The 56,552-nt window shown below is 62.5% G+C and carries 56 protein-coding genes and 1 pseudogene (2 of these 57 only partly in view); 35 read left to right on the top strand and 22 right to left on the bottom strand.

Annotated features, from left to right (window positions below; genetic code table 11):
* The 7 genes from rsgA to V3C33_12545 all read left to right on the top strand — a co-directional run.
* Window positions 1–91 carry the 3' end of a ribosome small subunit-dependent GTPase A gene (gene rsgA / locus V3C33_12575; GenBank protein XAS69734.1) on the top strand. It extends 1,013 nt beyond the left edge of the window, so 91 of the gene's 1,104 nt are visible here — the last part of the coding sequence; its start codon lies beyond the left edge, outside the window; its stop codon occupies window positions 89–91.
* A gap of 266 nt (window positions 92–357) precedes the next feature.
* Entirely contained in the window at window positions 358–1,458 is a 1,101-nt protein-coding gene (locus V3C33_12570; protein XAS66330.1) for an ATP-binding cassette domain-containing protein, read from the top strand.
* Window positions 1,458–2,171, top strand: a complete 714-nt coding sequence (locus V3C33_12565) for an ABC transporter permease (GenBank protein ID XAS66329.1) — start codon at window positions 1,458–1,460, stop codon at window positions 2,169–2,171. Before V3C33_12570 ends, V3C33_12565 begins: the two co-directional genes overlap by 1 nt.
* Window positions 2,168–2,911 (top strand): ABC transporter permease, encoded by a 744-nt coding sequence (locus V3C33_12560; GenBank protein ID XAS66328.1) that lies wholly within the window; start codon window positions 2,168–2,170, stop codon window positions 2,909–2,911. The genes V3C33_12565 and V3C33_12560 overlap by 4 nt, the downstream gene beginning before the upstream one ends.
* Window positions 2,908–3,864: an ABC transporter substrate-binding protein gene (locus V3C33_12555; GenBank protein ID XAS66327.1), complete on the top strand. Its 957-nt coding sequence runs from the start codon at window positions 2,908–2,910 to the stop codon at window positions 3,862–3,864. Before V3C33_12560 ends, V3C33_12555 begins: the two co-directional genes overlap by 4 nt.
* Window positions 3,865–4,036: 172 nt before the next feature.
* Window positions 4,037–5,257 (top strand): pyridoxal phosphate-dependent aminotransferase, encoded by a 1,221-nt coding sequence (locus tag V3C33_12550; GenBank protein ID XAS66326.1) that lies wholly within the window; start codon window positions 4,037–4,039, stop codon window positions 5,255–5,257.
* Window positions 5,258–5,308: 51 nt separating this feature from the next.
* The gene (locus tag V3C33_12545) at window positions 5,309–6,163 is read left to right on the top strand and encodes a polyphosphate kinase 2 family protein (GenBank protein XAS66325.1); all 855 of its coding nucleotides are present in this window, start codon (window positions 5,309–5,311) and stop codon (window positions 6,161–6,163) included.
* A gap of 101 nt (window positions 6,164–6,264) precedes the next feature.
* Here V3C33_12545 and V3C33_12540 read toward each other — a convergent pair whose 3' ends face one another.
* Together V3C33_12540 and xseA are read right to left on the bottom strand one after the other, a co-directional pair.
* Window positions 6,265–6,486, bottom strand: coding sequence for an exodeoxyribonuclease VII small subunit (locus tag V3C33_12540; GenBank protein XAS66324.1), 222 nt, complete (start codon window positions 6,484–6,486; stop codon window positions 6,265–6,267).
* Between the two features lie 20 nt (window positions 6,487–6,506).
* Complete coding sequence (gene xseA, locus V3C33_12535; GenBank protein ID XAS66323.1) at window positions 6,507–7,814, bottom strand: exodeoxyribonuclease VII large subunit; 1,308 nt, start codon at window positions 7,812–7,814, stop codon at window positions 6,507–6,509.
* A 195-nt stretch (window positions 7,815–8,009) separates the two neighbouring features.
* Here xseA and V3C33_12530 point away from each other — a divergent pair, with 195 nt between their 5' ends.
* Together V3C33_12530 and V3C33_12525 are read left to right on the top strand one after the other, a co-directional pair.
* Window positions 8,010–8,855 carry a hypothetical protein gene (locus V3C33_12530; protein ID XAS66322.1) on the top strand — a complete coding sequence of 282 codons (846 nt, stop codon included), beginning with the start codon at window positions 8,010–8,012 and terminating at the stop codon, window positions 8,853–8,855.
* A gap of 107 nt (window positions 8,856–8,962) precedes the next feature.
* Window positions 8,963–10,042: a 4-hydroxy-3-methylbut-2-enyl diphosphate reductase gene (locus V3C33_12525; GenBank protein XAS66321.1), complete on the top strand. Its 1,080-nt coding sequence runs from the start codon at window positions 8,963–8,965 to the stop codon at window positions 10,040–10,042.
* Here the strand turns inward: V3C33_12525 and V3C33_12520 are convergent.
* Window positions 10,039–11,280, bottom strand: coding sequence for a DNA recombination protein RmuC (locus V3C33_12520; protein XAS66320.1), 1,242 nt, complete (start codon window positions 11,278–11,280; stop codon window positions 10,039–10,041). The genes V3C33_12525 and V3C33_12520 overlap by 4 nt on opposite strands.
* A 114-nt stretch (window positions 11,281–11,394) precedes the next feature.
* Here V3C33_12520 and ychF point away from each other — a divergent pair, with 114 nt between their 5' ends.
* From ychF to V3C33_12500, 4 genes are all read left to right on the top strand, one after another.
* Entirely contained in the window at window positions 11,395–12,480 is a 1,086-nt protein-coding gene (ychF, locus tag V3C33_12515; protein XAS66319.1) for a redox-regulated ATPase YchF, read from the top strand.
* Between the two features lie 326 nt (window positions 12,481–12,806).
* Window positions 12,807–14,582, top strand: a complete 1,776-nt coding sequence (locus V3C33_12510) for an ABC transporter family substrate-binding protein (protein XAS66318.1) — start codon at window positions 12,807–12,809, stop codon at window positions 14,580–14,582.
* 170 nt (window positions 14,583–14,752) lie between these two features.
* Complete coding sequence (locus tag V3C33_12505; protein XAS66317.1) at window positions 14,753–16,294, top strand: ABC transporter permease; 1,542 nt, start codon at window positions 14,753–14,755, stop codon at window positions 16,292–16,294.
* A complete protein-coding gene (locus tag V3C33_12500; protein XAS66316.1) occupies window positions 16,291–17,415 on the top strand; it encodes an ABC transporter permease in 1,125 nt (374 codons plus the stop codon). Before V3C33_12505 ends, V3C33_12500 begins: the two co-directional genes overlap by 4 nt.
* A gap of 54 nt (window positions 17,416–17,469) precedes the next feature.
* Here V3C33_12500 and V3C33_12495 read toward each other — a convergent pair whose 3' ends face one another.
* Window positions 17,470–18,099, bottom strand: coding sequence for a PH domain-containing protein (locus V3C33_12495; protein XAS66315.1), 630 nt, complete (start codon window positions 18,097–18,099; stop codon window positions 17,470–17,472).
* Between the two features lie 79 nt (window positions 18,100–18,178).
* Between V3C33_12495 and V3C33_12490 the strand changes: the two genes are divergently transcribed.
* Together V3C33_12490 and V3C33_12485 are read left to right on the top strand one after the other, a co-directional pair.
* Complete coding sequence (locus V3C33_12490; protein XAS66314.1) at window positions 18,179–20,014, top strand: ABC transporter ATP-binding protein; 1,836 nt, start codon at window positions 18,179–18,181, stop codon at window positions 20,012–20,014.
* A 60-nt stretch (window positions 20,015–20,074) separates the two neighbouring features.
* Window positions 20,075–20,251: pseudogene (locus V3C33_12485) on the top strand (ABC transporter ATP-binding protein).
* Window positions 20,252–20,353: 102 nt separating this feature from the next.
* Here the strand turns inward: V3C33_12485 and V3C33_12480 are convergent.
* Window positions 20,354–21,220, bottom strand: coding sequence for an SGNH/GDSL hydrolase family protein (locus V3C33_12480; protein ID XAS66313.1), 867 nt, complete (start codon window positions 21,218–21,220; stop codon window positions 20,354–20,356).
* A 274-nt stretch (window positions 21,221–21,494) separates the two neighbouring features.
* Between V3C33_12480 and typA the strand changes: the two genes are divergently transcribed.
* Together typA and V3C33_12470 are read left to right on the top strand one after the other, a co-directional pair.
* Entirely contained in the window at window positions 21,495–23,423 is a 1,929-nt protein-coding gene (gene typA / locus V3C33_12475; GenBank protein XAS66312.1) for a translational GTPase TypA, read from the top strand.
* Between the two features lie 35 nt (window positions 23,424–23,458).
* Complete coding sequence (locus V3C33_12470; GenBank protein ID XAS66311.1) at window positions 23,459–23,866, top strand: hypothetical protein; 408 nt, start codon at window positions 23,459–23,461, stop codon at window positions 23,864–23,866.
* On the opposite strand, the gene V3C33_12465 is transcribed toward V3C33_12470, so the two are convergent.
* Complete coding sequence (locus V3C33_12465) at window positions 23,863–24,372, bottom strand: helix-turn-helix domain-containing protein (GenBank protein XAS66310.1); 510 nt, start codon at window positions 24,370–24,372, stop codon at window positions 23,863–23,865. The two genes, V3C33_12470 and V3C33_12465, sit on opposite strands and share 4 nt — an antisense overlap.
* Window positions 24,373–24,435: 63 nt before the next feature.
* Here V3C33_12465 and V3C33_12460 point away from each other — a divergent pair, with 63 nt between their 5' ends.
* Window positions 24,436–25,716, top strand: a complete 1,281-nt coding sequence (locus V3C33_12460; protein XAS66309.1) for an MFS transporter — start codon at window positions 24,436–24,438, stop codon at window positions 25,714–25,716.
* A 12-nt stretch (window positions 25,717–25,728) separates the two neighbouring features.
* Here V3C33_12460 and V3C33_12455 read toward each other — a convergent pair whose 3' ends face one another.
* Window positions 25,729–25,965, bottom strand: coding sequence for a hypothetical protein (locus V3C33_12455; protein ID XAS66308.1), 237 nt, complete (start codon window positions 25,963–25,965; stop codon window positions 25,729–25,731).
* 152 nt (window positions 25,966–26,117) lie between these two features.
* Between V3C33_12455 and fdxA the strand changes: the two genes are divergently transcribed.
* The 3 genes from fdxA to V3C33_12440 all read left to right on the top strand — a co-directional run bounded on the left by fdxA (window position 26,118) and on the right by V3C33_12440 (window position 29,119).
* Entirely contained in the window at window positions 26,118–26,444 is a 327-nt protein-coding gene (gene fdxA / locus V3C33_12450; GenBank protein ID XAS66307.1) for a ferredoxin, read from the top strand.
* Window positions 26,445–26,457: 13 nt separating this feature from the next.
* On the top strand, window positions 26,458–27,606 hold the full coding sequence (gene dapC, locus V3C33_12445; protein XAS66306.1) for a succinyldiaminopimelate transaminase: 1,149 nt from the start codon (window positions 26,458–26,460) through the stop codon (window positions 27,604–27,606).
* A 229-nt stretch (window positions 27,607–27,835) separates the two neighbouring features.
* On the top strand, window positions 27,836–29,119 hold the full coding sequence (locus V3C33_12440; protein XAS66305.1) for a citrate synthase: 1,284 nt from the start codon (window positions 27,836–27,838) through the stop codon (window positions 29,117–29,119).
* 161 nt (window positions 29,120–29,280) lie between these two features.
* Here the strand turns inward: V3C33_12440 and galE are convergent, their stop codons facing one another.
* Window positions 29,281–30,294, bottom strand: coding sequence for a UDP-glucose 4-epimerase GalE (galE, locus tag V3C33_12435; GenBank protein ID XAS66304.1), 1,014 nt, complete (start codon window positions 30,292–30,294; stop codon window positions 29,281–29,283).
* Between the two features lie 107 nt (window positions 30,295–30,401).
* On the opposite strand from galE, the gene V3C33_12430 reads away from it, so the two are divergent.
* Both V3C33_12430 and V3C33_12425 read left to right on the top strand, forming a co-directional pair.
* The gene (locus tag V3C33_12430; protein ID XAS66303.1) at window positions 30,402–31,043 is read left to right on the top strand and encodes a TetR family transcriptional regulator C-terminal domain-containing protein; all 642 of its coding nucleotides are present in this window, start codon (window positions 30,402–30,404) and stop codon (window positions 31,041–31,043) included.
* A gap of 81 nt (window positions 31,044–31,124) precedes the next feature.
* Entirely contained in the window at window positions 31,125–31,736 is a 612-nt protein-coding gene (locus V3C33_12425) for a hypothetical protein (GenBank protein ID XAS66302.1), read from the top strand.
* A gap of 23 nt (window positions 31,737–31,759) precedes the next feature.
* Here the strand turns inward: V3C33_12425 and V3C33_12420 are convergent, their stop codons facing one another.
* Window positions 31,760–32,617: a hypothetical protein gene (locus V3C33_12420; GenBank protein XAS66301.1), complete on the bottom strand. Its 858-nt coding sequence runs from the start codon at window positions 32,615–32,617 to the stop codon at window positions 31,760–31,762.
* A gap of 65 nt (window positions 32,618–32,682) precedes the next feature.
* The gene (gene dapD, locus V3C33_12415; protein XAS66300.1) at window positions 32,683–33,729 is read right to left on the bottom strand and encodes a 2,3,4,5-tetrahydropyridine-2,6-dicarboxylate N-succinyltransferase; all 1,047 of its coding nucleotides are present in this window, start codon (window positions 33,727–33,729) and stop codon (window positions 32,683–32,685) included.
* Window positions 33,730–33,779: 50 nt separating this feature from the next.
* Between dapD and dapE the strand changes: the two genes are divergently transcribed.
* Window positions 33,780–34,913, top strand: a complete 1,134-nt coding sequence (gene dapE / locus V3C33_12410) for a succinyl-diaminopimelate desuccinylase (protein XAS66299.1) — start codon at window positions 33,780–33,782, stop codon at window positions 34,911–34,913.
* 63 nt (window positions 34,914–34,976) lie between these two features.
* Here dapE and V3C33_12405 read toward each other — a convergent pair whose 3' ends face one another.
* The 4 genes from V3C33_12405 to V3C33_12390 form a co-directional block, all read right to left on the bottom strand.
* Window positions 34,977–35,816, bottom strand: a complete 840-nt coding sequence (locus tag V3C33_12405) for an amino acid ABC transporter permease (GenBank protein XAS66298.1) — start codon at window positions 35,814–35,816, stop codon at window positions 34,977–34,979.
* Window positions 35,813–36,463 carry an amino acid ABC transporter permease gene (locus tag V3C33_12400; protein ID XAS66297.1) on the bottom strand — a complete coding sequence of 217 codons (651 nt, stop codon included), beginning with the start codon at window positions 36,461–36,463 and terminating at the stop codon, window positions 35,813–35,815. Before V3C33_12400 ends, V3C33_12405 begins: the two co-directional genes overlap by 4 nt.
* Window positions 36,464–36,559: 96 nt before the next feature.
* A complete protein-coding gene (locus V3C33_12395) occupies window positions 36,560–37,444 on the bottom strand; it encodes a glutamate ABC transporter substrate-binding protein (GenBank protein ID XAS66296.1) in 885 nt (294 codons plus the stop codon).
* Between the two features lie 57 nt (window positions 37,445–37,501).
* Window positions 37,502–38,257, bottom strand: coding sequence for an amino acid ABC transporter ATP-binding protein (locus tag V3C33_12390; protein ID XAS66295.1), 756 nt, complete (start codon window positions 38,255–38,257; stop codon window positions 37,502–37,504).
* Window positions 38,258–38,362: 105 nt separating this feature from the next.
* On the opposite strand from V3C33_12390, the gene V3C33_12385 reads away from it, so the two are divergent.
* The 4 genes from V3C33_12385 (at window position 38,363) to V3C33_12370 (ending at window position 41,176) form a co-directional block, all read left to right on the top strand.
* A complete protein-coding gene (locus V3C33_12385; protein XAS66294.1) occupies window positions 38,363–39,148 on the top strand; it encodes a TIGR00730 family Rossman fold protein in 786 nt (261 codons plus the stop codon).
* Window positions 39,149–39,171: 23 nt separating this feature from the next.
* Window positions 39,172–39,531: a DivIVA domain-containing protein gene (locus V3C33_12380; protein ID XAS66293.1), complete on the top strand. Its 360-nt coding sequence runs from the start codon at window positions 39,172–39,174 to the stop codon at window positions 39,529–39,531.
* A gap of 29 nt (window positions 39,532–39,560) precedes the next feature.
* Window positions 39,561–40,775: a hypothetical protein gene (locus V3C33_12375; protein ID XAS66292.1), complete on the top strand. Its 1,215-nt coding sequence runs from the start codon at window positions 39,561–39,563 to the stop codon at window positions 40,773–40,775.
* 233 nt (window positions 40,776–41,008) lie between these two features.
* Window positions 41,009–41,176: a DUF3117 domain-containing protein gene (locus V3C33_12370; GenBank protein ID XAS66291.1), complete on the top strand. Its 168-nt coding sequence runs from the start codon at window positions 41,009–41,011 to the stop codon at window positions 41,174–41,176.
* Between the two features lie 45 nt (window positions 41,177–41,221).
* On the opposite strand, the gene V3C33_12365 is transcribed toward V3C33_12370, so the two are convergent.
* On the bottom strand, window positions 41,222–41,854 hold the full coding sequence (locus V3C33_12365; protein ID XAS66290.1) for an O-methyltransferase: 633 nt from the start codon (window positions 41,852–41,854) through the stop codon (window positions 41,222–41,224).
* A 305-nt stretch (window positions 41,855–42,159) separates the two neighbouring features.
* Here V3C33_12365 and sigE point away from each other — a divergent pair, with 305 nt between their 5' ends.
* The 3 genes from sigE (at window position 42,160) to V3C33_12350 (ending at window position 44,261) form a co-directional block, all read left to right on the top strand.
* Window positions 42,160–42,777, top strand: a complete 618-nt coding sequence (gene sigE, locus V3C33_12360; GenBank protein XAS66289.1) for an RNA polymerase sigma factor SigE — start codon at window positions 42,160–42,162, stop codon at window positions 42,775–42,777.
* An 8-nt stretch (window positions 42,778–42,785) separates the two neighbouring features.
* Window positions 42,786–43,784, top strand: coding sequence for an anti-sigma factor (locus V3C33_12355; GenBank protein XAS66288.1), 999 nt, complete (start codon window positions 42,786–42,788; stop codon window positions 43,782–43,784).
* A 69-nt stretch (window positions 43,785–43,853) separates the two neighbouring features.
* Entirely contained in the window at window positions 43,854–44,261 is a 408-nt protein-coding gene (locus V3C33_12350) for a Sec-independent protein translocase TatB (protein XAS66287.1), read from the top strand.
* Window positions 44,262–44,285: 24 nt separating this feature from the next.
* Here the strand turns inward: V3C33_12350 and V3C33_12345 are convergent, their stop codons facing one another.
* Genes V3C33_12345 through V3C33_12335 form a run of 3 tightly spaced genes read right to left on the bottom strand, consistent with a single transcriptional unit; the run spans window position 44,286 to window position 47,435 of the window.
* Entirely contained in the window at window positions 44,286–45,413 is a 1,128-nt protein-coding gene (locus V3C33_12345; GenBank protein ID XAS66286.1) for an Mrp/NBP35 family ATP-binding protein, read from the bottom strand.
* A gap of 11 nt (window positions 45,414–45,424) precedes the next feature.
* Window positions 45,425–46,159 carry a DUF1003 domain-containing protein gene (locus V3C33_12340; protein XAS66285.1) on the bottom strand — a complete coding sequence of 245 codons (735 nt, stop codon included), beginning with the start codon at window positions 46,157–46,159 and terminating at the stop codon, window positions 45,425–45,427.
* Window positions 46,152–47,435 carry a CBS domain-containing protein gene (locus V3C33_12335; GenBank protein ID XAS66284.1) on the bottom strand — a complete coding sequence of 428 codons (1,284 nt, stop codon included), beginning with the start codon at window positions 47,433–47,435 and terminating at the stop codon, window positions 46,152–46,154. The genes V3C33_12340 and V3C33_12335 overlap by 8 nt, the downstream gene beginning before the upstream one ends.
* A 77-nt stretch (window positions 47,436–47,512) precedes the next feature.
* Between V3C33_12335 and V3C33_12330 the strand changes: the two genes are divergently transcribed.
* Complete coding sequence (locus tag V3C33_12330) at window positions 47,513–48,361, top strand: general stress protein (protein XAS66283.1); 849 nt, start codon at window positions 47,513–47,515, stop codon at window positions 48,359–48,361.
* 109 nt (window positions 48,362–48,470) lie between these two features.
* Here V3C33_12330 and V3C33_12325 read toward each other — a convergent pair whose 3' ends face one another.
* On the bottom strand, window positions 48,471–50,063 hold the full coding sequence (locus tag V3C33_12325) for an aminopeptidase P family protein (protein XAS66282.1): 1,593 nt from the start codon (window positions 50,061–50,063) through the stop codon (window positions 48,471–48,473).
* Between the two features lie 105 nt (window positions 50,064–50,168).
* Here V3C33_12325 and V3C33_12320 point away from each other — a divergent pair, with 105 nt between their 5' ends.
* Complete coding sequence (locus tag V3C33_12320) at window positions 50,169–51,014, top strand: PHP domain-containing protein (GenBank protein XAS66281.1); 846 nt, start codon at window positions 50,169–50,171, stop codon at window positions 51,012–51,014.
* 8 nt (window positions 51,015–51,022) lie between these two features.
* On the top strand, window positions 51,023–51,631 hold the full coding sequence (locus V3C33_12315) for a MarC family protein (GenBank protein ID XAS69733.1): 609 nt from the start codon (window positions 51,023–51,025) through the stop codon (window positions 51,629–51,631).
* Window positions 51,632–51,701: 70 nt separating this feature from the next.
* Here the strand turns inward: V3C33_12315 and V3C33_12310 are convergent, their stop codons facing one another.
* The 3 genes from V3C33_12310 to V3C33_12300 all read right to left on the bottom strand — a co-directional run bounded on the left by V3C33_12310 (window position 51,702) and on the right by V3C33_12300 (window position 56,138).
* Window positions 51,702–52,592, bottom strand: coding sequence for a DNA methyltransferase (locus V3C33_12310; protein ID XAS66280.1), 891 nt, complete (start codon window positions 52,590–52,592; stop codon window positions 51,702–51,704).
* 8 nt (window positions 52,593–52,600) lie between these two features.
* On the bottom strand, window positions 52,601–54,310 hold the full coding sequence (locus V3C33_12305; GenBank protein XAS66279.1) for a DEAD/DEAH box helicase: 1,710 nt from the start codon (window positions 54,308–54,310) through the stop codon (window positions 52,601–52,603).
* Window positions 54,311–54,623: 313 nt separating this feature from the next.
* A complete protein-coding gene (locus tag V3C33_12300; GenBank protein XAS66278.1) occupies window positions 54,624–56,138 on the bottom strand; it encodes an RNB domain-containing ribonuclease in 1,515 nt (504 codons plus the stop codon).
* A 41-nt stretch (window positions 56,139–56,179) separates the two neighbouring features.
* On the opposite strand from V3C33_12300, the gene V3C33_12295 reads away from it, so the two are divergent.
* A protein-coding gene (locus V3C33_12295) for a ferritin-like fold-containing protein (GenBank protein XAS66277.1) crosses the window boundary here: on the top strand, window positions 56,180–56,552 show its 5' portion. It continues 302 nt past the right edge of the window; only the first 373 of its 675 coding nucleotides appear in the window; the start codon lies at window positions 56,180–56,182; its stop codon lies beyond the right edge, outside the window.

Here is a 56,552-nt window from a genome sequence, read left to right as displayed (position 1 = left end):
GGTGGCGGTGGCGAGCAGGAGCCAGCGCTCCGCCCAACGGACCACCGCCGAACGCGCTGAGGACAGGCACGGGAAGCGGCGGAAACGCTGACCCACCCGTGAAGTTCTTGTCCGGATACGGCCGCTTAGATGGCCCGAATGCGGCCGTATCCGGACAAGAATTCCGAATCCGCAGCTGTCCGCCCATCCGGACCGCGGGTGTTTCCGAATGATTACGGTTGCCACGTCTGCGGTTCCTTTGCCGCGGGCTTTGGTTACGCTAAGTCAAGACACGCTTTACAGTGAAAAATCAGCGTGCTTATGATCAGTTCGCTTGATCGTCCGAAGTTGCAGCCCAACAGTAAGGTAAGCCCGGGAATGGCTGATGCAATGATTGAATTCCGGAGCGTCACCAAGCAGTACCAGAGCGGGCTGCCGGCCGTGGATCAGTTGAGCATGTCCATTGACAAGGGCTCCATTACGGTTTTTGTGGGGCCATCGGGCTGTGGAAAGACCACATCATTGCGGATGATAAACCGGATGGTTGAGCCGACCTCCGGCACCATCACGGTGGGCGGCAAGGACGTCACCTCCGAGCCTGCCGCCGGGCTCCGCCGGTCCATGGGCTACGTCATGCAGTCCTCCGGACTGATGCCGCACCGTTCAGTGCTGGACAACATCGCAACCGTGCCGCGCCTGAACGGCGCCTCCAAAGCGGAAGCCCGCAAGCGCGCTGAAGAGCTGCTCGACGTCGTCGGGCTTGCTTCCGTGCTCGGCAAACGGTACCCCTCCCAGCTTTCCGGCGGGCAGCAGCAGAGGGTGGGCGTGGCGCGTGCGCTCGCCGCCGATCCGCCCGTGTTGCTGATGGACGAACCCTTCAGCGCCGTTGACCCCGTGGTGCGCGACGAACTGCAGCAGGAACTGCTCCGGCTGCAGCGTGATCTGGCCAAGACCATCGTTTTTGTCACGCACGATATTGATGAGGCCACCGTCCTGGGCGACAAAGTGGCCGTGTTTGCCGTCGGGGGAAAGCTCGCGCAGTACGCCACCCCGGAGGAAATCCTCCGGGCGCCGGCCAATGATTTTGTAGCATCGTTTGTGGGCAGGGACCGGGGCTTCCGTCACCTTGGGTTCACGGCGTCCGACGGCGTCGCCGTCCATCCGGTGCCCACAATCATCAGGGGGGAGAACGGTGCTGTTGCGGACCCGGCGGCGGCAAACGACTGGCAGCTCGTAGTGGACGCCGGCACCCGCCCGCTCGGCTGGGCAAGTCCGGGCACGGATACCGGACTTATTCCCGGCGGGTCCCTTTTCCGGCAGGGCGAAAGCCTTCGCCGTGCACTGGATGCTGCGCTGTCCTCGCCGTCAGGCCTGGGCGTTGCCGTGGACCACGAAGGAAGGGTAGCCGGTGTTATCCGGGCAGCCGAGGTCCTTGCCTTGATCGAATCGGCCCGCAAGGTCCGGCAGGGTGCCTTCTGATGGAATGGTTGCTGTCCAACAGCGGCATGGTCTTCGAGAGGGCCGGCCAACACCTTGCCCTGGCATTGATCCCCATGGTTTTGGGACTGCTGATCTCCGTTCCGCTGGCTCAGTTTGCCCGTAGGAACGCCACCCTCCGTTCTGTGGTGGTCACCGCCAGCTCTTTGTTGTACACCATCCCCTCGCTGGCACTTTTTATCATCCTGCCTTCGATCCTTGGCACCAGGATCCTGGATCCCGTCAATGTGATTGTGGCGCTGACCATCTATGCCGTGGCGCTGCTGGTCCGTGCCGCCATGGACGCTTTTGACTCGGTGGATGAGAACCTCCGGCAGGCGGCAGTGGCCATGGGGTACAGACCCGCGGCCCGTTTCCTGCAGATTGATTTGCCTCTTTCATTGCCCGTGCTGTTTGCCGGGCTCCGGGTGGTATCCGTCAGCAACATCTCGCTGGTGAGTGTTGCCGCGCTGCTCGGCGTCGGGAATCTGGGAATGCTGTTTACCGACGGTCTACAGCGGACGTTTATTACCGAAGTCGTGGTTGGCATTGTCGCCATTCTGCTGCTCGCGTTGCTGATGGACTCACTGTTGGTCGTGCTCGAGCGGCTCCTGACTCCGTGGACGCGGGTGTCAGCGACGCCGTCGAAGCCGGCCCAAAAGTCCGGCGCGGAATTCATCGCCGAGGCCCGGATCCACGCGGGGGGCGGCGCATGAGCAACATCTTCACTGACACCTTCGCCTGGATCGCCGATCCGGCGCACTGGTCCGGCAGTTCCGGAATCCCCGTCCGGCTGGCGGAACATCTGCAGTACAGCGGGCTGGTCCTGGTGATTGCCGGGGCCATCGCGGTTCCGGTGGGACTGTACATCGGGCACACGGGGCGCGGACGGGTCGTGGCAGTGGCCGTTGCCGGTGCCCTGCGTGCGCTGCCCACGCTTGGCCTGCTGGTGCTGTTTGCGCTGCTCGCAGGCAGTGGCATTATGCCTCCAGTCTGGGCCTTGGTGATCCTGACTGTCCCCCCGCTTCTGGCGGGCACATACGCCGGCATCTCCAGCGTGGACCGCACGGTTGTGGACGCCGCGAGGGCCGTGGGTATGACCGAACTCCAGATCCTGTTCCTGGTGGAAGTACCCAACGGCCTGCAGGTGATGTTCGGCGGCATCCGGACCGCCATCCTGCAGGTCATTGCAACTGTGTCCGTCGTGGCCTATCTGCCGCTCGGCGGGCTGGGGCGCTACCTCTTCGACGGTCTAGTCCTGCAGGACTTCCCCCGGATGCTGGCGGGGTCCCTCCTCATCGCTGCCCTCGCCATCGCAGTGGATCTGATCCTTGCCGGTGTGCAGAGGCTGTTCGTTTCACCCGGACTTTCCAACGATCCCAACGGTGGCCAAAAGGCCACTGACGATCTCACAGCCGCGAAACCCGTGGCTGTCGTTCAAGGAGGCACCCCATGAAGCACCCTGTCCCCACTACGATCACCCGCCGCGGACTGGGCGGCCTGGCCGCGGGAGTCGGCATCATCATGGCGCTGAGCGCCTGCGGCGGCGGCAACCCGCTGTCCACATCGACCACCGGTTCCACCACGGGCGCAGCGGGCGGTTCCCTTGTTGTTGGTTCGGCCGACTTCCCGGAGAGCCAGATCGTGGCCGAGATCTATGCCGGCGCCCTCACCGCAGCCGGGGTGACCGCCACCACCAAGCCCAACATCGGATCGCGCGAGATCTATTTCAAGGCCGTTCAGGACGGTTCCATTGATCTGGTTCCGGACTACTCCGGAAATCTGCTGTCCCATGTGGACGCGGAAGCCCCCGAAGTCGCCGCGGAAGACATCTTCAAGGCGCTGCCGGACAAGCTCCCGGAGGGCCTGGGCGTGCTTGAAGCGGCCAAGGCCGAGTCGAAAGATGCCATGGTGGTCACCAAGGCAACCGCCGAAAAGTACCAGCTGAAGTCCGTCGAGGACCTGGCCAAGGTCTGCAAGGACCTGACCATGGCGGCGCCGGCCACGTTTGAAACCCGGGCCTATGGCTTCCCCGGGCTGAAGAAGAACTACGGCTGCGTGCTCAAGGCCCTCCAGCCGTTCAGCGACGGCGGCGGGAACCTGACGCTCCAGGCCCTCCTGAAGAACGACGTCCAGGTGGCTGACATCTACACCACCACCCCCTCCATCGCGGACAACGATCTGGTGGTTCTTGACGACCCTAAAAACAACTTCAAGGCCCAGCAGGTGCTGCCGCTCTACAACAAGGCCAAGATGACGGACACAGCCAAGGAAGCACTGAACGCGGTTTCCAAGATCCTGACTACAGAAGATCTGGTCAATCTCAACCGCGCAGTCAGCGGCAGCCAGAAGCAGAATGCAAAGGACGCAGCGGCTGCCTGGCTCAAGGACAAGGGCATCGTCAAGTAGTCTTCGAATCCCTTCGGAATGAGGCACGACGGCGGCTGCCGGACTTACGGGTCCGCCCGCCGCCGTCGCGCATTTCCGGCAGCATGCAGGCAGCGGATGCGCAGGCAGCCTGGAAACGCCATGTGAGACAAGTCTCAGCGGAAGTACATCCTCCCTATGGCATATTTGATGAATGGCAGAATTCAAGCAGTCCACCAAGCTTCATAACGTCCTTTACGACATCCGTGGACCGATTCTTCAGGCCGCCCAGCAGATGGAGGCGGAGGGTCACCGCATCCTCAAACTGAATATCGGAAATCCTGCGCCGTTTGGGTTCGAAGCGCCGGACGCCATCCTGGTGGACATGATCCGCCACCTGCCGCATGCCCAGGGTTACAGCGACTCCCGGGGCATCTTCTCCGCCCGTACCGCGGTCTCGCAGTACTACCAGACGCGCGGGATCCAGAACATCCACGTTGACGATATTTACCTGGGCAACGGCGTCAGCGAACTCATCACTATGTCCCTCATGGCTCTGCTTGACGACGGCGATGAAGTGCTCATCCCTACGCCGGACTATCCGCTGTGGACCGCCTCCGTTGCTCTTGCCAGCGGAAAACCCGTCCATTACCTGTGCGATGAGGAGTCGGGCTGGCAGCCGGATCTCGAGGACCTGGAATCGAAGATCACACCGCGGACCAAAGGGATCGTGGTCATCAACCCGAATAATCCCACCGGAGCGGTCTACCCGGAGGCCACGCTCAAGAAGATCGTGGCACTCGCGGAAAAGCACGGGCTGGTGCTCTTTGCCGACGAGATCTACGAGAAGATCCTGTACGAGGACGCCGTGCACGTGAACATGGCCAGCCTCACCGGCGACCATGTCCTGTGCCTGACCTTCAGCGGGCTCTCCAAGGCATACAGGGTGTGCGGCTACCGCGCCGGCTGGATGGCCATCTCCGGCCCGAAAAAGGATGCTTCCGACTACCTTGAGGGCATCAGCCTGCTGGCCAATATGCGACTGTGCGCCAACGTGCCGGCACAGCACGCCATCCAGACTGCACTGGGCGGATATCAGAGCATCAATGATCTGATCCTTCCCGGCGGGCGGCTGCTGGAGCAGCGGAACATGGCCTACGATCTGCTCAACGCCATTCCAGGTGTCAGCACGCAGCAGGCACGGGGGGCGCTGTACCTGTTTCCCAAGCTGGACCCTGAGTTCTTCCACATCCGTGACGATGAGAAATTTGTTCTCGATCTGCTGCGGGAACAGAAGATCCTGGTCTCACACGGCCGCGCCTTCAACTGGGTCCGTCCCGACCACTTCCGCATGGTTACCCTGCCCAACGTCAAGGACATCGAGGAAGCAATTGGCCGCATGGCGGACTTCCTCAGCAGGTACCAGGGCAACTAGCCTGTTGAGACGTGCCCCTTGGCACGCGGCGACTGCAGAAAGAGGATCCTGATGGGCAGCATCGTGGAATTCGAGACGCGTCCTTCTGAAACCTTGAAGGTGGGGAAGGGGTTCAGCCTTGCCGACGTGGATCCTGACTCAACGCCCGGCTACAACGGGAAAAAGGCCGACGGCGAGACACTTCTGGCGGATCTCGACGGCAAGCTGGCGGGACTCCAGGAGAAGCTGTTCGCTGAAGCCAAGTTCGGCGGAAACAAACGCATCCTGCTGATCCTGCAGGCCATGGATACGGCGGGTAAGGGCGGAATTGTGCGCCACGTTATGGGAGCGATGGATCCGCAGGGCGTCCAGTTGAAGGCATTCAAAGCGCCCACGGACGTAGAAAAGTCCTACGACTTCCTGTGGCGGATTGAAAGGGAAGTCCCTGCGGCAGGCATGGTGGGCGTCTTTGACCGTTCCCAGTATGAGGACGTCCTCATCCACCGTGTTCACAGCTGGGCATCGCCGGATGAGCTGAAGCGGCGCTACGGAGCGATCAATGACTTTGAAGGGCGGCTGACGGATTCGGGAACCAGGATAGTCAAGGTCATGCTCAACATCAGCCGCGACGCACAGAGGGATCGGCTGCTTACGCGGCTCGACGATCCGGCGAAACATTGGAAGTACAGCAGCGGGGATCTTAAGGAGCGCGCCTTCTGGGACGACTACATGGCCGCCTATCAGGCCGTGTTCGACAACACGAGCACTGCTCTGGCTCCGTGGCACGTGGTTCCGGCCGACAAAAAATGGTATGCAAGGATCGCCGTTCAGCAGCTGGTGCTTGGAGCAATGGAAGGGCTGAAGCTTGAATGGCCCAAAGCGGAGTTCGATGTTGCCGCGGAGCGCCGCCTGGTGGACAAGTCCTGAACCCGCCTGATTGGGTGCGGCATGGCCGGGCAACCTTGGGCGCAGGGCAGCCTGGAGCGCAGGGCAGCCTGGAGCGCCGGGCGGCCTCGTGGAGCGGCGTCCTACTCAGGCAGGGTGCCCCGGGCGGAGGCGAGTCGTTTCCTGGCGCCTTCAAGCCATTCTTCGCAGCGCTTGGCCAGCGCTTCGCCAAGCTCCCATAACGCGAGTGATTCTTCGAGGCTGGCACCGCCGGCCTCAAGTTTGCCCACCACGCCTACGAGCTGCTCCCGGGCCTCCTCGTAGCTGAGTGCCTCGGTGTCCGTTTCCGGTTTCTTGTCCGTCATGGTTGAGTTCCTTTCTGCTGTCATGGGTTATTGTCGTCGGGGCCGGTGGAATTGGCGCCAAACGTGCCGCCGGCAACACGGACCGACAGCCCAGCCCCGGCGGGCGCCTGCGACGGGTGCCGCACCACTTCGCGCCCGGCACCTGCAACATCGCCGTTTTCACTGAGCTGCACCACCGCATATCCGCGGTCCAGCGTTTGCTGAGGGGAAAGTGCACGGACCTGTGCCCGCAGATGGAGCAGCTGATCTGTTGCCCGCACCACCGCGGAATGCACAGCAGCGGAGGAGCGGCGACGGAGCCGGTCCACGTCTTCGGAGCGGACAGTCACCATGCCCTCCGGCGCGGCCAGTACCGGGCGGGAGTGGAGCGAGGCCAGACGATCCCTTTCTCTGTCAACGAGCCGTGTGACGCTGCGCCGCAGCTGGTCCCGGGCTTGCCTGACCCGGGCGAGCTCCTCCACGACATCGGGCACGATTCTCTTGGCGGCGTCGGTGGGCGTTGATGCGCGAAGATCAGCGACGTCGTCGAGGATCGGCCTGTCAGCCTCATGGCCGATCGCACTGACCACGGGGGTGAGAGCGGCGGACACGGCACGGATGAGCTCTTCACTGCTGAATGGCAGCAGGTCTTCCAGCGCACCGCCACCGCGGGCGATCACTATGACGTCCACATCCGGGCGGGCATCGAGTTCACGCAGGGCCCCGATGACCTGGGCTACCGCGGTGTTTCCCTGCACCGCTACTTCACGGACCTCGAACTCGACGGCGGGCCAGCGGAGTGCCGCATTGCGCAAAATGTCCTTCTTGGCATCCGACTCCCGGCCGGTAATGAGCCCGATCCGGTGGGGGAGCAGGGGGAGCCGCTTCTTCCGTGAAACTGCAAAGAGCCCTTCCAGCGCCAACGCCTGTCTCAATCGCTCTATCCGGGCCAGCAGATCACCGAGACCTACCGGCCGGATGTCCTTTACCTGCATGCTCAGCCGTCCGGTTTTCAACCAGAACTCGGGTTTCAGCAGGGCGACAACGCGGGAGCCCCGCTCGAGCGGCGTTTCCTGCCGGTCCAGCACGGTGGTCCAGATGGAGGCGGGCAGGGAGATCTCGGCATCCACGTCCCTGAGCGTCAGGTACGCGCTGGTGCCGCGACGGTTGAGCTCAATGACCTGGCCTTCAACCCAGGCAGAGGGCGTCCGGTCTATGTGCGCTTTGAGCTTCTGGGACAGCAGTTGCAACGGCCACGGGTTGTCCGGGCTGGTTTCCGCAGCCGTGGCCGGCACAGTTGTGGGCCCCGCTGGGGGCGCTGCAGCTGTGGCTGCAATATCTTCAGACATGTGCCCGTCCAGCGGCGGCGACTTCCTGGTGCATGCAGTGGTCCTTTGCGGGGTTATTGCCGGACAGTCGGATCCCGGAAATTCCGGGGCCGGTGAACCAACTCTATCCATAGCCCTATCACCGGGCGCTGACATTTTTGTTCCCGGGGCAGCCCCTTTAGGATGGCTGTATCCCAACAACAGGCTAGGAATCCCTTGCGCACTTTTGTCTCAGCGGCAGCAGTTCTACTCGGACTGCTGCTGGCTGCCGTTGCAGTACCCGCTATGTGGGTGGACCGCAATATCGTGCAGGAGGACGGATTTGTGGCGCTGGCCGCTCCTCTGGGGAACGATCCTTTGTTCCAGCAGAGGCTGTCAGCTGCGGCGGTCGGAAGCCTTGATTCCGATGGCCGGATTCCTAAAAGTCTTACTGAACTTGTCCGGCCGGTCCTCGAATCGGCTGCTTCATCGCTCACCTCGTTGCCGGGATACCCTGCGGCCTGGGAAGAAACCCTGCACAGGAGCCACCGGCTGAGTTTTGCCGATCCCCGGACGCTGCCGCCCGAAGTGGATGCAACAACCTCACTGACCCTTGATGTTGCGCCTCTCGTGGCGCTGGTGACCCAACAGATATCCGACGCCGTTGGGTTGCCCTTGGACGCTCCGGACCAGACGCTCATCAACATCGGCCAGTCGAGCCAGCGGCAGCTTATTGAGCGTGCGAATGCCTACGCGCCGATGGGGTATGCGCTGGGGCTGGGCTCCGCATTGGCTTTTGTGCTCGCATTTGTTGCTGCCCGCCGTCGCTGGTCGGTGCTGGCCGGAACCGGTATCGGTGCTTTGCTGCTCGCCGGGACATGGTTCCTCGGATCACGCGCGGCAGGCGCGGCCATCTCCGGAACAGTAAGCGGCAACCCCGTAGCGGAGATCTTCAAACGCGAATTCGTGGCCGCATCGCTGGACGGCTTCGGGGCCTGGATCCTGGCGTCTTTGATCACAGGCGGCATTCTCCTGGTCTCCGGCGTACTGCTTCGGATGACAGCAGGCCGCACACAGGAGTAGCTGAAGGTTCACACCTGACTTCAGCCTCGCTGGACTCCAGCCTCACTGAACTTCAGCGTGCGGCGAACCAGCCCGGGGAGCTGGGCTGAAACCGGTAGCATTGGGAAATGACCTCCTCAGCAGTTTCCCTCGCGATGCCCACCGTCCCGCGCCGGCGGCGATCCCCTGAGGACATATTGGCTGCGGCTCCCGTAGAGGGTCCCAAGAAGGTCCTGCTCGCCGCTCCGCGCGGATACTGTGCCGGTGTTGACCGGGCCGTGATAGCTGTTGAAAAGGCTCTGGAGCACTACGGCCCGCCCGTCTACGTCCGCAAGCAGATCGTGCACAACGTTCATGTGGTCAGCTCGCTCGAAGAACAGGGCGCCATCTTTGTTGACGAGACAGACGAGGTTCCGGAGGGCGCCCTGGTGATCTTCTCGGCCCACGGGGTTTCACCCGCTGTGGTCCAGTCTGCCGAGGACCGCGGGCTTCGCACCATCGATGCCACGTGTCCCTTGGTGACGAAAGTCCACAAGGAGGCGGTCCGCTTTGCCAAGGATGATTTCGACATTCTGCTGATCGGCCATGACGGCCACGAGGAAGTGGAAGGTACGGCCGGGGAAGCCCCGGAGCATATCCAGATCATTAATGGGCCGCACGAAGTGGGCAAGGTGACCGTCAGGGATCCGGAAAAGGTCATCTGGCTGTCCCAGACCACCCTCAGTGTGGACGAGACAATGGAAACAGTGCGCCTGCTCAAAGAGCGGTTTCCCACCCTGCAGGATCCGCCCAGCGATGACATCTGCTACGCCACCACAAACCGTCAGGTGGCCATCAAGAAGATCTCTCCGCAGGCTGAGCTGGTGATTGTTGTTGGATCGGCCAACTCGTCCAACTCTGTGCGTCTGGTCGAAGTGGCCCTGGAATATGGTGCCAAGGCTTCCTACCGGGTGGACTTTGCCAACGAGGTGGACGAGGCCTGGTTTGAAGGAGTCGCCACCGTGGGCGTCACGTCCGGTGCGTCCGTTCCTGAAGTGCTCGTCAAAGACGTTCTCCGGCTCCTTGCCGACTACGGCTACGGCTCTGTGGAAGAGGTTGTCACAGCGGAGGAAGACCTCCTGTTTTCCCTGCCCAAGGAACTCCGTGCAACGCTCAAGCAGGCCGGGGATGTCACCCGCGCACTGGGCGGCCGGCGTTCCCGCAACTAGGCCGCGTTTTCGCCCCGCTCAAGTTCATCGGACTGCGATTCGCTGGACTGCAGCTCAGGAGCGGCCACTGACCGCGGCGTGACTTCTACGGCCGCCGGCGCAACCAACCCTGCGGCATCGAGGGCGTTCAGCTTCCTGGCGGTAGGCAACACCCGGGCTTCCAGAGTGCCGATCATTGAGTTGTAGCGGTCCACGGAGGACTTCAGCGACGAACCGAGTTTGCTGACGTTGTCCCCGAGCGTCCCCATCCGTTCGTAGAGCTGCCGCGCCAGATCGAACAGTTCACGGGCGCTGTCGGTCAGCACATCCTGCCGCCAGGTGAAGGCAACGGACTTAAGAACCGCCAGCAACGTACTCGGTGAGGCAAGCACCACGTTTCTGGACAGAGCATGGTCCAGCAGTGCGGGGTCTGCCGTCAAAGCTGCGGCCAGAATGGACTCGGCAGGCAGGAAGCAGATCACCAGCTCGGGGGAGTTGCCCGGAATATCCCAGTACTTCTTGTTGCTCAGAGCATCCACGTGCGCTTTCAGGGCTTTGGCATGGGCTGCCATAAAAGACTGCTGGGCGGACGCGGTCAGCCCCGGTTGGCCGTGGCCCGATGAGGCACCCAGATCCTGGGCCTCCAGATATGCCGAGAGCGGGACCTTTGCATCAACCACCAGCTGCTTTTCGCCGGGAAGCTGGACCACCAGGTCGGGCCGCACAGCGGCGTCGGTGCCGCTGCTGTGGAGCTGCTCATGGAAATCGACGTGACGCAGCATGCCGGCTGCCTCCACAACGCGCCGCAATTGAACTTCTCCCCATTGGCCGCGCGCGCTGTTGGAGCGCAGAGCGGACTCCAGAGCATGGGTGGAGCGCAGCAGCTGTTCGTCGGAGAGCCTGGCCTCCTGGAGCTGCTGGGCCAGTTGCCCGTACTGCTCAAGCCGGTCCCGCTCCAGGAGCGACACCTGCTGCTGTACGGCTGTGAGTTTTTCGGCTACCGGTGCAAGCGCACGGAGCACGCTGGTGTCCTGATTGCGTGATTCGCCAAGCTCGCGGTTCTGGACAGCGAGCAGGCGCCGTTCGGCGTCGGCGGCGGCAAACTGACCGCTGACTTCGGAAAGCCGCGACGAAACGCCGTCGAAGTCCTCTTCCAGAGCGAGACTCCGTCGGCGGAAGACAATGTAGGTGGCGGTGGCGCCGGCAACAGCGCCAAGCAGCAACATCAGTAGGGCAAGAATCAATGCGAAAGCGTCCATGACTTCACTGTGGCATGCACCTGCGACATTTTTACCCAGCAGGACCGTGACCAGCGGCTGCCGCAGTGTTCGCGCTACGGGGTTCCCATGCCATTGCGGGTAGAATCAATGCTCGTGGCTCTTACTATTGGCATCGTCGGACTGCCCAACGTCGGCAAATCAACTCTTTTCAACGCACTGACCCGCAATCAGGTGCTGGCAGCGAACTATCCGTTCGCCACCATCGAGCCGAATGTCGGCGTCGTGAACCTGCCGGATCCCCGGCTCCAGCAGCTTGCGGGCATTTTCGGATCGCAGCGGCTGCTTCCGGCTGTGGTGTCCTTCGTTGACATCGCGGGCATCGTCAAAGGCGCCTCTGAAGGTGAGGGGCTGGGGAACAAGTTCCTTGCCAACATCCGTGAGGCCGAGGCGATCGTCCAAGTGGTCCGGGTGTTCGATGATCCGGATGTCATCCATGTTGACGGCAAAGTGGACCCCGGCTCCGACATGGAGACCATCAACACTGAACTGATACTGGCCGACCTTCAGACCATCGAGAAGGCCATCCCCAGAATCGAAAAAGAAGTCAAGACCAAGAAACGCGAAGCCGCCGAGCTCGCGGCCATCCAGGCTGCGCAGGCAGTCCTGGAGCGGGGCGACACCATCTTCTCCTCCGTTGCGAGCGACAAACTGGAGCCTGAGCACCTCAAGGAGCTCAGCCTCCTCACAGCCAAACCCTTTATCTACGTCTTCAACGCGGACGACGGAATCCTGGGGAGCCCGGAAAAGCAGGCGGAGCTGCGCGCCCTGGTTGCGCCGGCCGACTCCATTTTCCTCGACGCCAAGCTCGAGTCCGATCTCGTGGAGCTGGATGAGGAAGAAGCCCGCGAAATGCTGGAGATGAACGGGCAGGATGAATCCGGCCTGGATCAGCTTGCCCGCGTCGGATTCCACACCCTCGGCCTGCAGACGTATCTTACGGCCGGGCCCAAGGAGACGCGCGCCTGGACCATTCATCAGGGCGATACCGCGCCGCAGGCCGCAGGTGTCATCCACACGGACTTCCAGCGGGGATTCATCAAGGCAGAGGTGGTCTCCTTTGACGACCTCGTCGACGCCGGTTCCATGGCCGAGGCGAAGTCCCGCGGCAAGGTCCGCATCGAAGGCAAGGAATACGTTATGGCCGACGGCGACGTCGTGGAGTTCCGCTTCAACGTCTAGGCGAACGTGATACGCCATCTCAGTGATTGAGAATTAACAAGAAAAGCCCCGGTTCCGTTGAACCGGGGCTTTCCTTGTGATTGGTGCGCGTACTCCCGTGCCGACCAGGCGTCAAGCATTCCTAACGATTCAGGCGTCCACGGTCAGCTCTTGGTTGCATCTCGATAACAAACTTTACTGATGGGCAACTTTCGTCCCACCGCACGTATTTTTGGGTCTAGGCTACTTCTCATGTGAGACACGCCACATTCTCACTGGGGGGATTCTGGCGGTCTGGCCGGCGTCTACAGCGCCGGTCTTTTTCACACTCAACAATAGGAGGCGGAATGCGATTCGGTCGTATTTCCAAAGCAGTAGGTGTTGCCGCAGCCGCGGCACTGGCATTGAGCGCCTGCTCGGGCAACACCGGAACAACCCCGTCAAGTGGTGCCGCCGGGAAAGAGGGCGGCTCGGCCACCGTAGTGGAGGTTAACGCTTTCAATACGTTCAATACGAATACAGCCGATGGCAACACTGACATCAACTCAAAAATCAGTTATGCCACGCACTCGGGCTTTTACTACATCGACAACAAACTGAACATCGTTCGAAACGAAAAGTTCGGCAAGATGGAAAAGACCTCCGACGATCCGTTGACAGTGAAGTACACCGTCAACGAGGGCGTTAAGTGGTCAGACGGAACGCCCGTTACCGCTGCTGACCTGCTGCTGCAGTGGGCCGCCTTCTCGGGATACTATAACGACGCCGATGCAAAGGCGAAGACGGGCACCTCCTATTTCTCCTACGCTGGTGACCCAACAGGTCTGGCACTGACGGACTTCCCGGAAATCGGCGACAACAACCGCTCAATGACTGTGAAGTACTCCAAGCCTTTCGCCGACTGGGAAATAGCCCTCGGGGGCCCGTCCGTCGACATCCCTGCGCATGTCCTCGCCAAGAAGGCAGGGCTTACTGACGGCCAGGCATTCGTTGACTTCCTCAAGGAAAAGCCGAGAGGCGACGCTAAGGCCCCGAAACCGGCGGACGCGAAGCTGAAGGCCATGTCGGATATGTGGAATACCGGTTTTGACACCAAGACGCTGCCGGCAGATCCGAGCCTCTACCTTTCCAACGGGCCGTTCATAGTCAAGAGCATGAATCAGGACCAGTCCCTGACCATGGTCCGAAACAAGGACTACAACTGGGGTCCGGCCGCCAACCTCGACGAAATTACCGTCAGGTACATCGGTGAAGCTCCGGCCCAGGTCCAGGCGCTGAAAAATGGCGAAGCAGACATCATCGCTCCCCAGGCCTCAGCCGACACCCTTGAACAACTTAAGGCACTGGAGAGCCAGGGCGTCACGGTTGAACAGGGTGAGCAGCTTTCCTACGACCATATTGACCTGAACTACTCCGGCCCGTTTAAGGACAAGAGCGTTCGCGAAGCGTTCATGAAGACGGTTCCGCGGACCGACATCGTGGACAAGATCATCAAAAAGCTTGCCCCGGACGCCAAACCGCTCGATTCGCAGCTCTTTGTGCCGGCCCAGCCAGGATACGCCGACTCGTCCAAGGACAACGGATCTTCGGCGTACCAGGCGGTGGATATCGATGGGGCTAAGAAACTCCTCAACGGTGCCACCCCGGAAATCCGCATCATGTTCAACAAGGACAACCCGAACCGGGCCGACGCCTACTCGCTGATCCGCGAGTCCGCGTCCAAGGCAGGATTCAAGATCGTCGACGGCGGCCTTGGGAAGTCCGACTGGGGCAAGGCCCTTGGTGATGGTAGCTACGACGCCACGATCTTCGGCTGGATCAATCCCGGAGTGGGTGTCTCGGGCGTGCCGCAGATTTTCAAGACCGGAAACGGCTCCAACTTCAACCTCTTTTCCGATCCTGACGCCGACAAGCTGATGGAGGAACTGATCGTGACGACGGATCGCGAAAAGCAGGATGCGCTCATCAAGCAGGTTGATAAGAAGATCTGGGATTCGGCCTACGGACTGCCGCTATTCCAGGCAGTTGGGGTTGACGCCTACAGCGATCGCATTACCGGTGTGAAGTACATGCCCAACCAGACCGGTGTCTGGTGGAACTTCTGGGAGTGGGCTCAGAAGTAAGCCGACTACCGTTAGTAGAATCCGCTAGCTGAGGCGCCGGGACCTGGATTTTGGTCCCGGCGCCTTCGTAGCTGACAAGCCACCCATGCCGGCGACCCGACACATCAGGCGGAACCCGCCGCGATCCGTCTGGGTAAGTTCCCGGCCCGAATACTGAGGTTTCAGCATAAATGGTGACGTACATAGTCCGGCGGCTTCTCACCGCCGCACTCATTCTTTTGGGCGCGTCGTTTCTGGTCTACATCTTGACCGCCGCGTCCGGCGATCCGCTCGCCGAATACCGTTCCAGCAGCGCACCCAACAAAGAACAACTGATGGCGTCAAGGTCGCAGCTTCTTGATTTGGACACGCCGGCCCCGTTGCGGTACTTCAAATGGCTGGCGGGGGCAGCCCAATGTCTTATGCCCTTTGGCACATCGTGCGACCTGGGGAAAAACATAGCGGGCCAACCCATCACGGACGCCTTGGGCTTCGCTCTTGTGCAAACGTTGACTCTGGTCACAGCAGCCACCGTCTTGGCCATCCTGATTGGCATCACTCTTGGAATCATTACGGCCCTGCGCCAGTACAGTGCAGTCGACTATGGCGTGACCTTCATGGCTTTTCTGTTTTTCTCGCTGCCGATATTCTGGGTAGCGGTTCTACTCAAGGAGTTCGGTGCCATCGGCTTTAATGATTTCCTGCGGAACCCTGAAATACCTTTGCCGGCGGCCCTTGGTATCGGGGCGGTCTTCGGGATAGTCGCTGCTGTCGCGGCCGGCGGCGAACCCAAACGCCGGCTCCTGATAGGTGGCGCAGTGTTCGCGATTGTCAGCGCGGTACTCACATATTTCTCGGTCACCCTCTGGTTCAAAACGCCCGGTCTGGGCCCGGTCGTGATCGCCATTGCCGGTGCCGGCCTGGCATTCGCTGTCACGTTACTGACGGCCGGGCTGAAGAACCGTAAGGCACTTCTGTCGTCCCTTATTGCAGCTGGCGTCGGTGTCGTGGCGTATTTTGCCGTCCAGCCCCTGCTGGATCAGGCCACGTTCATCATGGTTGCGCTCTTGGCAATCGCCACGGTACTTGTTGGGTTGGGGATCGGGTATTTCGTTGGGGGCTACGACCGCGGCCAGTCCATGCGGGCAGCAGCACTGACGTCATTCCTTGTCGGGTTCCTTATTTTGCTTGACAGATTCATGCAGGCCTGGCCCACCTACTTCAACAACAGCCGGGTCCGGGGGCGGCCAATCGCCACTATCGGAGCCACTACGCCGAATATCCAAGGCGATTTTTGGGTACTGAGTCTTGACACCTTCACACACCTGATTCTGCCCACGCTGGCGCTCGTCCTGATTTCCCTGGCCGGTTACACCAGGTTCACCCGGGCATCGATGCTGGAAATCATGAACATGGACTACATCCGGACTGCCCGTGCCAAGGGGCTGACGGAAAGGACAGTCGTCATGCGCCATGCTTTCCGCAATGCCTTGATTCCAATCGCCACGATTGTGGCCTTCGACATTGGCGGACTGATTGGCGGTGCCGTGATTACGGAGTCAGTCTTTTCGATCCGCGGTATGGGGTTCCTGTTTTTTGACGGAATTGGGCATGTGGATCCCAACCCTGTCATGGGTGTCTTCATCTGTGTGGCCATCACTGCGATGGTCTTTAACTTGATTGCGGACGTCGCATACTCCGCACTTGATCCACGCGTAAGGGTGAAAGCATGAGCCAGCCGAGTCAGCAAAACGAAATATTGGCCGAGCAAGCCAGTCTCCATAGGGAACCAGCTGCTGGAGTTGAACCGGTGCTCGAGGCCAAGGGCCTGAGCCAGGGGCAGATCGTCCGGAAGCGGTTCGTGGGACACTCAGGCGCCATCGCCGGCCTGGTGCTGTTTTCTGCCATAGTAATTTTGGCGTTTACCTCCGTTGGGTACTCCGGGATTCCCGGCTGGTGGAAGTACAACCACGTAGATGTCTCTCCGCTCGTTGGCGACGGAGTTCCCACCGCGTCGATTTGGCCGCTGGCTTGGGGCGAGCATCCCTTTGGCCAGGACCGGATTGGCCGTGACCTCTTTGCCATGACCATGCGCGGTGCCCAGCAGTCCATCACGATCATGATCATGATCGGACTCATTGCCGGCCTCATCGGCGTCATAGTGGGGGCTCTGTCCGGTTACTTCCGCGGCTGGACGGAAGCTATCCTGATGAGACTTACTGATGTCATCATCATCATCCCGGCTCTCCTTCTGGCGGCGGTTATGGCGCAGATTGCCGGGCGGCGCGACGGGGGGAGCTGGTTTAGCTCTTTCGCCGCAACCAACGGCGTCTTGCTCCTTGGCGTGTTCCTGGGACTCATTAGCTGGGTGGGTTTGGCGCGGCTCATGAGAGGTGAATTTCTCACGCTGCGCGAACGTGAATTCGTCGACGCCGCAAGGATCTCTGGAGCCAGCAACACAAGGATTATTTTCAAGCACATCCTGCCCAATGCTGTCGGCGTCCTGATCGTCAACGTGACGCTGACCATGTCGGCAGCCATTTTGACCGAGACGGCGCTGAGTTATCTTGGCGTTGGTGTTAAGGCCCCGGATACGTCTTTGGGGCTCCTGATTTCACAAAATCAGGTTGCTTTTGCCACCCGTCCCTGGTTGTTCTGGTTCCCCGGCCTCTTCATTGTCATGATCTGCCTTAGCATCAACTTCATCGGCGATGGCCTACGGGACGCGTTCGATCCACGCCAGAAGAAGTTCAACGCGAAAAAGGCAGCGGATACCAAGGGTGGGCGAACATCGGAGAAGGCACCGGTCACGGACATTGACGGGTCTGTAAACGAAAGGTCAGAGGGTGCCTGAATGCGACTCGCCCGGAGAAACGAGTCACCGTGGAATTCTTCAGCTGCGCCACGCTCACATAAGGGCAACGGCCCAGTAACTGGCCGCAATCAGCAGCACACTGGCGCCCAGCTCCGTCCATCGGACGGTAACGGTCACCGGCGTGTTTTCGGCGGTGCCGGTGTCCAGACTGCCGCCTTCAACGAGCTCCTGCCAGCGGGTACGCACAAGCTGTGCAGCCTGGCCGGAGTCGGTGCCCCTCAGGTCTCCCGGACGGACGGACTGTCCCGGGCCGTAGCTTGTTCCGGGCAGTCCCTGAAGGTCTTCGGGGCGTGCGTTGCGTCCGCCCCAGATTCCGGGCGCCGGGGCTGCCCAGGAGGCATAGCTCTTGCCGGGTGTGACGAGGGTCAGCGCGTAACGTGTGTCCACGTTCACCAGGGCCGCCCACGGTACGGCGACGGACCGGAACGGATTTTCCAGTGTCACGCCGGCATCGTCCACAACCACGGCCGGGCGCCAGAACAGCAACCAGCCCAGGAAAGCGATCAGCAGGAGCGGCCCGGCCCCCACGAGGGCTCCCGGCCCGCCGGTCAACACCGTCACCAGCAGGCCGAAGGCGGCGACCAGCCAGGAGATCCAGGCGAACCACTTGTTCGTTCGGGCCTTGAAGATTTCAGCGTTTCCGGCGTGCGGCACAGTGCTCATGCCCCTAATAATTCAGGATTCCGAGCTACAGCACTAATTACCGGTGATCCGGTGGCTCGGGTGAAAGGGAAAATCCAACATGACTGAGAACATCAGCCCTGATCCGGCCGCGAGTGCGGCTTCGGAGCCCGGCAAAGGTGCCATCGTCCTCGAGGTCCGCGATCTCAGCGTCGACTTCGGAGTGGACAAGAAATGGGTTCCGGCAGCGATCGGCCTGAACTACGAAGTGCGGGCCGGGGAAGTACTGGCCATCGTGGGTGAGTCCGGCTCAGGCAAGAGCGCCAGTTCAATGGCGCTCTTGGGCCTCCTGCCCAGCAACAGCCGGGTCAGCGGCAGCGTCAAGCTGTCCGGCAAAGAGCTTCTGGGTCAAAACGCTTCAAACATCCGTGATGTCCGGGGCAAGGACGTCGCAGTGATTTTCCAGGAGCCCATGACGGCACTCAACCCGGTCTACACCGTCGGCTCCCAGATCGTCGAGACCATCCGGCTGCACAGCGAAGTGTCGCCGGACCAGGCCCGCGAGCGTGCACTGCGGATGCTGGACCTGGTGGAACTGCCGGATCCGGAAAAGGCCTTCAGGTCTTACCCCCACCAGCTGTCCGGCGGTCAGCGGCAACGTGCCATGATCGCGCAGTCGCTGTCCTGTGATCCCAAGCTGCTGATCGCCGATGAGCCCACCACCGCCCTTGATGTGACGGTCCAGGCCGAAATTCTGGACCTCATGAGGCATCTGCGCAACAAGCTGGACAGCGCCATTGTCCTGATCACGCACGACATGGGTGTGGTGGCAGACCTTGCGGACAGGATCGCCGTGATGCGCCGGGGACTGATCGTGGAAACCGGGACGGCCGCCCAGATCTTCAGCAATCCACAGCACCCTTACACACAGGCCCTTCTCGCTGCGGTACCCCACCTGGGCCAGGGCAGTGCCGACTCTGACGCTGAGGTGGATGTGATCGCTGCCCTGGCCGCTGCCACCCATGCCGAACTGAATACCATTGATAACGACGAATTGCTGCGCCGGGAGCAGGAAAACGCCGCCGCACTGGCGGCCGCCGAGGCTGTCTTGCCTTCAGGCGAACCGGTTTTGGAACTGACGGATGTCGCCATCGATTACCCGAAGCAGGGCCGCGTTCCGGCATTCCGCGCGGTGGAGGGGGCCAATCTGGTGATCTACCCCGGACAGGTGGTGGGACTGGTGGGGGAATCAGGTTCCGGAAAGACCACCATCGGGCGCGCAGCGGTGGGTCTTCTGCCCGTCGCCGCCGGCACCATGCGTGTGGTTGGCCAGGACATTTCGGCCGCCAAAAAGAACGGCAAGCAGCTCCATCAGGTGCGCCGCCACATCGGTATGGTTTTCCAGGATCCGTCGTCTTCTCTGAACCCGCGACTGCCCATTGGCGAGAGCATTGGCGAGCCGATGTTCCTCGCTGGAGAAGCTAAGGGAGCTGACCTGCAGAAGCGCATCGAGGCGCTGCTGGACCAGGTGGAACTGCCGCGGGACTACCGGAACAGATACCCGCATGAACTGTCCGGCGGACAGAAACAGCGTGTGGGTATTGCCCGCGCGCTGTCGCTTAAGCCCAAGCTGATGGTGGCGGATGAGCCGACGTCGGCCCTGGATGTTTCGGTGCAGGCCAAAGTACTGGAGCTCTTCCAGAACCTGCAGAAGGAACTCGGATTTGCGTGCCTGTTCGTGACGCATGACCTGGCGGTGGTTGATGTTCTCGCGGACCACATCTGCGTCATGCAACGCGGACGGATCGTGGAGCAGGGCACCCGTGATCAGATTCTGCGCAACCCCCAGGAGCCTTACACGCAGCGCCTGCTGGCCGCTGTTCCGTTGCCGGATCCGGAAAAACAACGCGAACGCCGGGAACTCCGGGCCCAGCTTCTGGCGGCGGGCGTGGAGTAACGCAGAACACATTCGGCGCGAATGGTAACAGTGAGTAACTTTTGGCCGTTGATGCGGGCCCATGACCTGGCAGTGGTCCGGCAGATCGCAGATCATGTATGTGTCATGGAAAAGGGAAAGCTGGTCGAGACCGGGTCCACGGACGACGTCTTCGACTCGCCGCAGCAGGACTACACCAGGGCCCTGCTGAATGCGATTCCGGGTTCGCGTCTGGTGCTTCCTCCGGAAGTTGCCTAGCGTCACGCCGATATCGGGCCTATAGCAGGAGCCGGTGTCCGCCCCATGTGGGTGGACGCCGGCTCCGGCTATGAATCGGATGGACATGCCTGCCGGCCGCCGCTATTTGGAGCCCTGCTCGCTGTAGCTCACACCCAAGGCTGCCAGCCTGGTTTCCAGAAGGCGGGCCAACGCCTTGTGGCCGTCCGCTTTCAGATGGACGCCGTCGCGGAGCTCGGAGGTGAGTCCGAAGCGGGTCAACCAGTCGCCTACGCTGACAAAGGGAATTCCGTGCTGACGGGCCACTATGCCCAACAGGGCATCTACTTCGGTGCGGCGTCCGCCACCGTCCTGGGCTCCCCGTGCCAGGGTTCCGATCATGACCAGCTTCGCCCCGGGGTAACGCTGCTTGAGAGAGGTGATGAGGCGCTTGGCGTTGGCTGCGATTTCGTCATTGCCTGCGCCGCGGCTGGCGTCGTTTCCGCCGCCCTGGATGACGAGGAGGGGTGGAGCGCCGTAGGGCAGCAGCCAGTCGCCACGCTGCAGAGCATCGATGTAGTTGCCGATGCCGCCGTTGGCAGCGACAAACCCGGTTCCGCCTTTTCCGCAGAAGTAGACGTCGTAACCGATCGCCGAGAGCGCCGCCCTGGGCCAGCTGCCGTCCGGTTCAGACTGGGAATCCCCGATCAGCAGCGCTGTGTGCCGGATGTCCGCCACGATGACTTCGTCGCGGCCGTTGTCAGGGTTCCGGTATATGGAACCGGGACTCAGCTCGCCGGGTGTCTGTCCCGGCGTCAATTGATTCTGCCTGACGGCCTGGGCGGCAACCGGCACACCCGGGGCTGCCGCGGGGGCCCTGCCGTACGCCGCCGGGGCGTCACTTCCGGTGCTGGAGGCGCCAGGTTGTGGGGCCTGCCCGCAGCCGCTCATCAGGACGCCGGCGGCGATTCCAAGTGCGACAAAGCGGAGCAGGGCCGAAGCTTTTCGCATTATTGGTCTCCGGGGATTGCTCGTAGTTATCACAGTCATGATGGGGCATCAAGTCATGAATATCCAGTGACTTTACTCACGGATGCACCCCGGGCCCTCACAATTTGGTAACAGGCCGCGGAACAGGGCCATTTTTAATTTTTAGGCCAATAAATGACCTAGCGTTTAGACTTGATGTAGGTGCCCTGTGTCAAAGGGTCTCATCCGTCGTGCGTTCCGGTTGGAAATGTCGCGATACAACAGCTGACTTCACCACTGAATCGAGCCATTACGCATGTCTGAAACCACCACCAAAACAGCCGCAAACACTGCATCACGCAGTGACCTGCGCAACGTCGCGATCGTGGCCCACGTTGACCACGGCAAGACCACATTGGTCGACGCCATGCTCAAGCAGACCAACTCCTTTGCCGCGCACAACCACCTTGAAGACCGTGTCATGGACTCCGGTGACCTGGAGCGCGAAAAGGGCATCACCATTCTGGCCAAGAACACCACGGTTGCCTACAATGGACCGTCGTCCCACGGTGAAACCATCACCATCAACGTGATTGACACCCCGGGCCACGCCGACTTCGGTGGCGAAGTTGAACGCGGTCTCTCCATGGTTGACGGCGTTGTGCTCCTGGTTGACGCGTCCGAAGGCCCCCTGCCCCAGACCCGCTTTGTGCTGCGTAAGGCTCTGGCCGCGCACCTGCCCGTGATCCTGCTGGTCAACAAGACGGACCGTCCTGACGCCCGGATTGAAGAAGTTGTCCATGAATCCATGGACCTCCTGCTGGGTCTGGCATCAGACCTCGCTGACGAAGTTCCGGACCTTGACCTGGACAAAATCCTCAACGTTCCCGTGGTTTACGCCGCCGCCAAGGTTGGCCGCGCATCCCTGGACCAGCCTGCAGACGGCTCGGCCCCGGACAATGAGGACCTGGAACCGCTGTTCCAGACAATCATCGAGCACATCCCGGCCCCCACCTACAACCCGGATGGTGTCCTGCAGGCGCACGTCACCAACCTGGATGCCTCCCCGTTCCTGGGCCGCCTTGCCCTCCTGCGTATCTACAACGGCACCCTGCGCAAGGGCCAGACCGTCGCATGGGCACGCGCCAACGGTGAGCTCAAGAACGTCAAGATCACCGAACTGCTGGCCACCAAGGCTCTTGACCGCGTACCTACCGACTCCGCCGGGCCGGGTGAAATCGTCGCTGTCGCCGGTATCGAGGAAATCACCATCGGCGAGACCCTGACCGACGTCGATAACCCGCAGCCGCTGCCGCTGATCACTGTTGACGACCCCGCCATCTCCATGACCATCGGTATCAACACCTCGCCGCTGGCCGGCAGGGTCAAGGGCGCCAAGGTCACCGCCCGCCAGGTCAAAGACCGTCTGGACAAGGAACTGATCGGCAACGTCTCCATCAAGGTGCTTCCCACCGAGCGCCCGGATGCCTGGGAAGTCCAGGGCCGTGGCGAGCTGGCGCTGGCCATCCTCGTCGAGCAGATGCGGCGTGAAGGCTTTGAACTGACCGTTGGCAAGCCGCAGGTTGTTACCCGCACAGTGGACGGCAAGATCCACGAGCCGATGGAGCACATGACCATCGACGTGCCGGAAGAATACCTCGGTTCCGTGACCCAGCTGATGGCAGCACGCAAGGGCCGCATGACCAATATGGCCAACCATGGCACCGGCTGGTGCCGGATGGAGTTCATCGTTCCGGCCCGTGGCCTGATCGGTTTCCGCACCAAGTTCCTGACGGACACCCGTGGCGCCGGTATCGCCGCCTCGATCTCCGAAGGCTACGAGCCCTGGGTCGGCCCCATCGAGTACCGCACCAACGGCTCCATGGTCGCGGACCGTTCCGGTGTGGTGACGCCGTTCGCCATGATCAACCTGCAGGAGCGTGGTTCCTTCTTCGTGAAGCCCACCACCGAGGTCTACGAAGGCATGATCGTCGGCGAGAACTCCCGCGCTGACGACATGGACGTGAACATCACCAAGGAAAAGAAGCTCACCAACATGCGTGCGGCTTCCTCCGACACCTTCGAGAACCTGACGCCGCCGCGCGATCTTACCCTCGAAGAGTCGCTCGAATTCGCCCGCGAAGATGAGTGTGTTGAGGTCACCCCGGACTCCATCCGTATCCGGAAGCTCATCCTGGACATCAACGAGCGCAGCAAGGCCAACCGCGCCCGCGCGAAGTCCTAGTTTGCCCGTAGTCCGCTCCTGGGAACGGATAAATCGTGAATAAGGGAGCTGCCGGTATGGCAGGCGGCGTTGCCGCCGCCGTGTCGGCAGCTCTCTTTGCTGCCGTCGCGGGCACTGCGCTGCACCGGCAGCAGCTGCTGATCGCCGGCGTCGGACTCCCGTGGGGTGCGGTGGCAGCGCTGCTGCTTCTTGGCGCCCTCCAGCTGCTTTTGGCCGCAGCATTCCGTTCGGTGATACCGACGGCGGCAACCGGGGTGATGTGCTACATGCTGGCGGGCTGGTGGTCCACGATGGAGCCGGGCAAGCGCCTTGTTGCCGGTGATCTGGCGGGCAATGTCTGGGTATATGGCATCGCGGGAATCACTGTGGCGATGCTCGCCTGGTGCCGGCGGTACTGCACGCGTCCCGCTGCGGAAGATCGTGCTTCCGGACAGCCGGCCTAGTCCGCTGACGGGTCCTTGTGGTGGGCGATCATCAGCGAGGTGGCCTCGCCGTCGTCGTCTGCCGGAAGGGCCATGTATTCCTCAAGCACGGCCCGGATTTTCCCCAGCATCTCCTCGCGGCGGGCCGCATTGAATTTCACGCCCAGCCTCCAGACCTCGATGTCCTCCGGCGAAAGATCCCTGGTTTCCTGCAGGAACGTCTCGATGAGGACTGGCGACACATTGTCCACATGCGTGCTCCAGGAGTTCCGGCTGGCGATGTAAGGGACTTCCGCGGCCCCGCGCTTGCCCTTCCTGCGCTCCTGGGCCAGCAGGAATCCTGTCCGGACCAGGGTGCGGACGTGGTGGAGGCTTGAAGCCGGATTTATCCCCAGCAGTTCGGCAATCTCCTTGTTGGTCCGGGACTGGTGCAGGCACAGCCGCAGAATCCTCAGCCGGAGCGGAGAGCTCAGAGCGCGGCCCTTGGCCAGCAGGTCTGCTTCGGTGCTGTCCAGCGGGGCTGTCATAGCGGCCAGTCTAGCCAGCAATCAGTGATTGACATAAGTCAATCACTGATTGAAACTGATGCCGTGACTGCTGAATCCACTGCCACGGACAAACACGCCACCTCGCTGTGGCGGGACCGCAACTTCACCACCTTCTGGACTGCCCAGGCCATCAGCCAGCTCGGTGCCCAGCTGGGTCAGCTGGCGTTTCCTGTGCTGGCGGTTTCCATGCTCGCGGCCTCCGAATTTGAGGTGGGTCTGCTCAACGCCGCAGGCCTGGCCGCATTCCTGATTGTGGGGCTTCCCGCGGGCGCGTGGGTGGACCGGTGGCTGAAGCGGCGCACCATGATTATTGCGGATCTGATCAGGATGGCGGTCATGGCCGCCGTGCCGCTCCTGTGGTGGGGCGGGGTGCTGGAGATCTGGCACCTTTACGTGATTGCGGCCGTGGTGGGCACAGCCACCGTCTTCTTCGACGTCTCCTACCAGAGTTATGTGCCCATTCTGGTGGAATCAGGGAATGTGACGCAGGCCAATTCCAAGCTGGAATCCACGGCCCAGATCGCCCGGATCGGCGGGCCCGCGGCCGGTGGCGCACTGCTGACACTGGTGACGGCCCCGGTGCTCTTTGTGGGGGAGTCTCTGGGCTATCTGCTGTCCGCCGTGTTTCTGGGGCGCACGCGGGACAAAGAACAACGGCTCCCTGCTGCGGACCGGCGCCTCCTCGCCGCGGAAATACGCGAAGGCCTTGCCTTTGTGCTCCGGCACCCGCTGATCAGCCGCATTGTGGCCTGCACCGGCGGGGTGAATTTCTCCAGCACGCTGGTCTTCACGCTGATGCCGGTGCTGATCCTTCGTGATCTCGGGCTCGGGCCCCAGGGCATGGGACTCATCATGACGGTGGGCGCCGCAGGCGGTCTGCTCGGAGCCATTGCCGCGCCCCGGGTGGCTGCCTGGATCGGCGAAGGAACCGTCATTCCCGTGGGCGCCATCATCAGCTCGGCTTTTCTGGCTCTGGTGCCCGTCGCGGCCGTTGCAGGGAACTCCGCGGTATCACTCGTGCTGCTGATCATCTCGGAGTTCGGGTTCGCATTCGGGGTCCTGATCTACAACATCATGCAGCTGACCATGCGCCAGCGGGTATGTCCGCCCCCTTTGCTCGGCAGGATGAACGCGTCGATCCGGTTCGTCGTGTGGGGCGTGATGCCGATCGCCGCCCTGGCCTCGGGCTACCTTGGCGAAAGCATCGGACTGGTTGCCACCATGTGGATCGGCGTCGCAGGAAGCGCCCTGTTTATGGCGCCCGTGCTGTTCTCGCCGCTGCTGGGGATGCGGAAGCTCCCGGACGCAGTCCAGGAAGACTGACCGGCCCCGGACTCAAACCGGCCGCGGCCGCCGGCGCTCAGGCGCCGGCGGCACCTCCTTGGCGGCCACTACCAGGCCCAAGGGAATCACGACGTCGGACTGCCGGGTACGGACGATACACTCGCCGTCGGCGTGTCCTGTCAGATAGCCCAGCGCGTCCGTCAGCCCGCCGTCGATCCGGTACCGGATCACCACCCGGGTTCCCGGAGCAGCGGCCGCAAGGAAAGCCTGGGGCGTAGTCAAACTCACCTGTTCATAATATGACGTTCCGTAAGTGTGACGCTCCGCTAGGTTCGCGGGAACGGGCCGGGAGATAATAGGCTCGTAAGTCATTAGTCCGGCATATGAGCCGGAAGCAATAACCGGTCTGCAGCCGGAACCAACGTGGAGAGGCAAGGGACGTGACCTACGTAATCGCGCAGCCGTGTGTAGATGTTAAGGACAAGGCATGTATTGAGGAGTGCCCGGTCGACTGCATCTACGAAGGTGAGCGCTCCCTCTACATTCACCCGGACGAGTGCGTTGACTGCGGTGCGTGTGAGCCCGTATGCCCCGTTGAAGCCATCTACTACGAGGATGACACCCCGGACGAGTGGGCCGACTACTACAAGGCCAACGTAGAATTCTTCGATGTCCTGGGCTCGCCGGGCGGTGCCGCAAAAATCGGCAACACCGGAACGGACCACCCCATGATTGCCGCTCTGCCGCCGCAGAACCAAGACGCCTAAGCGCGGCGCGTCAGTGAAATCTGCTGTGCGCAGTTTCGGTCTCAGCCTTCCCGATTACCCTTGGGAGGCTATGGCGCCATTTCTTGCTTCAGCGGCCAGGCACCCCGACGGCGCAGTCAATCTTTCAATAGGCACACCTGTGGACCCCACTCCGGCGCTGGTACAGGACGCACTCCGGAATGCCGCTGACGCCCCGGGATACCCCACGGTGCACGGCACGCCCGCATTGCGCGAAGCCGTCGCGGCGTGGTTTGAACGCCGCCGCGGTGTGGTCGGGCTGGACCCCCACAACGTGATGCCCACCATCGGCTCCAAGGAACTTGTGGCATGGCTGCCAATGCTGCTGGGGCTGAAGCCGGGCGACGTTGTTGTGCGTCCATCTGTGGCATACCCCACCTACGACATCGGCGCCACATTCGCCGGCGCTACGGCAGTTGCTGCCGACGACCTCGATGAACTGGATGCGGCCACGCGTGCCAAAGTGCGCCTGATCTGGATCAACTCGCCGGGGAACCCCACGGGAAGCGTCCGCAACACCGAGTCCCTGAAGCGGATTGTTGACCAGGCACGCGAACTCGGCGCAGTGGTGGCATCGGATGAATGCTACGCCGAACTGGGCTGGGGCGAATGGGACCTCCAGCGCGGCGGCGAAGCGGTTCCCAGCATTCTCGATCCGCGCGTTGCCGGCGGATCACACGAAGGACTGTTGGCCGTGTATTCGCTGAGCAAGCAGTCCAACCTGGCCGGCTACCGGGCGGCGTTCGTTGCCGGCGACCCCTCGCTCATGGCCAATCTGGTGAACAGCCGAAAGCATGCCGGCATGATCGTTCCCTACCCGGTCCAGGAAGCCATGCGTGTTGCCCTCGCCGATGACAGCCATGTGCAGGCGCAGAAGGACCTGTACCGCGGCCGCCGGGAACGGATCACTCCTGCACTGCAGCAGTTCGGTCTGGAAATCCATGAATCCAAGGCAGGGCTGTATCTCTGGTCCACGGCCGGTGAAGCAACCTGGGACACCGTGGGACGGCTTGCAGAGCGTGGAATTGTGGTGGGCCCTGGAGTGTTTTACGGCGACGCCGGCAACGGATTTGTGCGGGTTGCGCTGACCGGGACGGACGAACGGATCGATGCTGCCGTGGCGCGTCTGGCCACAGGCCCGTAACAATCACGTGACTCCCGCCACAAGTGACGCATTTTGGGTGCAGTTCAGCGGTCCAGGATTAGTGACACCTTGCCAAGGGGCGGTACTTTTTAACTGACTATCAATGGTGGCTTCTACAAGTAGGCAGCCCGGGCGCTGGCAATCCTGTCCCTGCAGGGTGCGCGGCCGGCTCACCGGATGTTGGATCAAGCTTTCTACAGAGGCCCAGACGCCTCATGAAGGGGACTCCATGACTGAGACCAAAAGCGCAACCCTGCTGCATGCAGGTGGCGAGCTCAAGCTCCCGCGCATCAAGGTTGTTGAAGGAAACGAAGGCTATGACGTTTCCAAGCTGCTGAAGCAGACGGGTGCAGTCGCCTTTGACCCTGGCTTCATGAATACCGCAGCAACCACCTCGGCAATCACCTACATCGACGGCGATGCCGGAATCCTGCGTTACCGCGGGTACCCGATCGAGCAGCTTGCCCAGCACTCCAGTTTTCTGGAAGTTTCATACCTGCTGATCTACGGCAACCTGCCCACCCCCACCGAGCTGGAGGCTTTTGACCAGCGCATCCGCCACCACACCCTGCTGCACGAAGAGCTCAAGGGCTTCTTCAGCGGTTTCCCGCGCGACGCGCACCCGATGCCTGTGCTGTCGTCGGCCGTGTCCGCGCTCTCCACGTTCTACCAGGACTCGCTGGATCCGTTCAACGCCGAGCAGGTGGAAGTTTCCACCATCCGCCTGATGGCCAAGATGCCGGTGATTGCTGCCTACGCCCACAAGAAGTCAATCGGCCAGCCCATGCTGTACCCGGACAACTCCATGAACCTCGTGGAGAACTTCCTGCGCCTCAGCTTCGGCCTGCCGGCCGAGCAGTACGAGATGGACCCGGTGATCGTTAAGGCACTGGACCTCCTGCTGATCCTGCACGCAGACCACGAGCAGAACTGCTCCACGTCCACCGTGCGCCTGGTGGGTTCCTCCAACGCCAACCTGTTCGCTTCGGTTTCTGCAGGCATCAATGCACTCTTCGGCCCTGCCCACGGCGGCGCCAACGAGGCAGTGCTCAAGATGCTGCGCCAGATCCAGGCCGACGGCATCAAGCCGGAGGACTACATGGAGAAAGTCAAGAACAAGGAAGACGGCGTGCGCCTGATGGGGTTCGGGCACCGCGTCTACAAGAACTACGATCCCCGCGCCAAGATCATCAAGGCAACGGCACACGAGATCCTCGGCAAGCTCGGCGGCAACGACGAACTTCTAGACATCGCCATGCGGCTCGAAGAGAAGGCGCTGCAGGATGACTACTTCATCGAGCGAAAGCTTTACCCGAACGTGGACTTCTACACCGGCCTGATCTACAAGGCCATGGGTTTCCCGGAGAAGATGTTCACGGTGCTCTTCGCCATCGGCCGCCTGCCGGGCTGGATTGCCCAGTGGCGCGAAATGATCAGCGATCCCAATACCAAGATCGGCCGTCCGCGTCAGCTCTACATCGGAGAGCCGGAACGGCAGTACCCCTCCGTATAGCGCAGTCCCCGGGCTCCGCGAAACCTGGTTAATCACGACGGCGGCCGCTCACCTTGCGAGGTGGGCGGCCGCCGTCGTCGATAGTCGTCATCGACTGCTCCGTAACTGCCCTTGTGAGGGCCCATAAGGGCAGTTACAGAGCAACCGATGAATGGGAAGGACTAGGACTGATAGCCCAGCGGGTTGTTCTTCTGCCAGCGCCAGTGGTCCTCGCACATCTGGTCGACGGTTTTGGTGGTGGACCAGCTCAGGTCGGCGAGGGCTGAGGCGGCGTCTGCCCAGAAGGCGGGGAGGTCGCCGGCGCGGCGGCCGGTGATCTCGTAGGGGAGTTCGTGGCCCACTGCCTTTTCGAAGGAGCGCAGCACGTCCAGTACGGAGGATCCCTTGCCGGAGCCGAGGTTCCAGCGGAACACGCCGGTGCGGTCGGTCACATGGTTCAGGGCGGCCAGGTGGCCTTCGGCGAGGTCCACCACGTGGATGTAGTCGCGCAGGCATGTGCCGTCGGGAGTGTCGTAGTCGCCGCCGAAGACCATGAGTTTGTCGCGGCGGCCCACGGCAACCTGGGCGATGAAGGGGACCAGGTTGTTGGGGATCCCTTGCGGATCCTCGCCGATCCGGCCGGAGGGGTGCGCACCCACCGGGTTGAAGTAGCGCAGCAGCGCAATGTGCCAGCGGTCGTCCGCGGCGCCGAGGTCGGCGAGGATGTCCTCGATCTGTTCCTTGGTGCGTCCGTAGGGGTTGTTGGCGCCGATTTCCATTTTTTCCACATAGGGAATCGGATTGTGTTCGCCGTAGACGGTGGCTGAGGAGCTGAACACGATGGAGCGGACGTTGTGCCTGTCCATGACCCGGATCAGGTTCAGCGTGCCCACGAGATTGTTGTAGTAATACTTCAGCGGTTCGCGGACGGACTCGCCCACGGCTTTGAGGCCGGCAAAGTGGATTACGGCGTCGATGCTGTGCCGGGCGAAGACCTCCTCCACGGCGGGCTCGTCCACTAGATCAACGTGGTGGAACACCGCTGTTTTGCCACTGAGTTCCGCGACGCGGCGCAATGACTCTTCACTCGAGTTCACGAGGTTGTCGATGACCACCACCTCATGGCCGGCTTCCTGCAGGGACAGAACAGTGTGGGAACCGATGTAGCCGGTGCCTCCCGTGACCAGAATTTTCATGCTCCAACGCTATCCCAATTCCGGCGCGGCCTGCCGGGTGTTGCTGAGTTCGGCAGCCGCCGGTGTGGCACGGCAGCTTGGCAGCACATGTGTGCTAAATACTAGGAATGCCTAAAATCGTGGATCCCGTTGCCCGGCGGCAGGAAGTTGTTGAAGCCGTCTTCCGGATCATTGCCGCAGACGGACTGGAGCGGGCTTCCCTCCGCGAAGTAGCAGATGAGGCGGGGCTGGCAGTGGGCTCCGTCCGGCACTACTTTGCCGGAAGCGAAGAGTTGCTGGTCTACTCCTTCGCCGCCGTGGTGGACCGGGTTACCGGGCGCCTAGTGGCCGCCAGGGAGGCTATGTCCGGGCTGGCTCCGGGCTCGCCGGAGCATTACGAGGCCGTATTAACACTGCTGGGCGAGTTCCTGCCGCTGGACGAGGAACGCGCCGTGGAGGCGTGTGCGTGGATGGCGTTCAAAAACGCCGCCCGCATCAAGCGGTACCTGGCAGGCGAAGCAGACCGGAGCCACCGCGCCGTGGCAGCCGTCGTCGGGCAGATAGTCGCTGAACTGGTAGTCACTGAACTGGTGGACGACGACGCCGGTGGACACCACATGCTGGTGACGGAAGCGGAGCGGCTTCTCGCCACCCTGGACGGGCTGTGCATGCACGCCCTGCTCCAACCGGAGTGGATGACTGCGCAGATGTGCCGCGACGTCCTTGAATCCCACCTCGCAGGCATGAATGCCAGAGCGAGATCCCGTTAACGTCCGGGGGCTTCGGGAATAGACTGGAAGACGGGGATCGGGTAACCGGACCAGAGAGATCATGCCAAGGGAGGCATTCGGATGCACCACACAGGCGGTCCCGGCTGGAGGATCACCATGGATATGTCGGGGCCAATGCTCATCGCCCTGTATGTGCGTGATGCAGCCGGACTGGACGGCGCCGGCCGTCCCTCGCTCTCGCATGCCACCCCTAAGATACGCCCCGCAGATCACACCCACCTCACTGCAGAAGTCGGCGGCATCAGTGCGCTCAAGACTGAGTGGGAAGCCTGGTGGGAGCAGCTACTCAAGGCACATCCGCAGATGGCGCCGGAGCTGGCCCCGCCAAACTTCAAAGCGTTCGGCAATTCACCCGCGCTTCGGCGGGTACTTCAAGCGCATTTTGGCTCGGCACTGACGTGGGCGCGGGAACGGCGCAGCGAATACGCAGTGCTGGAGGCTGAGCGGGAAGCCAACGGGACAGTTCAGCTGTTGGGAGACCTGGTTGATGACCGGTTGCTTGAAGTCGGCCGCAGTTCCAGGGACTTCACACTGACCATCATCGAACTGCCGCTGATCGAACACCGTGCCTGGTATCTCGAACCGGACAAGATCATCATGAGCCACGGGCTGCTGTCGCAGCCGGATGTGTTCCGCAGCTATGTGAAGCCGGTTGTGGATCTCCTCGTCTGAGGGCGCCTGATGACCGCGGTGCGCTAGTTTGCCGCGGGAGCCGCCGAAACCGTAATGGTCACCCGGCCGGCAGCCCCGTCCGATTCCTGCCAGCCGTCCCGTTTCAGCCGGTTCCAGCTGCGCCCGTCCACATCCACCTGGCTCACGGAGAGCTCTTTGGCGTTGGCGACCGCCCACTGGGCAACGGACCAGGCCTGCCTGCCGCTGGCCTCCACCACCACTTGCCGGCCGTCCTCAACTGCTGACACGGTGCCGTAAGCGGCTGTCAGTTCATCAATCACCACGCCGGTCTCGCCGGCGGCTTCGGGGGATCGCAGCGTGCAATTGACGGCTTCCGGAGTCTGACCGGTCAATGCCGAGGCGAAGGAGCGCCCCATGGCCTCGTGCTGCGCGTACGCACGGGGATAGGCCGATCTCTGTATCCGCTGGGCGGCATCGGTGATTTCGAGTGCCTCGTAGCCGGGGATCTTGACCAGGGCATCATAGAAGGCATTGGTGGCGTGGCGCGGATCCTTCACCTCGTCTTCGGTCCCCCATCCCTGGGAGGGGCGCTGCTGGAACAACCCCCGCGAGTCCGGACCGGCCTGGTCCCCGTGGTCGATGTTGCGGAGTTTCGATTCCTGCATCGCCGTGGCCAGGGCAATGCTGGCTGCCCGTGGCGGCAGTCCCCGCTTCACGGCGACGGCTGTTATCAGCGCGGCGTTGGCTGCCTGGTCTGTGGCAAGTTCCGCAGTCTGGGAACCGACGACGGCGGTGCAGCCCTCTGTGACCAGCGTTTCCGAACGCTGCAGCAAGGCGATAGCCGTGTAAATGCCTCCAGCGACCAGTACGAGGGCAAGCACAATCGTCACCGCGCGGCGCAGGCCGCTTGTCCGTGCCACGAGGCTACTCCCTCAGGCCCTGCTCGGGCCGATTGAAATGCGGTTGTCGGGTGTTGAGTGTCGATTCAGTTGGCGTGCAGGGCGTCGTTGAGCTCAACGGTCTGTCCCTTGCGGGGGAGAACCTCAACGGCTCCGCTGGTTGAGTTGCGGCGGAACAACAGGTTGGGCACGCCGGAGAGTTCCACGGCCTTGACGATCTTTGTGGTGTCCTCGCCGTCGGCGTCCTTGGGACCGACCACCCTGACGCGGGTACCGGCTGTAACGTACAGGCCGGCCTCAACTACGGAGTCATCGCCGATGCTGATGCCCACGCCCGAGTTTGCGCCCAGCAGCACGCGCTCGCCGAGGGCGATCTTTTCCTTGCCGCCGCCGGACAGGGTGCCCATGATCGAGGCGCCGCCGCCAACGTCTGTCCCATCGCCTGCCACGACACCTGCGGAGATGCGGCCCTCCACCATGGATGTTCCGAGCGTGCCTGCGTTGAAGTTCACAAATCCTTCGTGCATCACCGTGGTGCCTTGAGCCAGATGAGCGCCCAGCCGTACGCGGTCGGCGTCGGCAATCCGCACGCCGGAGGGGACAACGTAATCCACCATGCGAGGGAATTTGTCGATTCCGAACACGGTCACGGCACCGCGCCGGCGAAGTTTGGCACGCGTCAGCTCAAAGCCCTCCACCGCAGCCGGGCCGAAGTTGGTCCACACCACGTTGGGGAGTTTTCCGAAGACGCCATCCAGATTGATGGTGTTGGGCTGGACCAGGCGGTGGGAGAGCAGATGCAGGCGGAGGTAGGCGTCAGCGGTGTCCGCAGGGGCCTCGTCCAGATTGATCTGGGCGAATACCACCTTTTGTTCCGTACCGCGGTCAGCGTCGTTGCCGTTGGCCGCAATTTGGGCAAGGGATTCATCGGCGTTTTCCACCGCCCGCAGGTTCTCAGCTGCAATGCCGAGAGCCGGGGCCGGGAACCAGACGTCAAGCACCGTTGCCTCGCCGTTGCCTGTGGCGATAGTTGCCACCCCGAAGCCGTACGCGGAGCGGGCGTTGGCGGGTACGGGCTGGTCAGCGCGTTCAGGATGGTCTGCGGGCACGGCGGTTGCAGCGGTCTCAGTCATGACTCCAGTCTATCGAGAGGAGGACGCCGGACTCGAACTAGACTGTGAAAGTGACTGCTGAATCCGCCCCCGTAACCGTCCGTGTACCGCTGGACCTTCGCCAGGACGTTGCGCTCCTGACCGCCGCACTGATGGATATCAACAGTGTGTCCGGAAACGAAAAGGCACTCGCCGACGCCGTTGAGCTGGCACTGGGCGCTGTCCCGGGCCTGTCCATGGTCCGCGACGGCGATTCAATCATTGCCCGGACCAACCTTGGCCGGCCCGAGCGCGTGATTCTGGCTGGTCACCTTGATACCGTCCCCCTCCCGCTCACCGAGGGTTCGCTGGGCACCATTCCGTCAACCTGGGAATCGGGAGTGCCCGGCGAAGGGGTTCTCTACGGCCGGGGTGCCACTGACATGAAGGGCGGAGTTGCCGTCCAGCTTGCGCTGGCGGCGTCAATGTTCGACGGCGGTGCCCGGCCGGGCAAGGATGTCACCTTTGTTTTCTACGACCATGAGGAAGTAGAAGCCACCAAGAGCGGGCTGGGGAGGTTGGTCCGCAACTACGGGGATCTCCTCGACGGCGACTTCGCGATCCTGCTCGAACCGACGGACGGGACCGTGGAGGGCGGCTGTAACGGCACCATCCGTTTCGAGGCCACCACGGAAGGCGAAGCGGCGCACTCGGCCAGGGCGTGGATGGGCAACAACGCCATCCACGCGGCGGCGCCGATTCTGGGGCGGTTGGCGGCGTACCAAGCGCAGACCATCAACGTGGACGGTCTGGATTACCGGGAGAGCCTCAACGCAGTGAGGATCCACGGCGGCACAGCTGGAAACGTCATTCCGGACCGTTGCGTCGTGGAGATCAATTACCGTTTTGCGCCGGACAAAACCCCGGATCAGGCGGAAGCCCTCGTTCGTGAACTGCTGGGTGGCTTCGACGTCGTCCGGACGGACAGCGCCGCCGGTGCGCGTCCGGGACTGAACCATCCTGCTGCCGCGTCCTTCGTCGCGGCTGTCGGAGCCGAGCCCAAGCCCAAATACGGCTGGACCGACGTCGCGCGCTTCAGCGAACTGGGCATCCCGGCGGTTAACTTCGGGCCCGGCGATGCGCTGCTGGCCCATAAGGACAACGAACATGTGGAGGCAGAGGCCATCCGAGAGTGCCTGCGCGCGCTGCGCACCTGGCTGACGTAATACGCGCTGGGAGCGTGGGGCCAGCAGCCGTCCGGGTGCGGGCCTACTCCATGTCTGCGGCGCTCACCTGATTGCAGGTGCCACTCCTGCAGCGGGTACTTTGGCCACGCCGCCGGCGGCCTTTTTGGAACCGCGGCGTTCGATCCAGATTGCCAGCCGGGACACACAAAGGTTGATGGCGATGTAGATCGCAGCGGCGACGAAGAAGATCGGGAACAAGTACTGCGTGCCCAGGAAGTCGGCCATGACCTGCACTGCGCGGAGCAGCTCCCCGTAGGCGACGATATAGCCCAGCGAGGTGTCCTTGAGCAGCACCACCAGCTGAGCCACCAAGGAAGGCATCATCCGACGGATGGCCTGTGGCAGTTCGATGATCATGCGTGACTGGAAGCTCGTCAGTCCAACGGTGAGGCCAGCCTCCCGCTGCCCCTTGGGCAGCGATTGGATGCCCGCCCGGATGATCTCAGCAAAGACGGCTGCGTTGTAGAGGACCAGTCCGGCAACAACGGCGATGAACTGGTTGGTGCCGAAAACCAAGAGCACAAACAGCATCATCAGGACCACCGGCATGCCGCGCAGGAACTCGAGGACTATGCGCGCGGGAATGCGGATGGCCGCGATGTCGGAGATGCGCAGGAGGCAGAACAACAGGCCCAAAGGGAACGCGACAACCGCTGCAACTGCCGCCGCACTCAGGGTGGCGCCGATGCCGTTTCCGATCAGCGACCAGACGTCCAGGCGGCCGAAGATGGCCCAGCGCCTGCCCTCAAAGATTCCCTGTTGAGCAAGGATGGAGATGCCCCAGGCCAGCAGGCCGGCAATGACCACCACGCCTATCACCGAACCAATCAGGGATACGCGGCGGGCTTTTGGCCCAGGCACATCGTAGAGAACTGAGCTCATCGGGAGATCGCCACCTTTCGTTCGACGGTGCTGGCCAGTATGCCCAGGGGTACGGTAATAAGGAGGTAGAAGAATGCCACGCCGAGCAGCACCGCCATCACCTGATCGCCGTTCGAGTTTGCCAGCTGGCGACCGTAGCCAAACAGTTCAAGAACAAAGAATGCACCGGCAACGGATGAGTTCTTGACCAGGGCGATCAGGATATTGATGAGAGGCGGAATCACTGTGCGGACGGCCTGCGGAAGAATAATCAGCGACAGCACCTGGCCGAACTGCATTCCAACACTGCGGGCGGCTTCAGCCTGTCCTACCGGAACGCTGTTGACGCCGGATCGGACCGCCTCGGCGATGAAGGCTGCAGTGTAAGCACTCAGGGCCATAATGGCCCCGACCTCAAACTGTTCGAACTTCACTCCCAACCTGGGCAGCACAATGGCAGCAAAGAAGAACGCAATTGTGAGTGGGGTGTTCCGCAGTATTTCCACGTAGGTCATGCTGAATCCGCGCAAGGCCGCCACAGGTGAGACCCTGGCGGCGGCCAGCAGTGTGCCCGCCAGCAGCGCGATCACTCCGGAAACTGCAGACAGGAAAAGAGTTCTAAGAAAGCCGTTCCAATAAAGAGGGAGGCTTTCGATGATGGCGTCCATAGGTTCCTTCGGCTGCGTCTGGGGGAGTGGAGCGGTAGACGGGAGCGGCGGTTACCGGAGCCGCGATGAGCGCGACCTCCGGTAACCGCCACACGCTTAGTAGCGGTCGATGGCCGGGAGCTCGGGAGCCGTCTTAATGACCGTGCCCGCGGTGTCTGCCCAGGCCTTCTTGTAGGATCCGTCCTTGCCGAACGCCTCCAGCTGGTCGTTGATCCAGTTCCGGAACTCGGTGTCGTCTTTCTTCAAACCGATGCCGTAAGGCTCCTTGGTGAAGGTCTCCTCGGATGCCAGCTTGAAGGCATCCGGTTCCTTGTCTACCAGGCCGGCCAGAATGACGTTGTCGGTTGTGATGGCTTCAACCTGCTTGTTGCGCAGCGGCTCAAGGCAGGCGGAGTAGGTTGCAGCAGGTACCAGGACCGCTCCATACTTTTCCACGATGGTGCCGGCCGGGGTGGAGCCGGTAACGGAGCAGACCTTCTTGCCCTTGACGTCCTCCGGCTTGGTGATGTCGGTGTTGTCCTTGTTCACCATCAGGGCCTGGCCTGCTTCGTAGTACGGGCCTGCGAAGCTGACGACCTTCTTGCGCTTGTCGTTGATGGTGTAAGTGGCAATAACAAGGTCCACCTTGCCCTGCTCAATGAAAGGTTCTCTGTTGGCCGAGACCGTTTCAGACCATTCGATCTTGTCAGCAGCAATTCCGAGCTTGGCGGCAATCAATTTGCCGATTTCAACGTCGAAGCCAACCGGCTTGTTGTCCAGGCCGACCTGGCCGAAGAGTGGCTGATCGAACTTGGTGCCGATTTTGATGCTTCCCGCGGCGGCGATCTTCTCCATGGTGGTGCCCGCCGCGAAGCTTGGCTTCTCTGCCGGCTTGGGATTGGTGCCACCTCCGGTGCCGCCGCCACAAGCGCTCAGAGTCAGAGCGAGGGCTGCGGATGCTGCTACCAGAAGGGACTTCCTTCGGGTCAAAAATGCCTTCATAACATTCCTTTCATTGGGCGGCCGCCGAAACGGCCAGGGTGCGAACTCGGAGGGATGTCAGTGAGTGAGGAGCTTGGACAGGAAGTCCTTCGCCCGGGTGCTCTGGGGATTGGTGAAAAACTCTTCCGGGGTGGCATCTTCGACGATCTGGCCGTCAGCCATAAACACCACGCGGTCTGCTGCCTTGCGGGCAAAGCCCATCTCGTGGGTGACCACGATCATGGTCATGCCCTCCTTGGCTAGCTGGATCATGACATCCAGGACCTCGTTGATCATTTCCGGGTCCAGCGCAGAAGTGGGCTCGTCAAAAAGCATGACCTTCGGCTTCATGGCCAGGGCCCGGGCGATTGCCACACGCTGCTGCTGGCCGCCGGACAGCTGGGCCGGAAGTTTAGGCGCCTGGACTCCGACGCCGACGCGCTCGAGGATCGCCATGGCTTCCTTTTCCGCCTGCGCCTTGGGGATGCCCTTGACCTTTATGGGTCCCAGGGTCACGTTCTCCAGGATGGTCTTGTGCGCGAAGAGGTTGAACGACTGGAACACCATGCCGACGTCGGCGCGGAGTCGGGCGAGTTCCTTGCCTTCTTCAGGCAGCAGCATTCCGTCGATGGAGATTGAACCGTCGTCGATGGTTTCCAGACGGTTGATGGCGCGGCAAAGGGTGGACTTGCCCGAGCCTGAAGGTCCGATGACTACAACCACGTCGCCCTTGCTGACATGCAGGTTGATGTCCTTCAGAACATGCAGCTGGCCGTAGTGCTTATTGACAGCATTCAGGGAGACGAGCGCATCGCCGGGCACTTGAGTAGTCATAAGAAGAATCTAGCGAACATTGGTCACCAATGACGGGAATCACTCCAACTTCCTGCAGATCGTAATTGAAGAGATACCTGCAGTTCAGCAGGCTAGCCTTGGGGGATGAGCATCAACGCAGACCCAGCCAAATCTTCCCAGCCACGACATAAGGGGCCGCTTGAGCTTCGCCGCAAGCAGGCGGCCGTGGAAATGTCGGATCAGCGTCTGCTTGATACCAAGGGCACGGGTCAGTTCATCCACACCGATCCCTGGCGCGTGTTGCGCATCCAGAGCGAATTTGTCGAGGGCTTCGGGGCTCTTGCGGATCTGGGCCCCGCAGTCAGCGTCTTCGGTTCTGCCCGCACCAGACCTGGCAGCCCCTACTACGAAATGGGCGTGGAAGTAGGCCGCAAACTCGCAGCAGCCGGGGTCGCCGTCATCACCGGTGGCGGTCCGGGTTCCATGGAGGCCGCCAACAAGGGCGCGGTGGATGGCAACGGCGTTTCGGTTGGGCTCGGTATCGAGCTACCGTTCGAGCAGGGCCTGAACCAGTGGGTGGATCTTGGCATCAACTTCCGCTATTTCTTCGCCCGGAAGACCATGTTCGTGAAGTATGCGCAGGGCTTCATCGTGCTGCCCGGCGGCCTGGGTACGCTCGATGAGCTCTTCGAAGCCATGGTGCTCGTCCAGACCCGGAAGGTTACGTCCTTCCCCATCGTGCTTCTGGGCACGGCATTCTGGGGGCCCATGATCGAGTGGATCCGGGGCACCCTGGTTGCCGAGGGAATGGTGTCGGAAAAAGATCTGGATCTGATCCAGGTAGTTGATGATCCCGGCGAGGCGGTTGATCTGGTGCTCCACGGCACCGTGCGCGCCCCGTCTGTCAACGGCGATCAGCGGCCTGAGTAGCAAGCACGCCGGGATCTGGCACGATGGGTGCTGTGAGCTTCTTTCTGGTATTCCTCGCCATCGCCCTGATCGGCGTCACGGTGTGTGTCGGCGTTGGCACGGCGCCTGGAATATTCAGGAACCGGCAGGCGGGCGGTAAACAAATCGACGATGGATTCGACGAACCGGTGGCGTCTCTGCCGGCTGTGTTGCTTCCGGCGGCGGCGGAGCCGGCCGACGTCGACCGCGTGCGTTTTGCCCTGGGTCTCCGCGGATACCGGATGGACCAAGTGGACCAGGTGCTGGACGAACTGCGGGACCAGCTGGCCGCCAAGGACGCAGAAATCGAGCGGCTCAACAGCAGGCTCCGATCGGGGCTGGCAGTTTTGGAGGAGGGGCCTTGAACGGGCCTTCCGCGACACCACGGAGTCTGATGGAGCCGATCCGGGACAAGGCTTCAGGATTTGCAGCCAGCATCGGGCGCTGGCCCTGGTGGGTCCAGGTTTCCGCTCTCTACGTTGCCGCCAGGATAGTCAGCGCCTGCATCTTTATGGCCGCTGCCCTGCATCAGGACATCAACCCATGGTTTCCGGCTAAACCCGACTACTGGAACTTCATCAACATTTGGGATGCGCGCTGGTATGGCCAGGTCATCAGCAATGGTTACCCTGCGGAACTTCCCACGGACGACGCCGGCAATGTCACGGAGAACACCTGGGCCTTCTACCCGTTGTTTCCGATCCTGTCGCGTGCATTCTCTGCAGTGACAGGCATCAAACCGGCGGCGTCGCTGACGCTTGTGGCAATGTTGGCCGGTCTGGGTGCCGCAGTGGTGGTGTACAGGATCTTCCGTCACCTGACCACGCACGGCCCCGCGCTATGGGCTGTGGTTTTCTTCGCCACGTTCCCTGTCTCCGCTGTGCTGCAGGTGCCCTATGCAGAGCCCATGAACCTTCTGCTGCTCGCCTCCTCGCTGCTGCTGGTGGTGAGGCGCCAATACCTTTGGGCCATGCCCGTGGTGCTGTTAATGTGCTTGTCCAGACCCACCGGTGTCCCGTTTGCAGTCATGATCGGTCTGCTCCTCCTGTATCGGCTCTGGCAGCGCAGCCGCGACCGTGGTGCCGGAAACCACAGTCCCCGCGAGCTCTGGTCGTTGGCCGGGCTCACGGTGGTCAGCGGAGCCGGTGCCGTGATGTGGCCGGCCATGGCCTGGGCTGCTACAGGGGACGTGGGGGCGTACACCAAGACGGAAACTGTCTGGCGAGGGCAGGATCTGGTGCCCTTCAAGCCATGGTTCGACACCGGGGTCCAGCTGTTCGGGCCAGTGCTGGGGGTCTTAGCGCCGTTTGTCTTCGCTGGACTGTTCGCCCTTCTGATGATGTCACGGCCCGTGGTGCTGCTGGGCACTGAACTTCGGCTTTGGTGCGTCTGCTACATGGGCTATCTGGTGATGTTCCTGCACCCGCAGACCAGCACTTTCAGGATGCTGCTGCCACTGTTTCCGCTGGCACTCAGCGCAGCGTTCGTCTCGCGCTCGCGCGCATACCGCGGCGCTGTGGTCACCATGTTCGTGCTGCTGCAGATCGTCTGGATTGTCTGGCTGTGGGCTTGGGCCCAATTACCGGGTGGCGGGGACTATCCGCCATGATTCCGTTCCGGGCCGAAGCTGCGAACTGCGGGATTCGCCGTTGACGTGAATGTCCATCGATTAGCTACGGACGGGTAATTACAGGATAATAGAGGTCAAGCAAGAACAAATAGTATTCGAAAATGTTCAGCTGTGGCGGCTGCCGTACCGGCCGCCCTAGCGGCTTGTTTGACTTCGCGGACACAGCCCGGCCGGGCTGGTAAGTCCTGGGACTATTGGAGGGGAAATTCCTCATGGCGGCTATGAAACCACGCACCGGCGACGGCCCTATGGAAGTGACCAAAGAGGGTCGCAGCCTGATCATGCGCGTACCGCTCGAAGGCGGAGGGCGGCTGGTGGTCGAACTCAACGCTGCAGAGGCGGCCAACCTCAAGGAATGCCTCGTCGGCGTTACTGAATAGCTTCACAGGGCAAGGTTCCGCGGCCGGACGGCTGCGGGCCCTGCCTTATTTTTTTACTGCCACCAGCAGTCCATCGCCGGTGGGCAGCATGGCGGAAGCGAGGCGGTCGTCGTCGCGGATTGCCTTGCCCACCTGACGGAGAACCACGGTGGTGGACTCACGGTCGGCCGGGTTTGAAACGCGGTCCTTGTCCAGGGCGTCGTTGATAATCAGCAGGCCGCCGGACTTAAGCAGGCGGATGGCCTGCTCGACGTAGCCCGGGAAACTGGGCTTGTCAGCGTCGATGAACACAAGATCGTAGGCAGCGTCAGTCAACCGCGGCAGAACGTCTCCGGCCCTGCCGGAAATGGTGCGGGTGCGGTTGGCGGGGCTGCCGGCCTCCTGGAACGCCTCGCGGGCAGCTTTGAGGTGTTCCACGTCCACGTCGATGGTGGTCAGCACGGCCTGAGGGCCGAGACCGCGAAGAATGCAGACTCCCGAGATGCCGGCACCGGTGCCGATCTCGACGGCGGTCTGTGCCTTTGACGCTGCGGCCAGGACAGTCAGGACTGCTCCCACACCGCGACCGATGGGCGTCACTCCCAGCTCGAAGGAACGTTCGCGCGCGTGCAGCAGGACCTCATCCTCGGCAGGCAGATCTTCTGCGTAGGACCAGCTCGTGGACTTATCGGCGCTCATGGGATTCGCTTTCTGGGCGGAAGGGTGCAGGTTTCTTACAGCGTACTGTGTCCGGCGGTGCCGGACCGGAAGGTGACGGTGCGCCCGAATGTGATTGCGGATACTGTTCCGGCAGCCCCTGTGCCACGGCGTGGCGGGCGAGTTCTGGGGCAGGCATTGCGCCTTGGGCTGAAGTGCCGTGGCAGTCAGGAAATTCCCAGCCAACTTTGAAATGATGGACATCCGCTCATCCGGGTGATGATCGGCGGCGAACCATAGACGTCAGCAGTATCCGGGCGTTAGTACATCCACGAGGGGAGTGGACGATGTCAGCATCAGTTGTGGCACCTGTCCCTGCAATTGAAGATTCCGCGGCCGACTGGGTCAGGCCAACCTGGGAAGAAGTGGTAACCAACCACTCTGCCAAGGTCTACCGGCTGGCTTACCGGCTCACCGGGAACAAGTTCGACGCCGAGGATCTCACCCAGGAAGTGTTCGTCCGGGTCTTCCGGTCCCTGGAGAATTTCAAGCCAGGGACGCTGGACGGCTGGCTGCACCGGATCACCACCAACCTTTTCCTTGACCAGGCAAGGCGCAAGAGCCGGATCCGCTTCGATGCGCTTTCCGAAGACGCCGAATCCAGAATTCCCGGACGCGAGCCCGGCCCCGAGCAGAGCTTCGAGTTCAACAATCTTGACCTCGACGTACACGCAGCGTTGGAGGAACTTCCTCCCGATTTCCGCGCTGCCGTGGTGCTGTGTGATCTTGAAGGACTGTCCTACGACGAAGTTGCCGTGGCTCTGGGCATCAAGCTCGGGACAGTGCGCTCCCGCATTCACCGCGGCAGGACCATGCTGCGGGAAAAACTGGCCCACCGCGACCCCCGCCCCCAGCAGTCCCGTAAGCCGAGGCTTAAGATGCCCCGCATCGCCGGCATACTCTGATTGGCGCCATGGGTTCTCTGAATCGATTTGGCAGAAGACACCCCCGGAGCAGCAGCCACATCCTGTCCTGCACCGACTGCAGTTCGGCTCTGCGCCGCGAACGCCAGTATCTTGAACGTCTGCGCGGAGCCGTCATCCCCGAGGCCAGCCAGGATCTGACTGCCCGTCTGTTGGCCCGCACACAGCAGCTTGCGATGGCGCAGGAGCAGCCAATGGTCGCCGGCCTCCATCCGGCAAGGATGCTTGTCTTCACGGCCGGAGGCGCCGCAGTTGCGGCCGGGATGGTGGCAGTGGCGGCCTTCGCCATGGCCGGGGAGCCGGTGCCGGTGGTTGCGCCCTTTGCTTCGTTGGCTGTCCTCCAACAGAGCACACAGGGAACGGCAGTAAGCAGGAATCTGACAGGGACTCAACTGACCGGGTTGCGGACTGAAGGCTGGGCATGCCCAGAGCTCCAGGCAATGGGGTTTCATGTTATCTCAGCTCAGGGAACGGTCGTCTCCGGGCGGCCCGCCCTCAAGATGAGGCTTTCCGACGGCGCGCACTACGCAACGGTTCTTGAACAGCATCTCGCAACCCGGACTCCCGATAATCGTTCGGTTGCGGACGAGACCGCTGCTTCGGAGGGGAGCCCTGTTTCCCCGATCAACGTGCTCACCGGACATCCGGCGGTAGACGACGGTTTCGTCGCGGCTCCAGCTGCTGCCGGAGCACTGCAGGATGCACCGACGGCTGATGACGGCTCCCTGTGGATCAGGACTGCTGCGCCCTGGGCAGCCATCTACCGGGCGTCCGGCACTACCTTCACGTACGTTTCGGATCTTCCCCCTGAACAGGCCGACGACGCCGTCGCTGTGCTGGTGCATGCCGGCGCCACGGCCGGGGAAGGTCTCTTCGCCGCTTCGCAATCCAGCGCGGCAGGGCCACAGCCTGTGCCGCCTGGAAACGACTCGATTTCTGAACGGCTGCAGCGCGGACTCCGCAGGATCATGGAACTTGTCACGCCATGAAGGGGACATTCGGTGTCCTGATTGCCGGGGAGTCGTCAGCAGCCCCCCGGAGAGGGTAATCTTCCTAAAGTGTTTGGAATCAACGGCCCGGAGTTTTTGCTTCTGCTGCTCATCGGCATCATGGTGATTGGCCCCAAACGACTGCCCGAATACACCCAGAAGCTGGCGAACCTGGTCAAGGAAGTCCGCCGCATGGCGTCTGGTGCCCGGGAGCAGATCAAGGACGAAGTCGGGATCGACATCGACGAGGTCGACTGGAAGAAGTATGATCCCCGGCAGTATGATCCTCGCCGGATCATTAAAGAAGCCCTTCTGGATGACGACACGAAACCTGTCAGCGTCGGCGCACCGGCAGTCGCTGCCGTGGCCGCCGTTTCCTCTGCACCCGCCGGTGCCGCCGCGGAGTCACACCCTGAGCGGGTCATCGAACGACTGGCCGACGGCGAATCGGCACCGTTCGATTCCGAAGCCACCTAGGATCTGGACCGGCTCAATCACCGGTCAGCGCGGCTGCAGCCCCAGGTTCAACCCGGTGAGCCCGCGCGGTTTCGCCGATAGTCTGCCGGCGATCTCGGTGAGTGCTTTGGCTGCCGGCGTTTCCGGACGACCCAGCACGATCGGCTCGCCCGTGTCGCCGCCCTCGCGCAGCAGAATATCCAGTGGTATCTGCCCCAGCAACGGGACGTCAGTACCCACAGTCGCTGAGAGGCGTTCGGCGAGCACCGCTCCGCCGCCGCTTCCGAATAGTTCCATCCGGCCGCCGTCGGGCATTTCAAGGTATGACATGTTCTCGATGACGCCGGCTACCGTCTGGCCCGTCTGGGTGGCAATGGCGCCGGCGCGTTCAGCGACGTCGGCGGCTGCGGCCTGGGGGGTGGTGACCACCAGGATCTCGGCCTTGGGCAGCAGCTGCGCCACCGAGATTGCGATGTCGCCGGTGCCCGGCGGGAGATCCAGGAACAGTGCATCGAGGTCGCCAAAGTAGACGTCCGTGAGGAACTGTTCGAGCGCGCGGTGAAGCATGGGCCCGCGCCAGGCCACCGGCTGATTGCCGGTCACAAACATACCGATGGAGATGACCTTGACCCCGTATGCAACCGGCGGCAGGATCATGTCGTCCACCCGGGTGGGAGCCTGGGTTATGCCCATCAGCGAGGGGACCGAAAAACCGTAGACGTCGGCGTCGACGATGCCAACCCTCAAGCCCTGGGCGGCCAGAGAGCACGCCAGATTGACGGTGACCGAAGACTTGCCCACGCCGCCTTTGCCGCTGGCCACCGCGAACACCTTGGTCAGCGAACCGGGCTTGTTGAAGGGGATGCCGCGTTGCCCGCCCGCACCGCGCAGCTGTTCTTTGAGCGCATCCCGCTGCGCCTGGTTCATGACCTTCAGCTCAACCTCGACGGCGGTGACGCCGGGAACCGCGGTCAGCGCGGCTTCCGAATCGGCCGTGATGGTTTCGCGCAGGGGGCAGCCGGCGATGGTCAACAGCACGGCAAGCCGCACCCGGCCGTCGTCGGAAATCTCCACCGAATCCACCATGCCGAGCTCGGTGATGGGACGGCGCAGTTCAGGATCGATGACGGTGGCCAGTGCAGCGTTAACTGCCTGGGCCAGGGAGACACTCATGCAGGCGGGGCTCAGCTTTCGGGGGTTGCAGGGTTTTGCGGAAGTCCCGGCTCCGGGGCCGTGCGCGCGGGCCGGACCTTGGGGATCTGCTGGGTGCGGGGATTGCGCTGTTTGTCCCGTTTCTCCTTCAGCTTCTCCTTGACCTTTTCGCGCGGGGATTCATGGCTTCCGGGCGCTGAGGGATCGTGGGTACGGAGTTCTTCCTGGGCCTCCAGCATGTCCTCCAGCAAGGTACGGAGTTCAGCCCGGACATAGTCCCGGGTGGCCACTTCACGCAGGGCGATGCGGAGGGATGCAAGCTCTCTGGTCAAGTACTCGGTATCGGAAAGATTGCGTTCCGCGCGCTGGCGGTCCTGCTGGAGGGACACCCGGTCGCGGTCGTCCTGACGGTTCTGGGCAAGCAGCAGCAGCGGAGCCGCATAGGAAGCCTGGAGTGAGAGCATCAGCGTCAGCAGGGTGTAGCCCAGCGCCTTCGAGTCGAACTGCCACGCTTCCGGTGCGAAGGTGTTCCAGACCAGCCAGAAAACACAGAACACCGTCATGTAGACGAGGAACTGCGGCGTGCCCATGAACCGGGCGAAGCCTTCCGTGGCGTGGCCGAAGGCATCCGGGTCCGGCGAGAACTTGGGCAGGATCCGTTGGCGCCCGCTCAAAGGGGTATCGAGGCTGCCTTTGTCCGCTGACTTGCCCGCGGGCTTGCCGAAGGGCCGCTGGCTGGAACTCTTCGCTGCGTTGTTCTCAGCCAATGCGGCCTCCCAGTCTTCTTATCGGGGCGTCTCCATCATGGGCCCGCCAGTCATCCGGCAACAGATGATCCAATACGTCATCAACAGTCACCGCCCCCACAAGCCGTCCGGCGTCGTTGACCACCGGGAGGGAATTCAGGTTGTACGTTGCCAGGGTGCGGGCGACCTCGCTGATATGGGCCTGGTCCGAGAGCGGTTCAAGGTTCTTGTCCACCAGGTTTCCCAGCGGTTCAAAGGGCGGAAAGCGCAGCAGCTGCTGGATGTGCACCACCCCCAGGAAACGTCCGGTGGGTGTTTCCAGCGGGGGACGCGTAATAAAAATGGACGAGGCCAGCGCGGGCGAAAGCTCTTCGCGGCGGACGTGTGCGAGTGCCTCTGCCACGGTTGCTTCAGGGGGGAGGATGACCGGTACAGGCGTCATGAGACCGCCGGCAGTGTCTTCGTCGTACTCGAGCAGCCGTCTGACGTCATCGGCGCCTTCGGGCTCCATAAGCTGCAGGAGTTCCTCGGCCTGGGCGGTGGGCAGCTCTCCCAGAAGGTCGGCGGCGTCGTCCGGATCCATTTCCTCGAGGACGTCCGCCGCGCGCTGGACATCGAGGGCGGAGAGAATTTCCACCTGGTCGTCTTCCGGCAGTTCCTGCAGGACGTCGGCCAGCCGTTCGTCCTGAAGCTCGCTGGCCACCTCGAAGCGGCGTTTGTCACTCATCTCCTGCAGGGCTTCGGCGAAGTCAGCGGGCTTGAGGTCCTCGTGATTGGCCACGAACTGGGTAGCGGCCTGCCGTTCGGTCCGGGCGCCCTGATGGGCGTCAGCCCAGTCGATGATCATGGTCTCGTTGCGGCGGAGCCTGCTCAGCGGCGATAGTGAGTGTCCGCGGCGGACAAAAAGTTTACTGACGAACCAGTCGCGGGAGCGGTGCTGGTCCATGGCGATGTCCTCGATGGTGGCGTCGCCGCTGCCATCTGTGAGTGTGACACGACGGTCGAACATCTCGGCCACCACCAGAGTCTCGGCGCCCCGCTGTTCGAAGCGGCGCAGATTCACCAGTCCGGTGCAGATCACCTGGGTCTGGTCGATGGACGTGATCCGTGTCATCGGCACAAAGACGCGCTTTTTGCCGGGAACTTCGACGACGATGCCCACCACATGGGGGGCACCGCGGTTTCCGCGTGAAAGCACTACGACATCGCGCAACCGGCCCAGACGGTCGCCCAGGGGGTCGAAGACGTCCAGTCCCAAAAGGCGCGCAACAAACACGCGCGAAAGATTTGTGCTCACCTCTACAGGCTACCGAGTCTGCTCTCTTTTAGCTGAATTTGCAGGCGGCACACATGCTTATGGGCAAGAATGGGTACATGTCAAACATTTTTGGTGCTCCCAAGGCCGGTGCCCGCGATGGCCAGGACGAATCCCGCACTGTCCCGTCCGGAGACACTGTCGGTTCCTATACCTCTTACCTGGACGCGCAAAAGGCAGTGGATTACCTCGCGGACCAGCAGTTCCCCGTGCAGATGGTGTCCATCGTGGGCAATGACCTGAAGATGGTGGAGCGCGTTACGGGCCGGCTCAGCTATCCGCGGGTGGCATTGTCCGGGGCGCTGAGCGGCATGTGGTTTGGCCTGTTTGTTGGTGTAATGCTGTCCTTTTTCTCCCCGACCGGAGGGTACTTCTCCATCCTGACATCCGTACTGATGGGCGCGGCTTTCTTCATGCTGTTCGGCATCGTCACGTACGCCATGCAGCGCGGAAAACGGGACTTCACCTCCACGAACCAGGTGGTGGCCACTAATTACGACGTCGTGGTGTCACTCGAGGCCGCCCATGAGGCGCGGCGCCTGCTCCAGCAACTGCCCATGACGCCGTCGGATGCCTCCTCCGGAACGCTGCCGGCTGCCCACACCCAGCGCGACCATCAGAACCAGCCCTATCAGCGGCCAGGCCAGGAACAGGGCCAAGCGCCGCAGAGGCCGGTCGGCTGGAACGATCCCTACGGCCAGAAACCGACGGAGACGCCGGTGCAGGGGCCGCAGCAGCCGGCCACGCCTGGTGCTGAACAGGAACCCGCTCCGGCCCAGGCCCCCGTTGCGGCCGTCCGCTACCCGGACCTGCCGGACGGCCGCCCGCAGTACGGCGTCCGCGTCTCGGACGAGCCCAAGACACCCGAGGGAAATTCACCGCAGAGCAACGACGAGAACCAGAAGTAGCACCTGCGCCGCAACATGAAGCGAGGGCCGCCGGAAAACCGGTGACCCTCGCTTTATTGGTCTTGCCCCCGGCTTGCAGAACCGGCGTGCAGCCCGGGGGTCCGTTGCCCTAGGAAGCCTCGCCGTTGGCCTCCTGATAAATCCCCGCCATCCATGATTCGACGTCGTCCGCCTTGCGGGGGAGCGCGGCGCTCAGGTTGACCGGACCGTCTGCGGTCATCAGGATGTCGTCCTCAATGCGGACGCCGATGCCACGGTATTCCTCAGGGATGCCGAGGTCCTCGTTCTTGAAATACAGGCCGGGCTCGATGGTGAATACCATTCCCTCGGTGAGTACGCCGTCGAGGTACAGTTCACGCTTGGCCTGGGCGCAGTCGTGGACGTCAAGGCCCAGGTGATGGCTGGTGCCGTGCGGCATCCAGCGGCGGTGCTGCTGGCCTTCGGTGCTGATGGCCTCCGCGACGGTGACCGGCAACAGGCCCCACTCGGCCAGCCGTTCTGCTAATACCGTGGTGGCTGCCGTGTGGATGTCCCGGAACTTGGTGCCGGGCTGCGCCGCAGCAAAGCCGGCATCTGCGGCGTCCAGGACGGCGTCATAGACCTTGCGCTGGATTTCGGAGAACGCACCGTTGGACGGGAGGGTGCGGGTGATGTCAGCTGTGTACAGCGAATCAGCCTCGACACCGGCGTCCAGCAGCAGAAGCTCTCCGGCATTGACCTTGCCGTTGTTCCGGGTCCAATGCAGCACGGTGGCATTGTTGCCCGAGGCCGCAATGGTGTCGTAACCCAGCTCATTGCCTTCTTCGCGGGCGCGGGCAAAGAATGCACCTTCCACAACGCGCTCGCCACGCTGGTGTGTCAGGGCACGGGGCAGTGACTTCACTACTTCGGCGAAGCCTTCCACCGTGGATGCCACGGCGATCTTCATCTGCTCGATTTCCCACTCGTCCTTGAGCAGGCGCAGTTCCGAGAGAGCCTCGGACAGTTTCTCGTCAAGGGCGTCCAGGACGCCCATGTCCAGGGTTTCCGGATCCTTGGCCGTGTTGTAGCGGGCCGTGTCCACGAGGGCATCGATGTTTTCGTCGACCTTGCGGACCAGGCGGATGGAAATCCCGCCGATCTCCGGTGCACCCACATTTTTGGTGATGCCCATCTCGAGTTCGGCAATGTGCGCCGTGGCAAGACCCAGCCGGGCCTCGAACTCTGCCAGCGTGGGGCGGGCTCCGATCCAGAATTCACCGGATCGCGAGTCCGCGTAGAACTGTTCGGTGTCCCGGCCTGCAAGCGGGCGGAAGAAGAGCGTGGCGTGGTGATTGCTGCCGTCGTCGCCCTTGCCTTCCTCGACCGGCTCGAAAACGAGGACGGCATCGGGCTCATGGTCCAGGCCAAGCCCGGTGAGGTGGGCGAAGCCCGAGTAGGGGCGGAAGCGGTAGTCGCAGTCGTTGGAGCGGACCTTAAGCGGACCTGCAGGTACCACCAGACGTTCACCCTTGAACTGTTCTGAAATGGCCCGGCGACGGGTTGCGGCATGTCCGGCTACGGCATCGCGGACAGGCAGATCCTGTTCGGACGGTGCCCAGTTGCTGGCCATAAAGGCTTTGAATGCTGCTGAACTGGGCCGCTGCGAGCGGTTATTGACGCGCTCTTCGAGTGGCTGGGAAGCTGTGTTTTCGGCGGTTGGGGTGTTTTCTGCATCGTTCACCGTCCCATCGTCTCACCAGCGGCACGCCTTAGGCCAACGCAGCTTTGCTGTCCGGACCGGGCGTCGATCGGCCACCGTGAGTGCTCTGTCTACTAGGCTGGGCAGGTGAGGATAGATCTGCATGCCCACTCGAATGTTTCCGATGGCACGGAAGCCCCCGCCGACGTTATGGCGTCCGCCGCAGAGGCGGGGCTGGACGTCATCGCCCTGACGGACCACGATTCCACATCCGGGTGGGAAGAAGCGTCACGGGCAGCGTTGGCATGTGGGGTGGCGCTGGTGCCGGGCATGGAGGTCTCCTGCCGGACGGTGGAGGGAATCAGCGTTCACCTGTTGAGTTACCTGCATGACCCTCTGCACGCCGGGCTTCTGGAGGAGATCACCAAAGCCAAGGACGCCCGCCTGACCCGGGCCGAGCGGATGGTCACCCTGCTGGCCGAAGACTACCCCCTGACCTGGGACGATGTGATCCATCACATGGCGCCGGGTGCCACGCTGGGCCGTCCGCACATTGCTGACGCCCTGGTTGCCGCGGGTGTGGTGGCGGACAGAAATGAGGCGTTCGCGTCTATTCTCACCTCGCATTCGCGGTACTTTGTGCAGCATTATGCGCCGGATCCGGCATCCGCTGTCGAACTGGTCCGCGCCGCTGGCGGCGTACCCGTCTTCGCTCACCCCGTGGCGTCCGGCCGCGGACGGATCGTGGCGGAGCATACGTACCTGGAAATGATCGACGCCGGCCTGGCTGGCCTGGAGATCAATCACCGGGACAACCCGGAGGAAGGACGCGGGTTCCTGCGCGGACTCGCAGCACGGCACGGCCTGCTCGTGACCGGTTCCTCTGACTACCACGGAACGGGAAAGCCGAATCTGCTCGGCGAGAATCTCACCCCTCCGGACGTACTGGCCCGGATCGAGGAGCTTGGCACAGGAACTGCAGTGGTGCGTTGATGGACTGGATTGACCTGCAGCTTTTTGCCTCGGTCATCGTGACTCTCTTTGTGATCATGGATCCGCCGGGGACAGTGCCCATTTTTATGTCGCTGACCGCCCAGATGACGGCAAAGGACCGCAACCGCTCCGCCCTTCAGGCGCTGCTCGTGGCCACCGGCGTTATTGTTGTCTTCGCGATTTTCGGCCAGTCGATTCTCAACTACATGCACATCTCGCTGGCGGCACTTCAGGGGGCCGGAGGCTTGCTGCTGGTGCTGATAGCCCTGCAGCTCCTGACGGGTTCCACCAGCGGCGAGGAGAACGCCGCGAAGTACAAAAACGTGGCATTTGTGCCGCTGGGGACACCGCTGATGGCCGGCCCCGGAGCCATTGTGGCTGTGATGGTTTTTGTCCAGCGGTCCAGCGTCCCGGCCCAATATCTTGCCGTTGGCCTGGGTATCACCGTCACACTCGCTTCGCTCTATCTCGCCATGCGGTTCGCCGGAGTAGTTCAGCGGGTACTTGGCGAAAACGGCGTGGAGCTGGTGACCAGGATTGCCGGCCTCCTGCTCTCAGCCATTGCAGTTCAGATGATCGCCGATGCTGTGCACGCTTTCATCATGAGCTGGGGCTGACCGCCCCTCCCGTTGCGCTATCAGTTAGCGTCGCTATGAGGCGCTGAGAGCGACGCCAAGTGATAGCGCATCAGCTTGGCGGAGCAGGCAGGGCGGGCGGGAAGGCGGTAAATGTGGCGTGGGCCGCGAGGCGCTTGGCCATAACGTCGATGGCCGGCTGGTTCTGGTCCACGCAGACGAACTTCCGGTCCAGATTGGCCGCTACGGCCCCAAGGGTCCCCGAGCCGGCGAAGAAGTCCAGGCACCAGTCGCCGGGGCGGCTGGAGGCGGCCACGACACGGCGGATGAGCCCCTCCGGCTTCTGCGTGGGGTAGCCGGTCTTTTCCTTGCCCGTGGGGGAGACGATGGTGTGCCACCAGACATCGGTGGGCAGTTTGCCAAGCTCGCGCTTGGCCGGGGTGACGAGGCCCGGCGCCATGTACGGCTCCCGGTCCACTTCTGCGCTGTCAAAGTGATACCTGGCCGGGTTCTTGACGTACACGAGGATGTTGTCGTGCTTGGTGGGCCAGCGGAACTTGGCCCGTGCGCCGTAGTCGTAGGCCCAGATGATCTCGTTCAGAAAGCACTCGCGGCCGAAAATGGCGTCCAGCATCACCTTGGCGTAGTGCACCTCGCGGTAGTCCAGGTGCAGGTACAGGGTCCCGTCATCGGCAAGGAGCCGCCAGGCTTCGATGAGACGGGGTTCAAGGAACGACCAGTAGTCGCTGAAGGCGTCATCGTAGCTGTGCAGGGCGCCCTTGATGGTGTCGTAGGAACGGCCCTTGAATCCGACGCGGTCGCCGCCGCCGTCGGCGTTGCGCACCATTTTGGTTTCCTGGCGGCGCTGGGCCCGGCCGGTATTAAACGGCGGATCCACATAGATGAGTGTGAAGGCGCCGTCCGGCAGCGTGGGGAGGAACTCCGCGTTATCCGCGTGTACCACCAGGTTGCTGCCGTCCGGCGCCCAGACAGTGTCAGTCATTGAGGGTTTTATGCCTCGGTGCTGCTCGGCTGAGTGCCGTTTGCGTCGCCGCCGGCCACCACTTCGCCGTTACGGCGGCGGGTGCGGGTCCGGTTGCGGCGCGCGCGTGCCGGCTGCTCGCCGTCGGACGGTCCCGTTGCGGGGGTTTCGGCGGCAGATCCGGTTCCGTTCGACGCTGAAGTCTTTTCGGAGGTACGACGGCGGTCTCCCGAACGTCCGCCCGCATCGCCGCCGCTGCGGCGGCTGTCTGACCGTCCGCTGTCGCGGCTCCCGGAGCGTCCGCTGTCACGGCCAGTGTCCCGGCCGCCGTCGCGTCCGCCGGAGCGGGCGTTCTTCTTGCCGGTCTCGCCCAGGTCTTCGAGGACTTCGGCGTCGACGCCGGCCAGCGTGCGCTTGTTGCGCGGCAAGCGGCCCTTGGTGCCTTCGGGGATGTCCAGCTCGGAGAACAGGTGCGGCGAGGAGGAGTACGTTTCCACGGGCTCGGGGACGCTCAGCCCAAGTGCCTTGTTGATCAGGCCCCAGCGCGGCATGTCGTCCCAGTCAACGAACGTGACGGCGGTGCCCTTGTTGCCGGCGCGGCCGGTGCGTCCAACGCGGTGCAGGTAGATCTTCTCGTCTTCCACGCACTGGTAGTTGATGACATGGGTGACGTCGTCAACGTCGATACCGCGGGCAGCAACGTCGGTGGCCACCAGCACGTCTACCTTGTTGTTGCGGAAGGCACGAAGAGCCTGTTCGCGGGCGCCCTGGCCGAGGTCGCCGTGGATGGCGGCGGCCGCGAAGCCGCGGTCCACGAGTTCCTCGGCAACCTTGGCGGCGGTGCGCTTGGTCTTGGTGAAGATAATGGTGCGGCCGCGGCCGCGTGCCTGGAGAATGCGGGCAACCACTTCGATCTTGTCCATGCTGTGTGCACGGTAGATAAGCTGGCGGATATCGCGCTTGGTGAGGCCTTCGTCATCCGGATCTGCGGCGCGGATGTGCGTGGGCTGGGTCATGTAGCGGCGGGCCATGGCGATGACCGGGCCGGGCATGGTGGCGGAGAACAGGAGGGTCTGGCGGACGGCCGGCGTTCCGGCAATAAGGGTCTCCACATCAGGCAGGAAGCCGAGGTCCAGCATTTCGTCGGCCTCGTCCAGGATCACCATTTTGACGTTCTTGAGGACCAGGTGCTTCTGCTTGTAGAGGTCGATCAGGCGGCCGGGGGTTCCGACAACCACTTCAACGCCCTTCTGGAGGGCCTCGACCTGGGGCTCATAAGCGCGGCCGCCGTAAATCGTGGTGATGCGGGCGTTCCGCTTGCGGGAAGCGTTCTGGAGATCGTTGGCTACCTGGACGGCCAGTTCGCGGGTAGGCACGATGACCAGGGCCTGCGGTGCACCCGGAGACGGGAGTTTGTCGAAGCCGGCGTCGTCCGGTCCAACAACCCGCTGCAGCGCCGGGATGCCGAAGCCGAGGGTTTTGCCGGTACCGGTCTTGGCCTGGCCGATGATGTCATGGCCGGAGAGGGCTACGGGCAAGGTCATGGCCTGGATGGGGAAAGGGTGCGTGATTCCAGCGTCGGCAAGAGACTCTACGATGTCGGCGCGGACGTTGTAGTCAGCGAAGGACATCTCCGCGATCTCGTGCGGTTTTTCGTCGGAAATAATGGTCTCTTCCGGCTCGATCGTCTCGATGCCGGAGTCGTCAGTCAGAAGCTGGTGGGTATGCAATTCACTCACAGTGGAGTTTCCTTATTCATTTGGGCATTGGCGCTGCCTGCTCAACGGGGCCGGCCGAAGTGGCCGTTCCGGAGCACGCTCTGGCGCGCAAGCAAATCCAGTGGAAGCCGATCGCGGGCTATCTAAATGCTGGCACTGGTGACCAGCGGGTGTCTCTCAAGATCGCGTAGGGGCGGGCTTGTTGAATTCGAAAATGATTGAAATCAACGACCGGGCATCCATTACTACTTCCTCAGTCTAACTGTACGCAGCTGAAATCATTGACTGGCGCTGCCGGTGCGGCGCGCAGGAGGACCGGAGACGGCGCGGAGAATCAGGTCACCAGCTCGAAGTGGACCTCACGGGTGGCAATGTCGGAAGAGATCAGCCGGACCCGGATTTTTGTCCCTGACTCCATCTCGCCGGCGCATCTGGCGGTGACTGCGGGCTCGGCAATCTGGATGATCCCGGATGGGCCTGCGCCGTAGACAGGCGCCTGACCGTTGGCAGAGCCGGCGCCATTGGTTCCGTTGCCGTTCCCCTTGCCGTTGTTCCGGGCCGGTTTCGATCCGGAAATCACAACCGCATCGAATTCCTGGCCGATGTGGTTGATGAGCAGGGCGGCCTCAACGGTGTCCAGTGCCATGCGTTCCATTTTGGAAGCCAGCTGGTCAGAGGACGCCATGATCTCCGGCAGCGACGGCAACGCTTCACGTGCCCACGAAGGCACTTCCTGACCGTTACTGAGGGCTTCGCAGATAACCAGGACAAACCGGTCAATCAGCCTGCGCAGCGGAGCGGTGGTGTGCGCATAGGCGGCACCGATTGCCGACTGGAGGGCATCGTCCGGGACGGCGCCGTCGAACGGGGTGTAGCCGGCACCCCGGAACAGCATGCCGGCCGAGTGCAGGATCGCCAGCTGTCTGGGGTCCGTGGGATCGAGTGTCCGCAGATACACGCCGTAGCTGATCTTGCCATCCCAGGGTTTCCCCAGCGCCCCGGTCTGGCGCTTGAAGTGGCGCAGGGAGCGTTCGTCCGGAGCCGGCATGGTGCGCAGGATCCCCACTTTGCCCCCGAGCATGAGGTCTGCTGCGGCCATACCCGTCATCAGCGAAATCTGCGCATTCCAGTCTTCCACCGGGAGCTGTGGTGCCGCCACAATCCGGTAGCCGCCGTCGGGCAGCTGTTCTATTTCCTGATCCGGCATGTTCAGGCTCGCGCCACCGCGGGCGCGCTCCAGCTCTACGCGCTTGAGCCCCACCTCCTTCAGGAGCCGAAGCACCGGCGATGCTGTTCCGGAGTGGAGCTCGGCCTGGACACCCCTGTAGTTGAGCTTGCCCCGGCTCCGGACCTGTGCCCGCCGGACCCGAACTGAGGAGACGTTGGCGGCCTGATCGAGTTCGAATTCCCACACAAACGCCGAGCAGAGTTGATCGGCCAGAAGGCTGCCGGCCTGCTCGCTGATGACCTCGGGGTGCAGCGGTATGCGGCCGTCCGGGGCATAAAAGGTCTGTCCTCGCCGGCGGGTCTCGGCGTCGAGGGCTCCGCCCGGAGCCACGAACGAAGGAACATCCGCGATGGCGTACAGCACCCTGTAGCCGTCGCCGGAGCGTTCAAGGAACAGCGCCTGGTCCAGATCAGTGGACGATTCCGGATCAATCGTCAGGAAATCAACCGCCGTAAGGTCCAGGTCAGGAAGCTTATGTCCGGAGACTGCAGCTTCGGCGTCCTTGAGCGCGTCCTCAGGGTAGGGCCCGGGCAGCACCAGCTCGGTGCGCAGCGCGCTCAGGGCTTCCGCGAGCTCGTTTGACAGTTCGTGGACACTGGGGGCGATGCGATGATGTGGCACGAAAATCAGGGTAGCCCGATTTCGGCGATTAGTCTTGGAATATGAGCACATCTTCGGCTGACCCGGCGCGCTATTACCGGTTCGTTGCGGACCTCTTCGGGGTAATGGCCTACAGCGAGCTCTCCGCGTTCGAGCGGATGTCCTCGGACGCCCGTTATTCGCCGTCACTCCACGACCGTGCGGTCTTCGGCCGGATTGCCGTCATTGAATTCCAGCACTACGAACTGGTGAGCGCGAAGCTCGAGGGCATGGGAATTGACGCTGAGGACGCGATGCTTCCGTTCCAGGCGTCAGTGGACCACTTCCATGAGCGGACCAGGCCAGCGGACTGGTACGAATCCCTGATGAAGGCCTACGTCGTCCGAACCGTCTCGGCTGATTTCTACCGCACGGTCTCAAAGTATGTGGACCCTG

Source organism: Micrococcaceae bacterium Sec5.7, assembly GCA_039636785.1.
Lineage (GTDB): Bacteria > Actinomycetota > Actinomycetes > Actinomycetales > Micrococcaceae > Arthrobacter.
Note: the sequence above shows the minus strand (reverse complement) of the source record. Positions and strands in the feature narration are given on the sequence as shown.

What these genes read in the sequence shown, in the direction of transcription:
- V3C33_12570 (XAS66330.1), top strand. Translation starts at nt 358, where the DNA reads ATGGCTGATGCAATGATTGAATTCCGGAGCGTCACCAAGCAGTACCAG.
- V3C33_12565 (XAS66329.1), top strand. Translation starts at nt 1,458, where the DNA reads ATGGAATGGTTGCTGTCCAACAGCGGCATGGTCTTCGAGAGGGCCGGC.
- V3C33_12560 (XAS66328.1), top strand. Translation starts at nt 2,168, where the DNA reads ATGAGCAACATCTTCACTGACACCTTCGCCTGGATCGCCGATCCGGCG.
- V3C33_12555 (XAS66327.1), top strand. Translation starts at nt 2,908, where the DNA reads ATGAAGCACCCTGTCCCCACTACGATCACCCGCCGCGGACTGGGCGGC.
- V3C33_12550 (XAS66326.1), top strand. Translation starts at nt 4,037, where the DNA reads ATGGCAGAATTCAAGCAGTCCACCAAGCTTCATAACGTCCTTTACGAC.
- V3C33_12545 (XAS66325.1), top strand. Translation starts at nt 5,309, where the DNA reads ATGGGCAGCATCGTGGAATTCGAGACGCGTCCTTCTGAAACCTTGAAG.
- V3C33_12540 (XAS66324.1), bottom strand. Translation starts at nt 6,486, where the DNA reads ATGACGGACAAGAAACCGGAAACGGACACCGAGGCACTCAGCTACGAG.
- xseA (XAS66323.1), bottom strand. Translation starts at nt 7,814, where the DNA reads ATGTCTGAAGATATTGCAGCCACAGCTGCAGCGCCCCCAGCGGGGCCC.
- V3C33_12525 (XAS66321.1), top strand. Translation starts at nt 8,963, where the DNA reads ATGACCTCCTCAGCAGTTTCCCTCGCGATGCCCACCGTCCCGCGCCGG.
- V3C33_12520 (XAS66320.1), bottom strand. Translation starts at nt 11,280, where the DNA reads ATGGACGCTTTCGCATTGATTCTTGCCCTACTGATGTTGCTGCTTGGC.
- V3C33_12510 (XAS66318.1), top strand. Translation starts at nt 12,807, where the DNA reads ATGCGATTCGGTCGTATTTCCAAAGCAGTAGGTGTTGCCGCAGCCGCG.
- V3C33_12505 (XAS66317.1), top strand. Translation starts at nt 14,753, where the DNA reads ATGGTGACGTACATAGTCCGGCGGCTTCTCACCGCCGCACTCATTCTT.
- V3C33_12500 (XAS66316.1), top strand. Translation starts at nt 16,291, where the DNA reads ATGAGCCAGCCGAGTCAGCAAAACGAAATATTGGCCGAGCAAGCCAGT.
- V3C33_12495 (XAS66315.1), bottom strand. Translation starts at nt 18,099, where the DNA reads ATGAGCACTGTGCCGCACGCCGGAAACGCTGAAATCTTCAAGGCCCGA.
- V3C33_12490 (XAS66314.1), top strand. Translation starts at nt 18,179, where the DNA reads ATGACTGAGAACATCAGCCCTGATCCGGCCGCGAGTGCGGCTTCGGAG.
- V3C33_12480 (XAS66313.1), bottom strand. Translation starts at nt 21,220, where the DNA reads ATGCGAAAAGCTTCGGCCCTGCTCCGCTTTGTCGCACTTGGAATCGCC.
- typA (XAS66312.1), top strand. Translation starts at nt 21,495, where the DNA reads ATGTCTGAAACCACCACCAAAACAGCCGCAAACACTGCATCACGCAGT.
- V3C33_12465 (XAS66310.1), bottom strand. Translation starts at nt 24,372, where the DNA reads ATGACAGCCCCGCTGGACAGCACCGAAGCAGACCTGCTGGCCAAGGGC.
- V3C33_12440 (XAS66305.1), top strand. Translation starts at nt 27,836, where the DNA reads ATGACTGAGACCAAAAGCGCAACCCTGCTGCATGCAGGTGGCGAGCTC.
- galE (XAS66304.1), bottom strand. Translation starts at nt 30,294, where the DNA reads ATGAAAATTCTGGTCACGGGAGGCACCGGCTACATCGGTTCCCACACT.
- V3C33_12430 (XAS66303.1), top strand. Translation starts at nt 30,402, where the DNA reads ATGCCTAAAATCGTGGATCCCGTTGCCCGGCGGCAGGAAGTTGTTGAA.
- V3C33_12425 (XAS66302.1), top strand. Translation starts at nt 31,125, where the DNA reads ATGCACCACACAGGCGGTCCCGGCTGGAGGATCACCATGGATATGTCG.
- dapD (XAS66300.1), bottom strand. Translation starts at nt 33,729, where the DNA reads ATGACTGAGACCGCTGCAACCGCCGTGCCCGCAGACCATCCTGAACGC.
- V3C33_12405 (XAS66298.1), bottom strand. Translation starts at nt 35,816, where the DNA reads ATGAGCTCAGTTCTCTACGATGTGCCTGGGCCAAAAGCCCGCCGCGTA.
- V3C33_12400 (XAS66297.1), bottom strand. Translation starts at nt 36,463, where the DNA reads ATGGACGCCATCATCGAAAGCCTCCCTCTTTATTGGAACGGCTTTCTT.
- V3C33_12395 (XAS66296.1), bottom strand. Translation starts at nt 37,444, where the DNA reads ATGAAGGCATTTTTGACCCGAAGGAAGTCCCTTCTGGTAGCAGCATCC.
- V3C33_12390 (XAS66295.1), bottom strand. Translation starts at nt 38,257, where the DNA reads ATGACTACTCAAGTGCCCGGCGATGCGCTCGTCTCCCTGAATGCTGTC.
- V3C33_12385 (XAS66294.1), top strand. Translation starts at nt 38,363, where the DNA reads ATGAGCATCAACGCAGACCCAGCCAAATCTTCCCAGCCACGACATAAG.
- V3C33_12380 (XAS66293.1), top strand. Translation starts at nt 39,172, where the DNA reads ATGGGTGCTGTGAGCTTCTTTCTGGTATTCCTCGCCATCGCCCTGATC.
- V3C33_12375 (XAS66292.1), top strand. Translation starts at nt 39,561, where the DNA reads ATGGAGCCGATCCGGGACAAGGCTTCAGGATTTGCAGCCAGCATCGGG.
- V3C33_12370 (XAS66291.1), top strand. Translation starts at nt 41,009, where the DNA reads ATGGCGGCTATGAAACCACGCACCGGCGACGGCCCTATGGAAGTGACC.
- V3C33_12365 (XAS66290.1), bottom strand. Translation starts at nt 41,854, where the DNA reads ATGAGCGCCGATAAGTCCACGAGCTGGTCCTACGCAGAAGATCTGCCT.
- sigE (XAS66289.1), top strand. Translation starts at nt 42,160, where the DNA reads ATGTCAGCATCAGTTGTGGCACCTGTCCCTGCAATTGAAGATTCCGCG.
- V3C33_12355 (XAS66288.1), top strand. Translation starts at nt 42,786, where the DNA reads ATGGGTTCTCTGAATCGATTTGGCAGAAGACACCCCCGGAGCAGCAGC.
- V3C33_12345 (XAS66286.1), bottom strand. Translation starts at nt 45,413, where the DNA reads ATGAGTGTCTCCCTGGCCCAGGCAGTTAACGCTGCACTGGCCACCGTC.
- V3C33_12330 (XAS66283.1), top strand. Translation starts at nt 47,513, where the DNA reads ATGTCAAACATTTTTGGTGCTCCCAAGGCCGGTGCCCGCGATGGCCAG.
- V3C33_12310 (XAS66280.1), bottom strand. Translation starts at nt 52,592, where the DNA reads ATGACTGACACTGTCTGGGCGCCGGACGGCAGCAACCTGGTGGTACAC.